Source organism: Janthinobacterium sp. GW458P, from assembly GCF_002127585.1.
GTDB lineage: Bacteria > Pseudomonadota > Gammaproteobacteria > Burkholderiales > Burkholderiaceae_D > Janthinobacterium.
Map to the genome: position 1 here is coordinate 1 of NZ_NEGZ01000052.1, position 55,733 is coordinate 55,733.

General features: G+C 64.9%; 52 protein-coding genes and 2 pseudogenes (1 of these 54 running past the window's edge). 21 read left to right on the forward strand and 33 right to left on the reverse strand.

Features of this window, described 5'->3' with window-relative positions; translation table 11 throughout:
- Positions 1-224 (forward strand): annotated as a pseudogene (locus tag CBW50_RS22395) (Bcr/CflA family drug resistance efflux transporter); the annotation flags it as partial.
- A 74-nt stretch (positions 225-298) separates the two neighbouring features.
- Here CBW50_RS22395 and CBW50_RS22400 read toward each other — a convergent pair.
- Together CBW50_RS22400 and CBW50_RS22405 are read right to left on the reverse strand one after the other, a co-directional pair.
- Entirely contained in the window at positions 299-595 is a 297-nt protein-coding gene (locus tag CBW50_RS22400) for a hypothetical protein (protein ID WP_086147594.1), read from the reverse strand.
- Positions 596-674: 79 nt separating this feature from the next.
- Positions 675-1,115: a carboxymuconolactone decarboxylase family protein gene (locus CBW50_RS22405; RefSeq protein ID WP_086147648.1), complete on the reverse strand. Its 441-nt coding sequence runs from the start codon at positions 1,113-1,115 to the stop codon at positions 675-677.
- A 104-nt stretch (positions 1,116-1,219) separates the two neighbouring features.
- Here CBW50_RS22405 and CBW50_RS22410 point away from each other — a divergent pair, with 104 nt between their 5' ends.
- Positions 1,220-2,692: a PLP-dependent aminotransferase family protein gene (locus CBW50_RS22410; RefSeq protein WP_086147595.1), complete on the forward strand. Its 1,473-nt coding sequence runs from the start codon at positions 1,220-1,222 to the stop codon at positions 2,690-2,692.
- Here the strand turns inward: CBW50_RS22410 and CBW50_RS22415 are convergent.
- The 5 genes from CBW50_RS22415 to trxC all read right to left on the reverse strand — a co-directional run bounded on the left by CBW50_RS22415 (position 2,661) and on the right by trxC (position 5,440).
- Complete coding sequence (locus CBW50_RS22415; RefSeq protein WP_086147596.1) at positions 2,661-3,251, reverse strand: DUF1287 domain-containing protein; 591 nt, start codon at positions 3,249-3,251, stop codon at positions 2,661-2,663. The two genes, CBW50_RS22410 and CBW50_RS22415, sit on opposite strands and share 32 nt — an antisense overlap.
- Positions 3,252-3,312: 61 nt before the next feature.
- Complete coding sequence (locus CBW50_RS22420; protein WP_086147597.1) at positions 3,313-3,648, reverse strand: DUF6616 family protein; 336 nt, start codon at positions 3,646-3,648, stop codon at positions 3,313-3,315.
- Between the two features lie 16 nt (positions 3,649-3,664).
- Positions 3,665-4,411 carry a HEAT repeat domain-containing protein gene (locus CBW50_RS22425; RefSeq protein WP_086147598.1) on the reverse strand — a complete coding sequence of 249 codons (747 nt, stop codon included), beginning with the start codon at positions 4,409-4,411 and terminating at the stop codon, positions 3,665-3,667.
- Complete coding sequence (locus CBW50_RS22430) at positions 4,408-4,917, reverse strand: MarR family winged helix-turn-helix transcriptional regulator (RefSeq protein WP_216356396.1); 510 nt, start codon at positions 4,915-4,917, stop codon at positions 4,408-4,410. The genes CBW50_RS22425 and CBW50_RS22430 overlap by 4 nt, the downstream gene beginning before the upstream one ends.
- 70 nt (positions 4,918-4,987) lie before the next feature.
- Positions 4,988-5,440, reverse strand: a complete 453-nt coding sequence (gene trxC, locus CBW50_RS22435) for a thioredoxin TrxC (RefSeq protein WP_086147600.1) — start codon at positions 5,438-5,440, stop codon at positions 4,988-4,990.
- A gap of 187 nt (positions 5,441-5,627) precedes the next feature.
- Here trxC and CBW50_RS22440 point away from each other — a divergent pair, with 187 nt between their 5' ends.
- Entirely contained in the window at positions 5,628-7,043 is a 1,416-nt protein-coding gene (locus tag CBW50_RS22440) for a coniferyl aldehyde dehydrogenase (RefSeq protein ID WP_226936475.1), read from the forward strand.
- On the opposite strand, the gene CBW50_RS22445 is transcribed toward CBW50_RS22440, so the two are convergent.
- On the reverse strand, positions 7,044-7,649 hold the full coding sequence (locus CBW50_RS22445; protein WP_070218259.1) for a LysE/ArgO family amino acid transporter: 606 nt from the start codon (positions 7,647-7,649) through the stop codon (positions 7,044-7,046).
- 204 nt (positions 7,650-7,853) lie between these two features.
- On the opposite strand from CBW50_RS22445, the gene CBW50_RS22450 reads away from it, so the two are divergent.
- Together CBW50_RS22450 and CBW50_RS22455 are read left to right on the forward strand one after the other, a co-directional pair.
- Positions 7,854-8,759: a LysR family transcriptional regulator ArgP gene (locus tag CBW50_RS22450; RefSeq protein ID WP_076570060.1), complete on the forward strand. Its 906-nt coding sequence runs from the start codon at positions 7,854-7,856 to the stop codon at positions 8,757-8,759.
- Between the two features lie 85 nt (positions 8,760-8,844).
- Positions 8,845-9,846 (forward strand): alpha/beta hydrolase, encoded by a 1,002-nt coding sequence (locus CBW50_RS22455; RefSeq protein WP_086147602.1) that lies wholly within the window; start codon positions 8,845-8,847, stop codon positions 9,844-9,846.
- A 120-nt stretch (positions 9,847-9,966) separates the two neighbouring features.
- On the opposite strand, the gene CBW50_RS22460 is transcribed toward CBW50_RS22455, so the two are convergent.
- The 6 genes from CBW50_RS22460 to CBW50_RS22485 all read right to left on the reverse strand — a co-directional run bounded on the left by CBW50_RS22460 (position 9,967) and on the right by CBW50_RS22485 (position 14,608).
- A complete protein-coding gene (locus tag CBW50_RS22460; protein ID WP_086147603.1) occupies positions 9,967-10,605 on the reverse strand; it encodes a phasin family protein in 639 nt (212 codons plus the stop codon).
- Positions 10,606-10,870: 265 nt separating this feature from the next.
- Positions 10,871-11,203, reverse strand: coding sequence for a DUF2628 domain-containing protein (locus CBW50_RS22465; RefSeq protein WP_086147604.1), 333 nt, complete (start codon positions 11,201-11,203; stop codon positions 10,871-10,873).
- Positions 11,204-11,230: 27 nt separating this feature from the next.
- Positions 11,231-11,602, reverse strand: a complete 372-nt coding sequence (locus tag CBW50_RS22470) for a VOC family protein (protein ID WP_172404859.1) — start codon at positions 11,600-11,602, stop codon at positions 11,231-11,233.
- Between the two features lie 122 nt (positions 11,603-11,724).
- Positions 11,725-12,996, reverse strand: coding sequence for a YncE family protein (locus tag CBW50_RS22475; protein ID WP_086147605.1), 1,272 nt, complete (start codon positions 12,994-12,996; stop codon positions 11,725-11,727).
- Between the two features lie 58 nt (positions 12,997-13,054).
- Entirely contained in the window at positions 13,055-13,948 is an 894-nt protein-coding gene (locus tag CBW50_RS22480; RefSeq protein ID WP_319017232.1) for a creatininase family protein, read from the reverse strand.
- 231 nt (positions 13,949-14,179) lie between these two features.
- Positions 14,180-14,608 carry an SRPBCC family protein gene (locus CBW50_RS22485; RefSeq protein ID WP_086147606.1) on the reverse strand — a complete coding sequence of 143 codons (429 nt, stop codon included), beginning with the start codon at positions 14,606-14,608 and terminating at the stop codon, positions 14,180-14,182.
- A gap of 228 nt (positions 14,609-14,836) precedes the next feature.
- Between CBW50_RS22485 and udk the strand changes: the two genes are divergently transcribed.
- Positions 14,837-15,478, forward strand: a complete 642-nt coding sequence (udk, locus tag CBW50_RS22490; protein ID WP_086147607.1) for a uridine kinase — start codon at positions 14,837-14,839, stop codon at positions 15,476-15,478.
- A 37-nt stretch (positions 15,479-15,515) separates the two neighbouring features.
- Here udk and CBW50_RS22495 read toward each other — a convergent pair whose 3' ends face one another.
- The 3 genes from CBW50_RS22495 to CBW50_RS22505 all read right to left on the reverse strand — a co-directional run bounded on the left by CBW50_RS22495 (position 15,516) and on the right by CBW50_RS22505 (position 19,591).
- A complete protein-coding gene (locus CBW50_RS22495; RefSeq protein WP_086147608.1) occupies positions 15,516-17,156 on the reverse strand; it encodes a methyl-accepting chemotaxis protein in 1,641 nt (546 codons plus the stop codon).
- Between the two features lie 92 nt (positions 17,157-17,248).
- Positions 17,249-18,364, reverse strand: coding sequence for a patatin-like phospholipase family protein (locus tag CBW50_RS22500; protein ID WP_086147609.1), 1,116 nt, complete (start codon positions 18,362-18,364; stop codon positions 17,249-17,251).
- A gap of 312 nt (positions 18,365-18,676) precedes the next feature.
- On the reverse strand, positions 18,677-19,591 hold the full coding sequence (locus CBW50_RS22505) for a LysR family transcriptional regulator (protein ID WP_086147610.1): 915 nt from the start codon (positions 19,589-19,591) through the stop codon (positions 18,677-18,679).
- A 106-nt stretch (positions 19,592-19,697) separates the two neighbouring features.
- Here CBW50_RS22505 and CBW50_RS22510 point away from each other — a divergent pair, with 106 nt between their 5' ends.
- The 12 genes from CBW50_RS22510 (at position 19,698) to CBW50_RS22565 (ending at position 36,127) form a co-directional block, all read left to right on the forward strand.
- On the forward strand, positions 19,698-21,257 hold the full coding sequence (locus CBW50_RS22510; protein WP_086147611.1) for an MFS transporter: 1,560 nt from the start codon (positions 19,698-19,700) through the stop codon (positions 21,255-21,257).
- 233 nt (positions 21,258-21,490) lie between these two features.
- Positions 21,491-22,711 carry a carbohydrate porin gene (locus CBW50_RS22515; RefSeq protein ID WP_086147612.1) on the forward strand — a complete coding sequence of 407 codons (1,221 nt, stop codon included), beginning with the start codon at positions 21,491-21,493 and terminating at the stop codon, positions 22,709-22,711.
- 448 nt (positions 22,712-23,159) lie between these two features.
- Positions 23,160-24,170, forward strand: coding sequence for a substrate-binding domain-containing protein (locus CBW50_RS22520; protein WP_086147613.1), 1,011 nt, complete (start codon positions 23,160-23,162; stop codon positions 24,168-24,170).
- A 335-nt stretch (positions 24,171-24,505) separates the two neighbouring features.
- Positions 24,506-26,143 carry an alpha-glucosidase gene (locus tag CBW50_RS22525; protein ID WP_086147614.1) on the forward strand — a complete coding sequence of 546 codons (1,638 nt, stop codon included), beginning with the start codon at positions 24,506-24,508 and terminating at the stop codon, positions 26,141-26,143.
- Between the two features lie 84 nt (positions 26,144-26,227).
- Positions 26,228-27,313: an ABC transporter ATP-binding protein gene (locus CBW50_RS22530; protein ID WP_086147615.1), complete on the forward strand. Its 1,086-nt coding sequence runs from the start codon at positions 26,228-26,230 to the stop codon at positions 27,311-27,313.
- Between the two features lie 105 nt (positions 27,314-27,418).
- Complete coding sequence (gene malE / locus CBW50_RS22535; protein ID WP_172404860.1) at positions 27,419-28,639, forward strand: maltose/maltodextrin ABC transporter substrate-binding protein MalE; 1,221 nt, start codon at positions 27,419-27,421, stop codon at positions 28,637-28,639.
- Positions 28,640-28,731: 92 nt separating this feature from the next.
- Complete coding sequence (gene malF, locus CBW50_RS22540) at positions 28,732-30,243, forward strand: maltose ABC transporter permease MalF (protein WP_086147616.1); 1,512 nt, start codon at positions 28,732-28,734, stop codon at positions 30,241-30,243.
- Between the two features lie 10 nt (positions 30,244-30,253).
- The gene (gene malG, locus CBW50_RS22545; RefSeq protein ID WP_076570033.1) at positions 30,254-31,144 is read left to right on the forward strand and encodes a maltose ABC transporter permease MalG; all 891 of its coding nucleotides are present in this window, start codon (positions 30,254-30,256) and stop codon (positions 31,142-31,144) included.
- Positions 31,102-32,793 (forward strand): alpha-amylase family glycosyl hydrolase, encoded by a 1,692-nt coding sequence (locus CBW50_RS22550; protein ID WP_253251976.1) that lies wholly within the window; start codon positions 31,102-31,104, stop codon positions 32,791-32,793. The genes malG and CBW50_RS22550 overlap by 43 nt, the downstream gene beginning before the upstream one ends.
- Positions 32,790-33,701, forward strand: coding sequence for a carbohydrate kinase family protein (locus tag CBW50_RS22555; protein ID WP_086147618.1), 912 nt, complete (start codon positions 32,790-32,792; stop codon positions 33,699-33,701). Before CBW50_RS22550 ends, CBW50_RS22555 begins: the two co-directional genes overlap by 4 nt.
- 103 nt (positions 33,702-33,804) lie before the next feature.
- The gene (locus tag CBW50_RS22560; RefSeq protein ID WP_086147619.1) at positions 33,805-35,091 is read left to right on the forward strand and encodes an O-acetylhomoserine aminocarboxypropyltransferase/cysteine synthase family protein; all 1,287 of its coding nucleotides are present in this window, start codon (positions 33,805-33,807) and stop codon (positions 35,089-35,091) included.
- A 43-nt stretch (positions 35,092-35,134) separates the two neighbouring features.
- Positions 35,135-36,127, forward strand: coding sequence for a GyrI-like domain-containing protein (locus CBW50_RS22565; RefSeq protein WP_216356394.1), 993 nt, complete (start codon positions 35,135-35,137; stop codon positions 36,125-36,127).
- A 37-nt stretch (positions 36,128-36,164) separates the two neighbouring features.
- On the opposite strand, the gene CBW50_RS22570 is transcribed toward CBW50_RS22565, so the two are convergent.
- The 13 genes and pseudogenes from CBW50_RS22570 to CBW50_RS22630 all read right to left on the reverse strand — a co-directional run bounded on the left by CBW50_RS22570 (position 36,165) and on the right by CBW50_RS22630 (position 50,214).
- Positions 36,165-37,199, reverse strand: coding sequence for an AAA family ATPase (locus CBW50_RS22570; protein ID WP_086147621.1), 1,035 nt, complete (start codon positions 37,197-37,199; stop codon positions 36,165-36,167).
- The gene (locus CBW50_RS22575) at positions 37,196-38,575 is read right to left on the reverse strand and encodes an AMP-binding protein (protein WP_086147622.1); all 1,380 of its coding nucleotides are present in this window, start codon (positions 38,573-38,575) and stop codon (positions 37,196-37,198) included. The genes CBW50_RS22570 and CBW50_RS22575 overlap by 4 nt, the downstream gene beginning before the upstream one ends.
- The gene (locus CBW50_RS22580; protein ID WP_086147623.1) at positions 38,572-39,168 is read right to left on the reverse strand and encodes a hypothetical protein; all 597 of its coding nucleotides are present in this window, start codon (positions 39,166-39,168) and stop codon (positions 38,572-38,574) included. Before CBW50_RS22580 ends, CBW50_RS22575 begins: the two co-directional genes overlap by 4 nt.
- Positions 39,169-39,251: 83 nt before the next feature.
- Positions 39,252-41,033: a VWA domain-containing protein gene (locus CBW50_RS22585; RefSeq protein ID WP_086147624.1), complete on the reverse strand. Its 1,782-nt coding sequence runs from the start codon at positions 41,031-41,033 to the stop codon at positions 39,252-39,254.
- Entirely contained in the window at positions 41,030-42,001 is a 972-nt protein-coding gene (locus CBW50_RS22590; RefSeq protein WP_086147625.1) for a hypothetical protein, read from the reverse strand. Before CBW50_RS22590 ends, CBW50_RS22585 begins: the two co-directional genes overlap by 4 nt.
- A gap of 9 nt (positions 42,002-42,010) precedes the next feature.
- Complete coding sequence (locus tag CBW50_RS22595; RefSeq protein ID WP_139842601.1) at positions 42,011-42,484, reverse strand: hypothetical protein; 474 nt, start codon at positions 42,482-42,484, stop codon at positions 42,011-42,013.
- A complete protein-coding gene (locus CBW50_RS22600; RefSeq protein ID WP_086147627.1) occupies positions 42,481-44,061 on the reverse strand; it encodes an AAA family ATPase in 1,581 nt (526 codons plus the stop codon). The genes CBW50_RS22595 and CBW50_RS22600 overlap by 4 nt, the downstream gene beginning before the upstream one ends.
- A gap of 121 nt (positions 44,062-44,182) precedes the next feature.
- Positions 44,183-45,334 carry an ABC transporter permease gene (locus CBW50_RS22605; RefSeq protein WP_086147628.1) on the reverse strand — a complete coding sequence of 384 codons (1,152 nt, stop codon included), beginning with the start codon at positions 45,332-45,334 and terminating at the stop codon, positions 44,183-44,185.
- Entirely contained in the window at positions 45,331-46,512 is a 1,182-nt protein-coding gene (locus tag CBW50_RS22610) for an ABC transporter permease (protein WP_086147629.1), read from the reverse strand. Before CBW50_RS22610 ends, CBW50_RS22605 begins: the two co-directional genes overlap by 4 nt.
- 6 nt (positions 46,513-46,518) lie before the next feature.
- Positions 46,519-47,493 carry an HlyD family secretion protein gene (locus tag CBW50_RS22615; RefSeq protein ID WP_086147630.1) on the reverse strand — a complete coding sequence of 325 codons (975 nt, stop codon included), beginning with the start codon at positions 47,491-47,493 and terminating at the stop codon, positions 46,519-46,521.
- A gap of 2 nt (positions 47,494-47,495) precedes the next feature.
- Entirely contained in the window at positions 47,496-48,923 is a 1,428-nt protein-coding gene (locus CBW50_RS22620) for a TolC family protein (protein WP_226936477.1), read from the reverse strand.
- 177 nt (positions 48,924-49,100) lie between these two features.
- A pseudogene (locus CBW50_RS22625) lies at positions 49,101-49,268 on the reverse strand (bifunctional aspartate transaminase/aspartate 4-decarboxylase); the annotation flags it as partial.
- Between the two features lie 82 nt (positions 49,269-49,350).
- Positions 49,351-50,214, reverse strand: coding sequence for an ABC transporter substrate-binding protein (locus CBW50_RS22630; RefSeq protein WP_216356395.1), 864 nt, complete (start codon positions 50,212-50,214; stop codon positions 49,351-49,353).
- Between the two features lie 249 nt (positions 50,215-50,463).
- On the opposite strand from CBW50_RS22630, the gene CBW50_RS22635 reads away from it, so the two are divergent.
- Positions 50,464-50,727: a heavy-metal-associated domain-containing protein gene (locus CBW50_RS22635; RefSeq protein ID WP_086147632.1), complete on the forward strand. Its 264-nt coding sequence runs from the start codon at positions 50,464-50,466 to the stop codon at positions 50,725-50,727.
- Between the two features lie 23 nt (positions 50,728-50,750).
- On the opposite strand, the gene CBW50_RS22640 is transcribed toward CBW50_RS22635, so the two are convergent.
- The 3 genes from CBW50_RS22640 to CBW50_RS22650 all read right to left on the reverse strand — a co-directional run bounded on the left by CBW50_RS22640 (position 50,751) and on the right by CBW50_RS22650 (position 53,319).
- Positions 50,751-51,290: an SCP2 domain-containing protein gene (locus CBW50_RS22640; RefSeq protein ID WP_086147633.1), complete on the reverse strand. Its 540-nt coding sequence runs from the start codon at positions 51,288-51,290 to the stop codon at positions 50,751-50,753.
- A gap of 20 nt (positions 51,291-51,310) precedes the next feature.
- Positions 51,311-52,207: a U32 family peptidase gene (locus tag CBW50_RS22645; protein ID WP_086147634.1), complete on the reverse strand. Its 897-nt coding sequence runs from the start codon at positions 52,205-52,207 to the stop codon at positions 51,311-51,313.
- A gap of 77 nt (positions 52,208-52,284) precedes the next feature.
- Entirely contained in the window at positions 52,285-53,319 is a 1,035-nt protein-coding gene (locus CBW50_RS22650) for a peptidase U32 family protein (RefSeq protein WP_086147654.1), read from the reverse strand.
- A 163-nt stretch (positions 53,320-53,482) separates the two neighbouring features.
- Between CBW50_RS22650 and CBW50_RS22655 the strand changes: the two genes are divergently transcribed.
- Together CBW50_RS22655 and CBW50_RS22660 are read left to right on the forward strand one after the other, a co-directional pair.
- Positions 53,483-53,899, forward strand: a complete 417-nt coding sequence (locus tag CBW50_RS22655) for a hypothetical protein (RefSeq protein ID WP_086147635.1) — start codon at positions 53,483-53,485, stop codon at positions 53,897-53,899.
- A 118-nt stretch (positions 53,900-54,017) separates the two neighbouring features.
- On the forward strand, positions 54,018-55,733 hold the 5' portion of the coding sequence (locus CBW50_RS22660; protein ID WP_086147636.1) for a ribonucleoside triphosphate reductase. 33 nt of this gene lie beyond the right edge of the window; the window shows 1,716 of its 1,749 coding nt (coding positions 1-1,716); the start codon lies at positions 54,018-54,020; the stop codon falls past the right edge of the window.

A 55,733-nucleotide genomic window follows, 5' to 3' on the forward strand; every position in this document is an offset into this window, starting at 1 on the left:
TGACCCTGATGGCCCTGAACCACTTCCCCAACAACAGCGGCCTGGCTTCGTCGATGCAGTCCTTCATCCAGATGCTGCTGTTCGCGCTGTTGTCGGGCCTGGTGGCGCCGCTGCTGTTCGACAGCGCCCTGAACCTGGCGTATGGCGTGATGGCGGGATTGCTGGTGAGTTTGATTTGCTGGGTGTTTGCGCAAGGCAATTCCGCAGACACCGCAGCGAAATAAAGTCACGCATACCAAGCCAGCAAAAACCGGTGGCAGACCCGGCGGGTCTGACCCCGGCAGCCGGCGAATCCGACCTACGGCCATGGCGCGGGAGTCACATCGACATACTGCGCGCCGCCCTGCTCCGGTTCCGCTGCATTGTTCTGCGATGGCTGGTTCAGGGAACCGGCCGGCGCACGCAAACTCAATATCTCCTTGCGCGCCTCGACGAAGTCGGCCGAACTGAGCGGATGTTGCTGGTCGGGCCAGTGCGTGATGGCCCATTCCTGCAAGGCTTCGAAGCGCCGCCACAGTTCGGCGACGAATTCGCGGCGCGCGTCTTCCTGCTGCTCCGGCGTCTTTTCAATGGTTTCGCTGATATGGACTTCCATGGCCGTGTTCCCTCGCTGACAGTATCTTGCCAGACTACGCCGGCAGCCGCCAGGCGTCTGTTCGCGAACGAACACACAGTTACTCGGGCATCTTGCGAAAGCCCACGGCCAGGCGGTTCCAGGTATTGATGGCGCCGATGGCCAGGGTCACGTTGACCATCTCGGCCGGCGTCAACTGCTGCGCCAGCGCCGCATACACGTCGTCGGGCGCCTGGCTTTGCGGCAGCAGGGTCAGCGCTTCCGTCCAGGCCAGCACGGCCCGCTCGCGCGCCGTGAAGAACGGCGTTTCGCGCCAGACGGAGACGGCGTACAGGCGGCGCTCCGTTTCACCGGCCTTACGCGCGTCGCTCGTGTGCATGTCCACGCAAAAAGCGCAGCCATTGATTTGCGAGGCGCGCAGGCGGATCAGCTCGAGCAGCGAGTGTTCCACGCCCAGTTTGGCGATCGCCGCTTCCAGCGCATACATGGCCTTGACGGCGTCCGGCGAGGCCTGGGTAAAATCGAGTCGTTGCTGTGTCATGATGCATTCCTTGATAAAGTAGAGATGCGCCATTGTAGAAGCGCGAATAACGCGCGCGGCAGGCCAATCCCGCCGAAAAACGGCAGACCACCAGCAGATACTCCATGGAATTACATATCCTGATCGACGGCACGCGCGACCTGGGCGGCCAGCTGTACCGCCAGCTCAGCGCAGCGATCCGCTCGGGCCGCCTGACGGACGGCCAGCAATTGCCCCCTTCGCGCCTGCTGGCCAGCCAGCTGGGCCTGTCGCGCAAGACGGTATCCGACGTGTATGACAAGCTCGGCTATGAAAAGTTGCTGGTAGGGAAAGTTGGCGTGGGCAGCTTCGTGCAGACGCCGCACGCCTCGCCGCAGCGCCGCCATGCGAGCGCGCCGCTGGCCAGCGCGCAGCGCATCGCCCGCTGGGAAGCGACGCCCACGCCCTTGCGCCGCGCCAGCCAGGAAACGCCGGCGCGCTACGCCTTCATCGGGGGCCGCGCCACGCCCGCGCACTTCCCGCAGGATGAATGGCGCGCCTGCATGCTGCACGCGCTGCGCCAGGGCGAGCAGGCGCGCGGCCGCTATGGCCCCGTGGAGGGCTTGCCGGCCTTGCGCGCGGCGATCGCCGGCCATGCCGCCTTCAGCCGCGGCATCCATTGCTCCGAGGAACAGGTGCTCGTCACCAGCGGCGCGCAGCAGGCGCTGCACCTGCTGGCGCTTGCCCTGCTGGAGCCGGGCGACACGGTTGCCGTGGAGGAACCCGGCTATCCGGTGGCGCGCGCCGTGTTCGCCAGCCAGGGCGCGCGCGTGGTGGGCGTCGACGTGGACGAGGATGGCCTGGTCGTCGCGCAAATTCCCGACGGCACGCGCTTGATCTATGTCACGCCCGCCCATCAATTTCCGCTCGGCATGCCGATGAGCATGGCGCGCCGCCATGCCTTGCTGGAACGGGCCCACCAGCTGGGCGCCATCATCATCGAGGACGATTACGACAGCGCCTTCCGCTACGAAGGCCGGCCCGAGGATTCCCTGCAAAGCATGGACCGCTACGGCGTCGTCGCCCACGTGGGCAGCTTTTCCAAGATCATGCTGCCGGAACTGCGCCTGGGCTATGTGGTACTGCCGCAAGCCCTCGTGGCCGCCATGCAGACGGTGAAATACCTGAGCGATTGCCACACGGCCAGCCTGGGCCAGCATGCGCTGGCCAAGTTCATCGGCGACGGCCACTTGCTGCGCCACATACGCCGCTGCCACGACATCTATGCGGGGCGGCGCGAGCGGCTGCAGCACTGGTTCAACGGTCCGCTGGCGCCGTGGTTCCGCCTGGTGCCGGCCAGCGCCGGCTTCCACGTGGCGGCGCTGGCGCAGGCGCCGCTCGATATCGCCGAATTGCTGCGCCGCGCGCGCCAGGCCGACGTCAGCCTGTATGCCCTGTCCGGCTTTTACCATGGCCCCGCCCGCCACGAAGGCCTGTTCCTCGGCTACGGCGCCATCGACAAGCTCGATATCGACACGGCCCTGGCCAGGGTGCTGGCGATCCTGCAAGAGATGGCGCCCCTGCCCCTCAGCGGGGTTGCCAGCGATAGTGCCCCGTGATCGGATAGCTGAATAAAATGTTTTCCTCGCGCGCGCCCTCGCCGATATTGTGGATGATCAGCGGCACGCCGCTCCACGACTGCCTGTCGCTGACGACGCCGATGTGGGTCAGGTTGCGCGGCAGGCGCCAGGTGACGATATCGCCCGCGCGGTAGGCCTTCGCCTCCTTGCTTGGCGACAAGCTGGTGCCGTGGCGGGCAAAGTAGGTGCCCAGGTTCGGCACGCGGCGGTGGTCGATATTGCGGTCCGGCCCCTTCATCTGCCAGCGCCCCTGCTGCTGGTACACCTGCCACGCCTTGCGCATGTCCTCGTGCACGAGCACCTGCAAGTCCTGCCCCAGCTGGCGGTAGGCGCGCACGACCACGTCCGTGCACACGCCACGCTCGAGCGGCACGTCGCCGCCCGGATAGGCGAGCCGTTCATAGCGCGGATCGTACTGCACCGTCACGCCCACCTGCTTGCGGGCGGCGGCGACGAGGGCTTGCGGAGTGGCAGGGACAGCCGACGCCAGCATGGGCGCCAGCGCAAACACGAGGATGGAGAGCGGTTTGATTGGCATCAACGTCGATAGTCGGATGAAAATGCCAACTGTACCGCAGCGGCAGGGAAAACGCCGTACGCTAGGCGCCCGCCAGCTGCGCCAGGTGGGCAGGCAAATCCACCGCCGGGCCGGCCGCATTGACGGTGTCGAAATAATCATGCCAACCCGTGGCGGCGATGCCGGCCAGCAAGGCATCGAGCGCCGCCTCGTCCGGGAAGCGCCAGACGGCATAGAATTGCCGGGCGGCCGCATGCAGCTTGCCGCCGTCGACGGCGCCCATGGCCAGCGCTTCGGCGCCGCTGCCCGACAAGGCCGCCATGCCGGCGCCCACGGTGGCGAAATACGCCTGGCGCGCGGCGCCGTCGAGGGCCAGCCAGGCCGGTTTCGGGCTGTACAGTTCTAACAGGTAATGCATGTTTTCCTCCAGACAATTAAGAAAGCGAACGCTGGGCGCGCTTGCAGATGCGCTGGGTCGCGGCAACGGGGCTTTCCAGCAGCCATTGCGCGCACAGGCTGCGCACCCAGTCCGGCTGGCTCTTGGCCGCATCGTTGAGCCAGTTGGCCACGGCATCCTGCACGTAGACGGCCGGATCGGCGCGCAAGGGCTGCAGCAGGGGCAAGGCCAGCTGCGGCTCTTCCTTCAACTCGGCAATGTGCGCGCACCACACGCCGCGCGGGCGCAGCGCTTCGCAGGCAAAGCGGCGCAGGCGCTCCGACGGGTCCGCCGTCCATGGCGCCAGCAAGGCAATCGCTTCGTCCAGACGCGCCGCCAGATGGGGACGCAGCGCCAGCCAGGCCCATTCGCGCACGCCGAAGTGGCCGTCGTCGGCCAGCGGCCGCATGGCGGCCAGCTGCTGCGGCAGGCTCAAGCCAGGCTGGGCGGCGATGGCAAAGCAGACCCAGCCCCGCACCGTGTCGGAAACATGGCCTTGCAATTGCGCCAGATCAACGTTGGCCTCCAGCAGCAACTGCGCCGCCAAGACCATGCGCCCGGTGATGCCGGTAGCGGCCTGCGCTTGCATCCGCGCCAGCCTGGCCCCGCCGATAGCGGGCACGGCCGCGGCCAGCAGTTGGGCGAAATCGATGGCCAGGCCTTCCGTCAGGGTGGCGCTGGCCACCATCCCCTGGTTCAGCAGGGCCAGGCGGGCGGGCGCGATATCGGCGACGCCGCGGCTCATGGCGCACCCCGGTCCGTCTTGCGCCAGGCTTTCTCCAGCAGTGCACTGAATAACTGCTTTTCTTCCGGCGTGAAATCGGCAAACAGGCTGGCGATCCATTGCGCGTGCTCGTCGACGAGGGTGGCGGCGGCGGCCTCTCCCTTGGCGCTCAGGCGCACCAGCAGCTTGCGCCGGTCGAGCCGGTCCGCGTGGCGCGCCAGGAAACCGTCGCGCTCCAGGCCGTCGAGCAAGCCCGTGATGGTGCCGCGCGTGACGCCCGCCCGCTCGGCCAGCTCGTGCGGCGAGAGTCCATCAGGCACGTCGCGCAGCAGGGCCAGCAGCACAAACTTGCCTTCCGATAAGCCATGCCGGCCCAGGCGCGTGGCGCAATCGCCATCGATGGCGGACGCCAGGCCCAGCACTTCAAAGCACAGGCGCAGCTGGCCGATGAATGCCGGCGCGTCCGCGCCGGGCGCGCGGCGCTGCACGTCACCGAGCAAGGCCGTGTATTTCTGTTCGAGTTTTATCATATGGCGCAATATAATATGGCACCATATTAAATGTCAAATGGAAAACCTTGAAGGTTTTCCTATCGGATCAGAAGCGCGCCTTGTCCCGCGCCCACGCGATGATGGCATTGGCATCGACGGCGCCCGGCTGGCGCGCCACTTCGACGCCGCGCAAAAACAGGGCCAGCGTGGGAATGCTGCGGATGTTAAAACGGCTGCCCAGGTCAGGCGATGCTTCCGTATTGACCTTGACGACGCGAAACGCCGGCTCCAGGGTCCTGGCGGCCTGCACATAGAATGGCGCCATGCTGCGGCACGGGCCGCACCAGGGCGCCCAAAAATCCACCAGCACGGGAATGTCGCTGCGCTCGATATGCTTGAGGAAGCGGGCGCTGGCCAGGTCCACGGGCTGGCCCGTGAACAGCTCCTTCTGGCACTTGCCGCAGGTGGGCTGCTCCGTGAGCCGGGCGGCCGGCAGGCGGTTGACGGCGTCGCAATGGGGGCACACGATGTGCAGGGAGTCTGGCGTGGTCGGGGTCATGGAATTCCTGGCTGCAAGCTGGTTGTATCGCTAAATGAGGCATTCTACGGCGATTCGCGCCGGTCATGGCGGCGCGCACGGCAGACAATTGTTGCTTGACCACAAATACTGCAGAATAGGCATCATTGCCCGATTACTGTACCCTGCCCGGAACGGCACCGTCACCCACGCGAGGAACCCCATGCACATGACCGCTCCCCCGGCGCACGCCGCGCTCGACGCCACGCTGGCGCGCCAGCGCGCCGCCTGCCTGGCCCAGCCCGTGCCCACGTTTGCCGAACGCAAGCGCGACCTGCAAGCCTTGCAGCGCTACATCCGCGACCACAAGCTGGCCTTGTGCGAGGCGATCAGCGCCGACTATGGCAACCGTTCCCACCACGAAACTTTGCTGGCAGAAATATTTCCCGCCATCGACGGCATCGATCACGTGCTGGGCCAGTTGAAAAAGTGGATGCAGCCGCAGCGGCGCAGTGTGGACTGGCGCAATTTTCCGGGCGCCCGCAACCGCGTGCTGCCCCAGCCGCTGGGCGTGGTGGGCGTCATCGTGCCGTGGAATTTCCCCGTCAACCTGAGCCTCGTGCCCTTGACCTACATCTTTGCCGCCGGCAACCGCGCCATGGTCAAGATGAGCGAAAACTCGCGCCACCTGGCCCGGCTGCTGATCGCAACCATGCCCGCCTATTTCCCGCCGGAAAAGCTGCAGTTTGTTGACGAGACGGGCGGCGTGGGCATGGCGTTTTCACAACTGCCGTTCGACCATCTGCTGTTTACAGGGTCCGGCCAGACGGGCCGCGCCGTCATGGCGGCCGCCGCGCGCAACCTGTGCCCCGTCACCCTGGAGCTGGGCGGCAAGGCGCCCGCCATCGTCTGCGCCGATTTCGACATGCGCACGGCAGCCGAGCGCATCCTGTTCGTCAAATACCTGAACGCGGGACAGATCTGCACCAGCGTCGACCACGCCTGGCTGCCCGAGGCCGGCATTGCCGCCTTCGTCGAGCATGCGCGCCGTATCATGCCCGCGCGCTACCCGCGGCTCGACACGCCCGACTACACGTCCATCATCGACGAGGCCGCCTTTGAGCGCCTGCTGCAGGCGCTCGACGAGGCGCGGGAACGGGGCGCGCAAGTGATTTCGCTGCTGCCGGGGCCTGCATACGACCGCGCCACGCGCAAGATCGCGCCGCATATCGTGCTCGACGCGCCCGAAGACAGCCTGCTGCTGACGCGGGAAATCTTCGGCCCCGTCCTGCCCCTGCGCGGCTATGCCGACCTGGAAACGGTGATCGCCAGCATCAACGGGGGGCCGCGTCCGCTGGCCATCTATCCCTTCAGCAACGACGCACGCACGGTGCAAACGCTCATTGACCGGGTGATGTCGGGCGGCGTATCCGTCAACGACGCCCTGTTCCACGTGGGCCAGCACGATTTACCCTTCGGCGGCGTGGGCGAGTCCGGCATGGGCCACTACCACGGCGTCGAAGGCTTTCACACTTTCAGCAAGCTGCGCCCCGTGTTCTACCAGGCGCGCTACAGCCCCTTGGCACTGCTGCGGCCGCCGTACGGCAGGCTGGCCAGCCGCGTATTGAACTTCCTGACCCGCTGATTACAGGAACAGCGAGGCGGCGATGGCCCACATGACGAGGGCGATAATGCCGTCGAGCACGCGCCAGGCCATGGGCTTGGCAAACACGGGCGCCAGGTAGCGGGCGCCAAAGCCCAGCAGGAAGAACCACAGGGCCGAGGCCATGATGGCGCCGCCGGCGAAGTAAAAGCGTCCCACGCCTTCATGCTGGCCGCCGATCGAGCCGAGCAGGATCACCGTGTCGAGGAAGGCGTGCGGGTTCAGCAGGCTGAACGCCAGCGCCGCGCCGATCACGGCCCAATAGCCTTCCGGCGCCTTGGCGGCCGACACCGTCAGGGCCGTCGGGCGCCAGGCCGACTTGGCGGCGCGCAAGCCGTAGGCGATCAGGAAGGTGGCGCCGCCGGCCTTGGCCCACAGCAGGAAATTGGGGTTGTCGGCAATGAAGGTGCCCATGCCTGCCACGCCGGCCGTGATCAAAATCGCATCGCACAGCAGGCAGACGAGGATGCAGGTGAGCACGTAATGGCGCTTCAGGCCCTGTTTGAGCAGGAAGGCGTTTTGCGTGCCGATGGCCACGATCAGGCTCGCCCCGAGCCCCATGCCTTTCAAGAAAATTGCGCTGTCCATATCGATTCCTTTCCATTGCTTTCCATCACGCGCACGGCCGCCCACGCTCTGCCGGCAATGGCAAAGTCATCAGAGGTAGGTGGAGGGTGGTGCGGAACCTGGGGGACCGCGCGGGAGAGTGGAGTTGTTACCCTATTTCAACAGTGTAAAGAAAAAGTAAATATAAGTATAATGAATGATTCTAACCATATATAAGAGAAACTTATGCGCGTCGTCGATTACCGTGGATTGGCCGCACTCGACGCCGTGATCGGCCTGGGCAGCTTTGAAAAGGCCGCGCAGGCGCTGGCCATCAGCCAGCCGGCCGTGTCGCAGCGCATCCGCACCCTGGAAAACCTGGAAGGCACTTTATTGATCATCCGCAGCCACCCGCCCCTGCCCACGGAAGCGGGCCAGCGCCTGATCGCCCACTACCGGCAAGTCAAGCTGCTCGAAGCGGCGCTCGACGCCCAGCCCGGTCCCACCACGCAGTTGCCGGAACTGGCCATCGCCGTCAACGCCGACAGCGCCGCCACGTGGATACCGGAAGCGCTGGGACCGCTGCTGTCGCCGCCGTCCTGCCTGCTCGACATCCGCCTCGACGACCAGGACCACACCCTGAGCCAGTTGCGCGAAGGGCGCGTGTTTGCCTGCGTCACCAGCGCCAACGACCTGGTGGCGGGCACGACGGCCACGCCGCTGGGCGGCATGCGCTACCTGTGCGTGGCCTCGCCCGCATTCGCGCGGCAATGGTTTCCCCATGGTTTTACGGTGGACGCCGTCAGCCAGGCGCCCGCCATCACCTTTGGCAGCAAGGATGCGCTGCACGAGCGCTATCTGCAGCACCGCCTCGGCTACGCGGGCCGCTATCCGCACCATGTGCTCGGTTCGGCGCGCGACTTCGTGCGCTTCATCGAAGCGGGCTATGCCTATGGCATGGTGCCCCTGCTGCAGGCGGAAACGGCGCTGGCCGCCGGCCGGCTGGTCGACGTGGCGGCGGGGCAAGCGCTCGACGTGCCCCTGACCTGGCATGCCTGGGACATCCAGACGCCCCTCACGCGCACCTTGTCGGACGCCGTCATCGCCACGGCCCGCAAATGGCTGCTGCAAGACAACATTGTTTCTGAATAATTTCTATGCCACTGCAACAACTGCTGCCCGCCGCGCCCCGCTTGGCCTACACTGCAACCATACTGCACAACGACAAGGAGCCGGCATGACGATCGTGCGCACCACTTTGCTGGGCTTGCTGGCGGCGCTGCCCCTGGCCGCCGGCCTGATCGCCTGCTCGCCATTGACCGCCATCAATGCCCTCTCGTCCGGCAGCGCCTCGCACGTGACGCGGGGCCTGGCCTACGGCCCCCTGCCCCGGCAAAAACTCGATGTGTACGCCCCCAAAACCCGCACGGGACCCGTGCCCGTCGTGGTGTTCTTTTATGGCGGCAACTGGACTTCCGGCGAACGGGCCGACTATGCCTTCGTCGGCCACGCGCTGGCCGCGCGCGGCTACCTGGCCGTGATCGCCGATTACCGGCTGTTTCCGGACGTGCACTATCCCGAGATTTTGCAGGATGCGGCCCGCGCCGTGGCCTGGGCCGCGATGGAAGCGAGCCGCCATGGCGGCGACCCCACGCGTTTGTTCGTCATGGGCCATAGCGCGGGCGCCTACAACGCGGCCATGCTGGCGCTCGACGCCAGCCTGCTGGCCCGCCACGGCATGCGCCCGCAGGATTTGCGCGGATGGATAGGCCTGGCAGGTCCCTATGATTTCCTGCCGGTCGAAAATCCCACGGCCCGGCCCGTGTTCTTTTACCCGGACACGCCCGTCTCTTCGCAGCCGATACGCCACGTGACGACTGCGGCCCCGCCCGCCCTGCTGATCGCCCCAAAGCCCGGCAAGGACAAGCTGGTCAATCCAGCGCGCAACACGGGCGGCCTGGCCGCCGCCCTGCGCGCGCTGCACCGGCCCGTGACGGAAACGTATTTCGACCACGTGGGCCATGCCACCCTGGTCGCCACGCTGGCCGCGCCCTTGCGCGGGCTGGCGCCCACACTGGACGCCGTGGGCGCCTTCATCGATGCCAACAACGGCAGCGAGGACGCGGCCCTGCCCGCGAAAACAGTTCAAAAAGATAAGGCCCCCTTGCCGTCGCGCGCGCCTGGCGCGGCCACGCCGGCCCCTGAGCAGCGCGCCTACGACAAAACGCCCGCCCCGTGAAGGGCGGGCGCTCTGTGTAAGCGGAGCAGCAGTATGCAGGCATGACGCTGCCTGACGGCGCCTGACCGCCGCCCGGAGCTCGGCCTCCGGTTGACGGCTCAGCCGCAAGCAGCCTCGTGCTTACTCTTTACGGCTGGCGCTGCTGCTTTTGCTTTGTGCAGCGCCCGCTTGCGAGGCGCTGCCGCTGGCCGAGCTTTCGCTGCCGGCCGATTGCTGGCTGCCCTGATGGCTGGCGCTTTGCAGGCTTTGGCCGTCACGGCTTTGCGCGCTGCGCTGCTGCTCGCGGTTGGCGCCGTTCTGGTGATAGGCCTGGAACGGTTCGGCGATGCGCTGCATGGCTTCTTGCTGCTTGCGCACGTTCTTCTCCGTTTCTTCCGATGCCGTGCGGGCCACTTCCTCGGCCAGGGCCTTGGCCGTACGGCTCGTTTCATTCACATGCTGCTCGGCGACGTTGGCCAGCTCCACCTGGGTATCGGCGGCCAGGCGCGACACCTGTTGCTGATACTTGCGCAGTTGCTCGGCTGCCGGCTGGCCCGAGGCGGCGGCGACCTGGAACACGTCTTCCACGCGTTCGACCGTCAGCAGGTTCTGGCTGGTAATCGTGCTTTCCTCCAGCAAGCCTTGTGCCAATTGCATGTTCAGATCGTTAAATTGCTGTGCCGAATGGAACAGCGACTTCGACAGACCATTGAAGAACGCCAGTTGCGCTTCCAGGTGGTTTTTAGCGGCTGGGGTAACACTACGGGAATATGGATACATGGAGTTTCCTCATTAAATAGCGGTTGGGTGGACAGATGGCGGCGCCACCGGCAGTCAAACCGTCAGGCAGACGTCCGGGCTACGCCACGAAACGCGAAAAAACATATCCGATCGGTGGGAAGATGCTTTGCAACGCGAGTCCCAAGGCTACGTGAGCACCGCAGGTGAGGGATGATCTGGATCAAAGGTGCGGCAGGCAATGCGAAAAGTTTTGGCTGGACGCCGCGGCCTTGCCGAGCGTCAGTATCAGGACAGGAAATCTGTGTCAGGCGGCATCCATGCACGGTATGACGGGCGCATAGCCATGACTGCGCAGCGAGGCTTCCAGCCAGCGGTTGCCATACCAGCCCCGCGCCAGCAGATAGCTGAGCTCCGCGCTCATCATCAGCAGCATCAGCGGGCCGATGCGCAGGCCCGTCGCGTACTGGCTGCCGAACCACAGGCACAGCTCCATGGCCAGCATGGGCAGCAGCAGCCACCAGCGGCGCTTGGCCACGGCCCACAGGGGGCCGAAGAAAAACGCGGGCCAGGAAAAGCCGTCGCTCACGTAGGCGTAGCGGCCGGCAGCGTCGGCAAACAGGGTGGCGCCAGGCTTCATGCGCTGCTTTTCAGAAAATGCTTGATGTCAATCCTCGGCGGCATGGCAGACGGCTTCGACATTGTGGCCGTCCGGCCCCAGCACGAAGGCGCCGTAGTAATTCGGGTGATAGATGGCGCGGATGCCGGGCGCGCCGTTATCCTTGCCGCCCGCCGCCAGCGCGGCCTGGTAAAACGCATCGACCTGGGCGCGGTTGTCCGCCGCGAAGGCGAGATGCATGCCCGCATGCGGCGCGGCGCCCGCGCCGAACCAGAAATCGGGCTTGCCATCCTTGCCCATGCCGATCCAGCCCTGCGCTTCCATCACCACCGACACGCCCAGGGGCGCCAGGGCGGCGGAAAAGAAAGCCTTGCTGGCCTGTGCATCGCTGACAGTCAAACCGATGTGATCAAGAATCATGATGGCGCTCCGTGCAGGTAGTGGGAAAGGAAGCGCAGTATGCGCCAACATTGCCTTTTAGGCAAGCATAACCAGCGCTCCGGCACAGTTGCTCCGCGATGATGGCCATGCGCCTGCCCTGCCTAGCGCAGGTTGCCCGTATGGCCCAGCGAATAGCGGCCCGGCTGCGGCCACACGGTCAGGCCGTGCGGCTCCTGCCCGACTTTCACCTTCGACACGTCGCCACTGTTCGTGTCGATGCGGTAGACCACGTCGTCGAAACGGCCGGACAGCCACAGATACTTGCCGTCGGCGCTCACATTGCCCATGTCGGGGCTGCCGCCGCCGGGAATCGGCCACTGCGACACGACTTTTTCCGTGGCGAAATCGATCACGCTGACGCTGCCCTTGCCCTTCGGCTTGCCGTGGATGCGGTGCGTGCCGCGGTTGGCCACGTACAGCTTTTTGCCGTCGCGGCTCGGGTATAGGCCATGCGCGCCCACGCCCGTCTGGATGAAGCCGATTTCCTTCAGGGTGGCGCCATCGACGATGTGCACGCCGTCGGCGTCCATGTCGGCGATATAGAACTTCTTGCCGTCCGGCGAGATGCGTATGTCTTGCGGCATGCCCTTCTTGACGCTGCAGATTTCATTTGCCGGGCCGCCCACGGGGCCGGATTCGGCAAAGCGCTTGGCGGGCATCTGCAGTTTCAGATAGCCGTCGACCTTGCGGCCCACCAGGTCGATCTTGGCGATGGTGCCGTCGAACTCGCAGGTGAACATGGCGTAGCGGCCGTCATTCGAGAAATCCGCATGGTTGATGCCGCCGCACTGGGGCGTATCGATCGAATACTGCACGGCCATGGTCTTCGGATCGCGGAAATCGAGGCGGTGGCGCGCTTCGGCCACGACGATGGCCGACTTGCCGTCCGGCGTAAAGTACATATTGTAGGGATCATCGACGGGCACTTCCTTGCCCGGCTTGCCCGTCAAGGGGTCGACCGGCGTCAGGCTGCCCTTGTCCGTGCGCTCGGCATTGTTCGCCACCCACAGGGTGCGCAAGTCCCACGACGGCACCACGTGCTGCGGGCCGCTGCCGACCTTGAACTTGTCGACCACTTTCAGGCTGTCCTGGTCAATCACGTAGACGTCGTTCGAGCGCAGATTGGGCACATAGACCCGGCGCAAGTGATCCTTGACGACAGGGCTCATATTGCTGCTGCCGATGCTGCCGTACACGTTTTTCGGGTCCACCAGCGGCGGCATGCCCGGCAGCGGCGAATAGGCGGGAGCCGGCGCTACGGCGGCGGGAGCCGGTGTGCTGGCGCCGGTGACCTGGCTGGCCACGCCCAGGCCGGCCAGTGCGGCAGCCAGGGCGGACAAGGTGACGATGGTGCGTCGTTGAGGTTTTTTCATGTGATTTCGCGTCTTTTCGTTGCAAAAACCGGAAGTTCAGCACTTCCGGCGGAGAATTTTATTTGTTACGTTGCAGCAACTTCCGGATGGCGGCCACCGACGCGTCCACCTGCAGCTTGACGCCGATCTGGCCCAACTCGGCCGTCGCCCGCGTGGCGTCGCCGCGCACGCCGTCGGCCACGCCCGGTTTCGGTCCGTGCGCCATGGCTTCGCTGCGCACGAGCGACGGGTCCGCCGCCAGCATCAGCGCCGCATCCGCCAAGCCCCCGTGCAGGCCGATCTCGGCGCTGCTGTAGCCGCGCTTTTGCAGCTCGGCAATATATTGCGATTGCGTGATGTCATAGTAGTCGAGCAAGGCGTGGGCGCGCGCGTCTTTCGCCGTGGCGGCTTTCCCCCAGGCCTGGTTGAGCTTGTTGGCCACATTCTGTTCGCTCTTCTGATAACCGCCGTGATCACCAAGGAAAATGATGTCGCGGAAACCATGCTGGCGCAGACTGGCCGCCGCCCCTTCCAGCACCGCCTCGAAGGCGGCCGGCGGTATCGAGATCGTGCCGGCAAAGCGCATGTGGCCGGCCGGCGGGGAAATCGCGCCTTCCGGCACGTAGGAAACGACGGGCGCGACGATGGTGTTGCCCAGCTTTTGCGCGATCTGGCGCGCCAGCAGCCCGGCGCGCACATTGTGCTTGCCCAGCGCGATATACGGCCCGCTCTGCTCCACGCCGCCGATGGGCACCAGCACGGTAGTCGCGCCGTGGTCTATGCGGCTGCGCAACTCCGTGCTGGTCAGCTCTTCGAGCATGACGCTGCTGCTGGCAGACGCGGCCGCCAGGGCGGGCGCCGCAGGCATCAGGCAGAACAGGGTCAGGGCAAACAGGGAGCCGAACGGCTTGGACAGCCTGGATGGCGCGCCTGGCGCAAGGGGCACATCCAGCAGGGGGAACTGCAGAGTCATAGGCAAACATCTTTCCGTGGTCGTCAAGCGTGACGCCGTACCCGGCCTGGCCAGGCAAGCTGGCTGCCACGCAGGAATTGTATTCCATCATGACGGGAACGGCACGTTAATTTGACGCGCTGCCTTGCCTGGAATTGACGATGGGAAACTAACTATAAAATGCTGCCTCAACAAGCAGCACACCTGCGCGCTTCGCGGCGCGCGTGGCGAACGATGAGGACTGGCCGGCAGTCATGGAAGAGTCCCGTGGCGTTTCTCGGCGTAGGCCTTGAGTGAGCGCATGGTTGCAGGCAGCCCCTCCCGGACCTGCCTGGCAACGCCTGGCCCGAACAGAAAAGCCAGCGCGCCGGTAAACCACACGCGGTGAGCGACTTCCGATCCGCCATCCACGGCGCAAACCGTGTGCTCGAAGTGTATGCGGAACAGCGGGATATAAGCCTCTACGGTAAACGAGCGACCTGCGGTGCGCTCCGTGAGCAGCATCGGCATGCCCATCCCCTTGCCGGGAACGATCCTGCCCTTGCTTCCCACCGCGAATGGCCCATTGAACCGGGCTTGCCGGGTGTCAGGATCCCACAGGTGCCATCGGTCGACCTCGCTCCAAATCTGGTCGACGACAGTGGCAGGGACGGCAATGTGAATGCTTTCTCTGATTTGCATCAATTGGAATCTCCATATCATTTACCCATGGTGCAGTCTTACCAGCGCACGAACGCCCGGCACCGCGGATTTTCCCTTGCACCGGCCAAAAGATACTTGCAGGGATAGCCGGACACGCCACAGTTCGCTGTTTCTTTAAATGTAACACCATCGGGATTGGATTGCCGCAGGCTGGGCCTTGACCGGCCGCCCCCTGTCAGTCCGGGCCCGTTTCCGGTATCATTCGGCATGAATAATATTCCTTTCCAACCATTTGTCATTGGTGTCGCTGGCGGAAGCGGCAGCGGCAAGTCTACAGTTTCCCAGCAAGTGCTCGCGTCGTTTGGCGCCGACATGGTCTCGGTCGTGATGCAGGACGACTACTACCGCGACCAGACCCACCTTTCCCCGGAAGTGCGCCGCCAGCAGAATTACGACCATCCGCAGGCTTTCGAGTGGCCCTTGCTGGTGCAGCACGTCCAGGCCCTGCGCAACGGCGAAACGATCGAGATGCCGGTGTACGACTTCACGCTGCATAACCGCTCCAGCAAGACCATCTCCGTCAAGCCTGCCCCCGTGATCGTGATCGAAGGCCTGTTTGCCCTGTATGACGCGGACCTGCGCGACATGATGTCGCTGAAGATCTTTGTCGACACCGCCTCGGACGTGCGCTTCATCCGCCGCATGCAGCGCGATATTACCGAACGCGGCCGCTCGGTGGACAGCGTCATCGAGCAGTATCTGGAAACGGTACGCCCGATGCACAAGCAATTCATCGAGCCGACCAAGCGCAATGCCGATGTCATCCTGCCGCATGGCGCCAATGGTCCGGCGGTCGACATGATCACCGCCAAGGTGGCCAGCGTGATCGGCCAGCTGCAGCGCCCCTGAAAAGAAAAACCCCGGCATGCCGGGGTAGTCTCACGCCTTAAGCGCGGACGCTGCGTCCTGGCAGCGCCAGGCGCCGGCCGGCAACTGCCGGGGCCGGCAAGCCGCCCGCCACTTTCAACGATTTTCCATTCGCATCGCCACGCAGGCGGAACACGGCCACCACGTCGACCAGCTCCACGGCGCGGTCTTGCAGCGAGGACGCCGCGGCGGCCGCCTCTTCCACCAGGGCCGCATTTTGCTGGGTCACCTGGTCCATCTGGGAAATGGCCTGGTTGACCTGCTCGATGCCGGCGCTCTGTTCGTGGCTGGCATTGGCGATCTCGCCCATGATGTCCGTCACGCGCAGGATGCTGGCGACGATTTCTTCCATCGTCGCGCCCGCCTGGTCGACCAGCACGCTGCCCGTGTTGACTTTATCCACCGAATCCTCGATCAAGCCCTTGATTTCCCTGGCCGCCGCCGCCGAGCGCTGCGCCAGGTTGCGCACCTCGGTGGCCACCACGGCAAAGCCACGGCCCTGCTCGCCGGCACGGGCCGCTTCCACGGCGGCATTCAGCGCCAAAATATTGGTTTGGAAGGCAATGCCGTCGATCACGCCGATAATGTCGGCGATCTTCTTCGCCGATTCATTGATCGAACCCATCGTGCCCACCACCTGCGCCACCACGGCGCCGCCCTTGCGCGCCACGTCGGAGGCGGACACGGCCAGGGCATTCGCCTGGCGCGCATTGTCCGTATTCTGGCGCACGGCCGAGGTCAGCTCTTCCAGGCTGGAGGCTGTTTCCTCCAGGGAAGACGCCTGCTGTTCCGTGCGCACGGAGAGGTCCGCATTGCCGGCGGAAATCTGCGCGGCGGCCACGCTGACCGTATCGGCCGACGTGCGCACGGTGGCGATCACGCCGACTATGCGTTCGAGAAACTTGTTGAAGGCCGTGGCCGTACGGCCCACCTCATCCATGCGCTCGACGGGCATGGGCGCGGACAGGTCCAGCGAGGCGCTGACCCGCTCCAGCGTGTGCTCGATATCGCCCAGGCCGCCGCTGATGGTGCGGTAGATATGCCATGCCAGCGCGCCCGTCAGCAGCACGGCCACGCCCAGCACGGCCAGCATGGTGTTAAACGCCGTGTCGTAGGCGGCCAGGCTCTCGGCCTTCACGTCGTCGACCAGCTTGTTGTTGTAGGCGATATGGTCATCCATGCTCTTTTTCGCGGCGGCGGCCGTGATGGCCAGTGGCGTGCCAGCAAGCAAGGTGGCGCGCACGCCATCCATGTCGCCCGCGTAGGCGGCGGCAAAGAACGGCACGAGCGCGCGGCGGTAGGCCTCCATGGCGGCCTGGTCGGCATCGAGCATCTTGCTGTCCGTGGCGTCGTACAGGCGCTCGGCGCGGTAGGTGGCGATGACCTTGTCGAAATTCGTGTTGGCGTCGGCCACGGCCTTGTCCAGCGCCGTCTTGTCGGCCAGGTTGGAGAACACGGACAGGCGGTAGCCGGCCAGGCGAGAATCCGCCAGGAAACCCTTGGCCGCATTCAAGCCCTGGATGCTGGGGATGATGCGGTTTTGCACGGTATCAAAACGTTCCTGGGCGCGCTGCAGCTGGATGGCGCCGCCGGCGCCCAGCAATAGCAGGGCCAGCAAGGCGATGGTGAGGGTCAGAATTAGTTGCTTGGTGATATTCATGGTGTTTCACAGTAAAAAGGGGGCCTGGCAAGGCCAGGCAGGATGAGTAGCTGCCGATCAGGTGGCCGGGATCGGTTGCGGGCGGCGCGAGCTTAGGCCGCCAGCGGGGAGGTTTCTGGCGTGCGGCGCAGCAAGTCGCCATGCTGGCGGCAGAACGCCAGGCCCGCCTTGTGGCCCACGTCGAACAGCAGCTGCATGTTCGAACTGGACCAGTCCAGGGTATCGGGCCAGTGCTGCTCGGGAATGCCGTCCATCAGGTCGAGCTTGAGCAAACGCCGCTTGGGCTGGCCCGTGCGCGCATCCGTGTTGTGCTCGAGTTCGAACAGGCGCAGCTCGCTCCTGGAAATCTTCACCAGCGGCGTGATGATGGAGCGCACCCAGGCGTCATACAGGTTGCGCGGCTTGCGCAGCAAGCGCTCGTCGCCGAGGATGTCGAGGATGACCAGGGTATCGGCGTCATGGTGCTCGCCCTTGCCTTCGATAAACGGGTCGAAATTGAGCGTATCGAGGGCCGCGCCTTCGATGTAGTCGTTGCCGTCGATGGTCGTGGGCGCGTACAGGAAGGGAAACGACAGGGCCGCCCGCACGTGGATGGGCTCGATTTCATGCTTGCCCCAGATTTGCATGCGGTGCTCGCTGAGGTTGTAGGCATTGATGTAGAAATCGGGGCGCATGCGGGCCACGCCGGAAAAATCCACGGCTTTTTCCAGGAAGGGCAAATGCGCGCACAGGCCCAGGCTTTTCGCCGACAGGTCCGATGGCGACAGCGACGACACCATCAGCTTGCCCCAGTCCGACCAGGCCGTGGGCATGCCCGCAAACGTTTGCTTGAACGCCTGGAAAAAGGGATTGTTGGCCGGTGGCTGGAAGGCGTCGCGGAAAGTGCTCGCCTGCATGCCCGGCTTCTGGAACACCTTGTAGTTGATCGGAATCATCTTGTAGATGCTGTCCGCCACACCCGTGTCGGCCCAGCTTTGCAGCGCCTGGCGCGGCGTGGCCTCGTGCGGCGTGGTGTAAAGCAAACCCATCAGCACACCGGCGCCCGAGGCCGAAATGACGTCGAATTCGATGCCTTCGTCGAGAAACGCGGCCAGGGCGCCCGCGATCAATGTGGAATTGGGTGCACCGCCACCAAGCAGCAAGCCCGTCTTGCGGGCAGGCGTCGCGGCTGGCGCCGGATGTGGCGGCGTCGTGCTTACTGTCTTCATGCGCACTCCCTGAACGAAACGGGGTGATTACCCCTAATTGTTGGTTACTACACGCTTATTGCGCTTCATCTTGCACTTATCTTCACAACCATGAAATTGATGCAATATTGCGGAAACAGATATGAAATTAACATAAATAAATTCCTTATGGCAATTTAATTAACGCATGATGGGTATTCAGAAAGGATATAAGCTGACGCTGCGCGGCGTAGCGTGGTGCATCGCAGCAAATAAATATTCTGCGATGTTAGGAAAAATCTCTTTGGGGTAGGAATATTCCTCAACTGGCCGCCATGGCGGCTGCCAGGCCGTTCAGGGGGCCGGAGGGGGCGCGGAAAAATGCAGGTGGGTACACAGATGGTCAACAAAGACGCGGATTTTCGGCGACAGATGGCGGCTCGATGGCCACAGCACCCAGAACTTGCTCGCGTATTCCAGGTACTCGTCCAGCACGGCTTGCAATTCGCCCCGTCCGATGGCGTCGCGCACGATAAAGTCGGGTAAATAGGCCAGGCCCACGCCCTGCGCGGCGGCACCGATCAAGGCTTCGATATTGTTGCAGGTCAAGGCCGTCGGCAGGCGCAGTTCGCCGCCGCTGTCGCCCTCGGCGCGCCGCAGGGCCCATTCCTGCAGCTTGCCCGTGGTGGGGAATTTATAGCGCACGCAGGCGTGACCTTCCAGCGCGCGCGGCGTGGCCGGCACGCCGTGGCGGGCGAAATACGCGGGAGAGCCGACGATGGCAAACGCAAACGGCCCCAGCTCGCGCGCCATCAGGCGCGAATCGGTGAGCGTGCCGCTGCGCACGGCCACGTCGATGCCTTCGGCCACCACGTCGACCAGGCGGTCGTTGAAATCGAGGTCGAGCTCGATCTCGGGATACTCGCGCGTAAAGGCGGCCAGCAGGGGCAGGATGATGCGGTAGCCGATCACGGGCAGGCTGACGCGCAGCTTGCCGCGCGGCGCCTCGGCCAGGTGCGACAATTCCGCCTCGGCATCGTCCAGGTCGGCCAGGATGCGCTGGCAGCGCTCGTAGAACAGCGCGCCCTCGTTGCTCAGGCTGATGCGCCGCGTGCTGCGGTTGAGCAGGCGCACGCCCAGCTTTTCTTCCAGCCGCGCCACGCTCTTGCCCACGGCCGAGGCCGACACCCCGAGCAGCCGCCCGGCCGCCACATAGCTGCAAGTTTCCGCCGCGCGCACGAAGGCGACGATGCCGTTCAGATTATCCATATCTTCTCACTAGGGAAAATTTGTCCGTTATGAGCGGATTTTCAGCCACTTTCTCATGGATTGCATCCATATTATCATCGAATTCCCTTTTTCTGGAATCATTCCCATGGATACGAATCTTCCCGCGCATGCCCCGGACCAAGCGACTGCACGGCGTATGCAGGTGCTGGCCGCCGTCTGCCTGGCCGCGCTGTGCATGCCGCTCAGTTTTACGGGGCCGGCCATCGCCATTCCCGCCATCGCCGCCGAACTGCGCGGCACGCCGCTGGCGCTGGCCTGGATCACGAATGCCTTCATGCTCAGCTTTGGCGGCTGCCTGATGGCGGCCGGCGCGCTGGCCGACCGCTATGGCCGCAAGCGCCTGTTCATGGCGGGCATGAGCTTGTTCTTCCTCGCCGCGCTGGCCCTGGCGGCCGCGCCCGGCATGCTTGCGCTGGACTTGCTGCGCGCCGTGCAGGGCCTGGCCTGCGCCATGGCCCTGTCGAGCGGACTGGCGGCGCTGGCGCAGGAATTCGACGGCCCCGCCCGCGCGCGCGCCTTCAGCCTGATCGGCACGGCCTTCGGCGTAGGCCTGGCCTTCGGCCCCTTCCTCGCAGGCCTGCTCATTGCCCGCACGGGCTGGCGCGCCATCTTCATTGCCACGGCCGCTGCCGCACTGGCCGCCCTGCTGGCCGCTGCGCGCACCATGCGCGAAACGCGCGACCCGCAGGCGCAAGGCGTGGACTGGCCCGGCGCGCTGACGTTTACGGGCGCCTTGTCGCTGTTTACCTATGGCTTGCTGCAGGCGCCGCACAAAGGCTGGGGCAGCGCCGCCAGCCTGGGGCTGTTCGGCGGCGCGGCCCTGCTGCTGGCCGCGTTCATCGGCGCGGAGCGGCGCGCCGCGCGGCCCATGCTCGATTTATCGCTGTTCCGCCTGCCCGCTTTTGCCGGCGTGCAATTGCTGGCCGCCGCACCCGCGTTTTCCTTTGTCGTGCTGCTGGTGCTGCTGCCGGCCCGCTTCATCGGCATCGAGGGTTACAGCGCCTTTGACGCGGGGCGCATGATGATCGCCCTGTCGGCGCCCATGCTGGTGCTGCCGATCCTGGCCGGCATGGCGGCGCAGCGCATCGCCGCCGCGCATATCTGCGCCTGCGGCTTGCTGCTGGCGGCGGGCGGCCTGCTGTGGCTGTCGACGTGCGCGCCGGGCCAGCCATCCTTGAGTTTGCTGGCACCGCTGCTGCTGATCGGCTGCGGCATCAGCCTGCCCTGGGGCTTGATGGACGGCCTGGCCATCAGCGTCGTGCCCGTCGAGCGGGCCGGCATGGCGGCCGGCATCTTCAACACGACGAGGGTGGCGGGCGAAGGCCTGGCGCTGGCCATCGTCAGCGCGTTGCTGGGCACGTTTACTGTCGCAGCGCTGGGCGGCACTGCCGGCATCGGCGCGCAACAGGCGGCGCAGGCGGGCCCCTTCCTGGCGCTGGGCGAACTGCGCCACGCGGCGACCCTGCTGCCGCAGGCGGGCGCCGCCGAACTAGCGCAAGCATACGGCATCGCATTCCGCCACTTGCTGTATGTGCTGGCGAGCATCACGACGGCCTCGGCCCTGCTGATCCTGGCATTTTTGCGCCATCCGGCCCCAGCTGCAGCGGACTCGGCCACCCTGCCTGCCTGCAAGGCGCACAACTAAGCCGCCCAGTTAGCAATAGCAGCCATTCCCCCTCCAGCAATATCCGGCGGCGCCCACGCGCCGCCCCTTCCTGATGTTTCTCCGCAACACCTCAAAAGTTTTCAAGAATAAAACCAGTTTACTGATCAAAGCGCTTTGAACTATACTCAAAGCGCTTTGAAACAGAATTAAAGCGCTTTGGCTACGCAAGTGATATGCGACCATCCCACACCTATAAAAACACTGGAGACACAATGAACACATTTTTCCTGAAGGCGATGCCAGCGGCAGTCGTCATGGCCTTGAGCGCGTCGGCTGCCCAGGCCGCCCTGCCCATCGATTTCGGCGGCTACATCCGCTCGGGCTTCGGCACCAGCAGCGAAGGCGGCAAGGAAGCCTGTTTCGGCCTGGCCGGCGCCTCGTCCAAGTATCGCCTGGGCAATGAGTGCGAAACCTACGGCGAGCTGAAATTCGGCGGCGAAGCGTTCAAGGCAGCCAACGGCACCACTTTCCGCATCAATACCCTGGTGGCGTTCTCCGTCAACCAGAACCAGGACTGGGAGCAATCGGACCCGTCGTGGCGCGAAATGAACGTGGTGGCCGACAAGATCGGCACGGGCGCCTTCGCCGAAGCGCGCGCCTGGGTCGGCAAGCGTTACTACGACCGCCAGGACGTGCACATCACCGATTACTACTTCTGGAATAACAGCGGCCCCGGCGCCGGCCTGGAAAACATCGACCTGGGCGCGGCCAAGCTGGCCTACGCCATCGTGCGCACGGCTGACGACAAGGACAGCAAGCGCATGGGCCTGTCCCACGACCTGCGCTTTTCCGGCATCAAGGTCAACCCGGACGGCGAACTGACCCTGGGCCTGCAATTCAACCAGAAACGCAACGCGCAAGGCGCGGCCCCCATCGCCAGCGGCCACTTGCTGACCATCATGCATACGCAAGGCAATCTGCTGGGCGGCTTCAACAAGGTGGCCTTGCAGTTCGGCAAGGGCAGCGCCGCCAACACGGGCGGCTTCAGCCTAGGCGCCGACAAGGACGACAAGGTCACGCGCCTGACGGAACAGATCATGATCCAGCCCAAGGGGGCCTGGTCGGGCATGGGCACCTTCGTCTACGAAGACAAGCAAACGGCGGGCGTGAGCAGCAAGTGGACCTCGATCGGCGCGCGCCCCGTCTACCACTTCACGGACAACTACAGCCTGGCCGTGGAACTGGGCCACGACATCGTCAAGCCGGAAGGCGGCGAAAGCCGCAACCTGACCAAGCTGACGTTTGCGCCGCAATTGTCGGCCGGCAACAGTTTCTGGTCGCGCCCCGTGCTGCGCGCCTTCTACACCTACGCCAAATGGAACAAGGCGGCCCAGTCGGCCGCCGCGGCGGAATCGGCGCTGTCCTCGACGGGCGTGTTCGGCGGCAAGACCAACGGCAGCTCCATGGGTTTCCAAGTCGAATCCTGGTGGTAAGAGCATCTGAAAAACGTCCATGGCGGCGTTGCAAGGGCTAGCCGTACTAGCGTACTGTCTTCGCCCTTGCGCCTGGCCCTGAACGTTTTATCAGACGCTCTCTATTAAGAGAGGCATCCCACACTGGCTGATGCCGCAAGGCGCCAGCCTCTGGCAGCAACACCGCCCGCTTTCACTGGGGCATGCATTATCCGGATCCACCATCTCGCCGCTGCACGCGATGGCCGGCAGCTTCATGTAGTGATTCAGCAGTATCCTCTTTTAGCGCGGGCGCCCCTGGTTTGCCCGCGTATTTTTTTTGGGCGCTGGCGCCGCAGCTCATTACCCATGATTGCCATGGCATTTATCAGATAAACTACCCCCCATCGCATTGCACTGCAGCGCCCCGCCCACCGGCAGGACGCAGGCAGGCAAGACCCACCCTGGATAGACCCCGACTGCAGCATCCATGAACCTCAAAAATCTCGCCAAAACGCTAGGAATATCCGAAACCACCGTCAGCCGCGCCTTGAATGGCTATCCGGAAGTGAGCGAACGCACGCGCGAACGGGTGCTGGCCGCCGCGCAGGCGGCCGGCTACCGGCCCAATCCCATGGCGCGCAGCCTGGCCGTGGGGCGCACGAACATCGTCGGCATCATCTACCCGCTGATGCCGAACGACCTGGCCGACCCCATGTTCATCGAGATCGTGGGCGGCATGTCCGAAGCGCTGGAAGCGCAGCAGATGGACATGATCATCGCGCCCGCCTCGGCCAGCAAGGAATTTTCCACCTATGAACGCATGGTCAAGGGCCGCCGCATCGACGGCCTGATCGTCGGACGGACAAAACCGTTCGACGAACGCATCGCCTACCTGGCGCAGCAGGGCATGCCCTTCGTCGCGCACGGCCGCACGCAGCTGAACCAGCCGCACGCGTGGTTCGACTACGACAACGAGGCGGGCATGCGCCTGGCCGTCGAGCGCCTCGCGCAGCTGGGCCACCAGCGCATCGGCCTGATCAGCGCCACGCCGGACCTGAACTTCGTGCGCCAGCGCGTCGACAGCTTCCAGCATGCCATGCAGGCGGGCGGCCTGGCCGTCGATCCCGACAACCTGGTCGACAATGCGCACGACCGCCGCGCCGGCTACCAGGCCATGCAGCGCCTGCTGGCCCGCTCGCCCCGCCCCACGGCCGTCATCGTCGACAACCACATGTCGGGCGTGGGCGCCGTGCGCGCCCTGCTCGACGCGGGCATCGCCATCGGGCGCGAGATGTCGCTGATCGTCTGGGGCGTGATGGAAGATTCCCTGGCCGGCCACAACGTCACCACCGTCGTCCAGCCCGACCCGCGCGGCGCCGGCGCGAAGATGATCCAGATGCTGCTGGCCCTGATGGACGGCACGCCCGCCACCGACCTGCAGGAACTGTGGCCGTGCGAACTGCTGCCGGGCGAGTCGGCGGGGCCTGTCATTATGTAGCTCAATAGTGCATTGGCCCGCAGCAGAAAGCTGGGGGCAGTCACTGTGTGATCGGGATGCGTCCCATTGCGACGCATTCCCCCTCAGGGTCCGCCCCCAGCCTCCGCTTGGGGTTTCGTAAAACGCCCTCTTCCGCTCTGTTTTTCCCTCCTGAATCACCCTCATAAAAAAATCGTATGTCTGGCGCGCGTATCGCTTTACTTTTCAAAGCGCTTTGAACTATACTCATTTCATACCCAAAGCGCTTTGAATTTTAAAATAAGACGTTTGCCTACCAACCAGCAGCGCTCGCCCTGATAGCTGAAGCTACAGGCGACTTTTTTAAGAAATCATTCATGCCGACCATCCAGAACAATCTCGCCCACCTGCCCGCCGACTGGTGGCGCAGCGCCGTCATCTACCAGGTCTATCCACGCAGCTTCCTCGACAGCAATGGCGACGGCATCGGCGACTTGCCCGGCATTACCTCCAAGCTCGATTACATCGCCGCCCTGGGCGCCGACATCGTGTGGATCTCGCCCTTCTTCACGTCGCCAATGAAAGACTTCGGCTACGACGTGGCCGATTTCTGCGACGTCGACCCCATGTTCGGCACCCTGGCCGATTTCGACCGCCTGGTGGCGCGCGCCCATGAACTGGGCCTGAAAGTGATGATCGACCAGGTGCTGTCGCACTCGTCCGACGTCCACCCTTGGTTCGTGGAAAGCCGCTCCAGCCGCGACAATCCCAAGGCCGACTGGTATGTGTGGGCCGACCAGAAGCCGGACGGCACGGCGCCGAACAACTGGCTGTCCGTGTTCGGCGGTTCCGCCTGGCAATGGGAGCCGCGCCGCGGCCAGTACTACCTGCATGATTTCCTCGCCAGCCAGCCCGACCTGAACTTCCATAATCCGGCCGTGCAGCAGGCGCAGCTGGACAACCTGCGTTTCTGGCTCGAGCGCGGCGTCGACGGTTTCCGTTTCGATTCCTGCAATTTCCCGTATCACGACCAGTTGCTGCGCGACAATCCGCCCGCCGCCCAGCGCGACGCGAGCAGCGTGTCGGCCATCAACCCCTACGGCATGCAGGCGCACGTGTACGACAAGACGCAGCCGGAAAACATCGCTTATTTGCAGCGCGTGCGCGCCATCCTTGACGAATATCAAGCCATTTCCATCGGTGAAGTGGGCGACGACAATGCGCTGGCCACCATGGCCGCCTACACGGGCGCCGACAAGCTGCACATGGCTTACAGTTTCAACTTGCTGACGGCGGAGTTTTCCGCCGCGCACATCCGCACCCAGGTGGAAGAATTCGAAGCGCAAGTGGCCGATGGCTGGGCTTCCTGGTCCGTGGGCAACCACGACAGCGTGCGCGTCATGACGCGCTGGGGCGGCGAGAACCCGTCGCCTTCGCTGGCCAAGGTGGTGCTGGCCGTGCAGGCGGCGCTGAAAGGCACGCCGTGCCTGTACCAGGGCGACGAACTGGCGCTGACGGAGGCGGACATTGCTTTCGAGGCGCTGCAAGATCCGTACGGCATCCCGTTCTGGCCCCAGTTCAAGGGCCGCGACGGCTGCCGCACGCCGATGCCATGGGTGGCCGATGCGCCGCATGGCGGCTTCAGTAATGCCAAACCTTGGCTGCCCGTGCCGCCGGAACACCTGGCGCGCGCCGTGGATGTCGAAGAAAACGATGCTGCTTCACCCTTGCAGTTCGCGCAAAATATCCTCGCCTGGCGCCGTACCCTGCCGCAATTGCTGCGCGGCGATATCGTCTTCTTCGATGCGCCGGAACCCGTGCTGGCCCTGCGCCGCGACCTGGCCGGTGAACCGTCCGTGCTGGCCGCCTTCAACCTGGGCACGCAAGCCGTCACGTTCGACTGGCCGGCCGCCGCGGCGGCAGCCGACCTGGCCGGCCATGGCTTGCCTGGCGACAAGCAAGGCAGCCGAATCACCCTGCCCCCGCATGGCGCCTGGTTCGGCATCCTGGCGTAAATCGCAGGCTTGGGCGGCCATGCCGCCAATTACAATAACGAGCCCCGCGCATCAGCGGGGACGGATAGACACAGTGAGGACGACATGGCAGGACTGAAATTAGCAGGGCTGAAGAAGGCATATGGCGACGTGCAAACCCTGCACGGCATCGACCTGGAGATCGCCGATGGCGAATTCATGGTCTTCGTGGGCCCGTCCGGCTGCGGCAAATCGACCTTGCTGCGCAGCATCTGCGGCCTGGAAGAAATCAGCGGCGGCGACTTGTTCATCGGCAAGACGCGCATGAACGACGTGCCGCCCGCCAAGCGCGGCATCGCCATGGTGTTCCAGAGCTACGCGCTGTACCCGCACATGAGCGTGGCGCAGAACATGGCCTTCGGCCTGAAACTGGCCGGCATGAACAAGGTACAGATTGCCGACGCCGTGCAACGCGCCGCCCAGATCCTGCGCATCGAACCTTTGCTCGAACGCAAACCGAAAGACTTGTCGGGCGGCCAGCGCCAGCGCGTGGCCATCGGCCGCGCCATCGTGCGCAAGCCCGACGTTTTCCTGTTCGACGAACCGCTGTCCAACCTGGACGCTTCGCTGCGCGTGCAGATGCGCATCGAACTGGCGAATCTGCACCGCGAGTTGCGCTCGACCATGATCTACGTCACGCATGACCAGGTCGAGGCGATGACCCTGGCCGACCGCATCGTCGTGCTCAACGCGGGCCGCATCGAACAGGTGGGCGCGCCACTGGAGCTGTACCACCATCCCGCCAACCTGTTCGTCGCCGGCTTCCTCGGCTCGCCCCGCATGAATTTCCTCACGGGCAAGATCCACAGCTATGCGGACGGCGTGGCCGCGATCGCCACGACGGCCGGCGGCATGCTGCAGGCGGCGTTGACGCAGCCGCTGGCCAGCGGCACCCCCGTCACCATCGGCGCGCGCCCCGAGCACGTGCAGGCGTGCGCGCCCGGCGCCGCCTCCGCCATCACGGCCACCGTGCAGGCCGTGGAAAAACTGGGCGACATCAGTTACCTGTATGTACAGGTGCCCGGCGGCGAGGAGCCGCTGGTGGTGCGCGCCGATGCCGATACGGACTGGGCGATTGCCCAGTCCGTGGCGCTACAAGTGGCGCCCTCCCGCGTCCACGTGTTCGACGAGCATGGCCAGACCCGTACCTGAAGCCTTCCCTTTTGCGGGCCAGGCGCTACAGGCGCCGCCTGGCCTGGTTGCATCGGTTCAGCCTTGAAACTTAATCAACATAAAAAAAGACAACTGGAGATTGACATGTCCTTCACGCACCCGAAACGCAGCTTCATCAAAACCACCTTGATCGCCGCCGCCCTGGCCGGCATCGGCAACCTGGCCGCCGTCAGCCTGGCCAATGCGGCCGAAGCGGGCACCTTGTTGATCTGGATCAATGGCGACAAAGGCTACAAGGGCCTGGCCAAGGTCGGCGAGGAATTTACCAAAAAGACGGGCGTCAAGGTCGTCGTCGAGCATCCGGAAGATGCACCCAACAAATTCCAGCAGGCCGCCGCCGCCGGCAAGGGCCCGGACATCTGGATCTGGCCGCACGACCGCATCGGCGGCTGGATCGATGCCGGCCTGCTGCAACCATTGACGCCAAGCAAGGAAGCGCGCGCCGCCATCCTGCCGCTGGCGTGGAACGCCTTCACCGTGGGCGGCAAGACCTGGGGCTACCCGATGTCCATCGAAGCCGTCGCCCTCGTCTACAACAAGGACCTGGTGCCGAATCCGCCGAAGACCTTCGAGGAAATCGCCGCGCTGGACAAGAAACTGTCGGCGCAAGGCAAGAAAGCCATCCTGTGGGACTACACGAACACCTATTTCACGTGGCCCCTGCTGGGCGCCGGCGGCGGCTTCCCGTTTGAAGTCAAGTCCGACGGCCGCTACGACGCGACGAAAACCGGCGTGAACAATGCCGGTGCCGTGGCCGGCGTGAACGCCGTCATGACCTTGATCAACAGTGGCGCCATGGCCAAGGGCGCCGGCTACGCGGAAATGGAAGCCGGCTTCAACCAGGGCAAGATCGCCATGATGATCAACGGCCCTTGGTCGTGGGATAACGCGCGCAAGTCGAAGATCAATTTCGGCGTGGCGACCATCCCTACCGTGGCCGGCAAGACGGCCACCCCGTTCGTCGGCGTGCTGGGCGCGATGATTTCAAAAGCCAGCCCGAACAAGGACCTGGCAACGGAATTCCTGGAAAACCAGATGCTGCAGATCAATGGCTTGAAAACCATCAATGCCGACGTTCCACTGGGCACGCCAGCGAACAAGGTGCTGTTTGCCGAGCTGAAATCGAATCCGAACATCCAGGCGACGATGGAAAGCGCGCAAGCGGGCCGCCCGATGCCGAACAACCCGGAAATGGGCCGTTTCTGGTCGTCGATGCAATCGGCGCTGGAAAACATCACGCAAGGCCGCCAGAGCACCAAGGAAGGTCTGGATGCGGCGGCGAAGCGGATCACGACGGCAAACTAAGTCACTCAAGGGGCTAGCCCCTCCGGGGCCGGCATGCGCGCCACCGGCGCGCATGCCCCCCGGGTCTTTCACCATCTTCACAGGTATCCATCGTGCGCAAGTTTATCGGCCCTACGGTATTGACCATCAGCATGGCGCTGGGTCTGTATCTGCTCTTCATGTTGTACATTTCCGGCCAGACCATGCTGGCCGCCGTCTTCCTCGGCTTGCTGACCCTGACGACGTTTGTCTTCACGTCGCCGCGCGCCTATGCCTACCGCTACCTGTTTCCCGGCATTACGGCCGTCATCGTCTTCGTGCTGTTGCCGCTCGTGTACACGGTGTCGATCGGTTTTACCAATTTCAGTTCGCGCAACCTGCTCACCTACGAGCGCGCCACGCAGTACCTGCTCGACGAGACGCAGCGCGTGGAAAGCGCCGGCTATGCGATGACCGTGCACCCGGACAACAAGGAATACCGCTTGCGCCTGGAAAGCCCGGACACGGGCGAAATCCTGCTGACGGCACCGCTGGCCCTGAAGCGCGCCGTGCCGCTGAACGTGGAGGTGGCGCCGCCGGACCCCGTGCAGGCGCCCGTGCTGGCCCCCGCCCTGCCCATCAAGGACATCATCGCCCTGCAAAAGGACTTGAAGCTGCTCACCCTGGTCCTGCCGAACAGGATAGAGCTGCGCATGGTGGGCTTGCGCGAATTCGGCCCCGTCGCGCATGTCTACAAGCAACTCCCTGACCACACCCTCAAAAAAGTCGCCACGGGCGAACTCGTGACACCGAACTTCAAGACGGGCTTTTATGAAATGCCGGATGGCACGAAACTGGAACCGGGCTTCAAGGTCAACGTCGGCTTCGCCAACTTCGTCAAGATTTTCTCCGACGAAGCATTCCGCGGCCCCTTCCTGCGTATTTTTGTGTGGACCATCGTTTTCGCCCTGATCAGCGTGGCCACCACGACTGGCCTGGGCATGATGCTGGCCGTACTGCTGAACTGGGATGCGCTGCGCTTCCGCGGCCTGTACCGCACCCTGCTGTTCCTGCCGTATGCCGTACCGGGCTTCATTTCCATCCTGGTCTTCAAGGGGCTGTTCAACAACAACTTCGGCGAAATCAACCTCGTGCTCGACGCCCTGTTCGGCATCAAGCCCGCCTGGTTCTCGGACACCACCCTGGCCAAGGCCATGATCCTGATCGTCAACACCTGGCTCGGCTACCCCTACATGATGGTCGTGTGCATGGGCCTGATCAAGGCGATTCCGTCGGACCTGTACGAAGCGTCGGCCCTGGCCGGCGCGGGCCCGCTGACGAATTTCTTCAAGATAACGTTACCGTTGATCATCAAGCCGCTGACACCGCTGATGGTGGCCAGCCTGGGTTTCAATTTTAATAATTTCGTACTGATCAGCTTGCTGACGGGCGGGCGTCCCGATTTCCTCGACACAACCTTACCGGCCGGCACCACGGACTTGCTCGTGTCCTACACCTACCGCATCGCATTCGAGGATTCCGGCCAGAACTTCGGCCTGGCCGCCGCCATCTCGACCCTGATCTTCTTCCTCGTGGCCGCGATTTCGCTGGTCAACATGCGCCTGACGCGCATGAACAAAGCATAAAGGACAGACCATGGCTATCGTTGTCGACCGTTCCAACCGCTGGCGCATCCTGGCGGCCCACGTCGCCGTGATCGCGCTGATCGCGCTGGTGATGTTTCCCTTCCTGATGATCCTGTCGATTTCATTACGCCCAGGCAACTTTGCCTCGGGCAGCTTGATACCGCCCGAAATCAGCTTCGAGCACTGGCGCCTGGCCCTGGGCATGTCCTACCAGGCCGCCAACGGCGCCCTCGTCGAGCCGGACTTTCCCGTGCTGCTGTGGCTGTGGAATTCCATCAAGGTGGCCACCATGAGCGCCACCGTCACCGTGCTGCTGTCGACCACCTGCGCGTATGCGTTCGCGCGCATGCAGTTCCGCTTCAAGTCGCAGACGCTGTCCGCCCTGATGCTGCTGCAGATGTTCCCCGCCGTGCTGGCCCTGGTGGCCATCTACGCCATCTTCGACCTGCTGGGCAGCTACGTGCCATGGCTGGGCATCGACCACCACGGCAGCCTGGTACTGGCCTACACGGGCGGCATCGCCATGCACATCTGGACCATCAAGGGCTACTATCAAACCATCCCCATCGAGATCGAGGAAGCGGCCAAGGTCGACGGCGCCACGCAGTGGCAGGCGTTTGTCTACGTGCTGCTGCCGATGACGGTACCCATTTTGATGGTGGTGTTCCTGCTGTCGTTCATCGGCGCCATCATCGAATACCCGATCGCTTCCGTGCTGCTGCATGAGCAGAACAACCTGACCCTGGCCGTCGGCTCGAAACTATTCCTGTACGAGCAAAAATACCTGTGGGGCGACTTCGCCGCGGCGGCCATTTTGTCCGGCCTGCCCATCACGGCCGTGTTCCTGCTGGCGCAGAAGTGGATGATCTCCGGCCTGACGGCTGGCGGCGTGAAGGGCTGACCATGCGCCGCGCCCTGACTGCGCTGGCCGCCCTCTTGCTCAGCGCTTCGGCGCAGGCAGGCAGCCTCAGCTTTGCCGACAACCCCATCGTCTACTTTGCCGTGACGGACCGCTTCGCCAACGGCAATCCCGGCAACGACAATTCCTATGGCCGCGCCGCCGACCCGCAAGGCGGCGACGTCGGCAGCTTTCACGGCGGCGACCTCGCCGGCATCACGCAGCAGCTCAAAGCCGGCTATTTCAAGGACCTGGGCGTCAACGCCCTGTGGATCACGGCGCCGTACGAGCAGATCCACGGCTGGGTGGTGGGCGGCAAGCAGCAATTCCGGCATTACGCCTACCACGGCTACTGGGCGCTCGACTACACGACCATGGACGCCAACATGGGCACGCGCGAGGAACTGCGCGAGATGATCAACACCGCCCACGCGCAAGGCATCCGCGTGCTGTTCGACGTGGTGCTGAACCACCCCGGCTACGCGGACTTGCGCACCCTGGCCGAATACAAGGTGCCCGTGCTGTGGCCCGGCCATGAAAAAGCCACGCTGCGCGACTATCACAGCTTCATCGACTACAACAACTTTGATTTCGCACAATGGTGGGGCCCGGACTGGGTGCGCGCCGGCTTGCCCGGCTACCCCGACGGCGGCAAGGACGACTACACGATGCAGCTGGCGTATCTGCCCGACTTCCGCACGGAGAGCGCCAAGGCCGTGGGTTTGCCGCCGATTTTGCAGCGCAAGGCGGACACGCGCGCCGTCACCCTGCCCGGCACCACCGTGCGCGGCTACCTGGTAAGTTGGCTGGCCGACTGGGTGCGCGAATTCGGCGTCGACGGTTTCAGGGCCGACACCGTCAAGCACGTGGAACCGAGCAGCTGGCTGGCCCTGCGCGCGGCCGCCACAGAGGCATTACAAGACTGGAAAACGCGCCATCCCGAACAAAAGATCGATGACGCACCCTTCTGGATGACGGGCGAAGCGTGGGGCCATGGCCCCGAGCGCAGCGGCTGGCATGACGCCGGCTTCGACTCGATGATCAATTTCGATTTTCAAGGCCGCGCCGGCGGCGACTGGAAAAGCATCGATGGCGTCTACCGCCAGTACGCGGGCTTGCTCGGTAAACGCATTGGCAATGAGCCCCGCTACGACATCCTGTCGTATATCTCCTCGCACGACACCAGCCTGTTCCCGCGCGAGCGGCTGAAACATGGCTTGAGCGCCCTGCTGCTGGCGCCGGGCGGCGTGCAGCTGTTCTATGGCGACGAAAGCGCGCGCCAGCCTGGCGCGGCGCCCGTCGGCGACGAACAGCAGGCCACACGCTCCGACATGAACTGGGACTCGCTCGATGCGGCCACCCTCGCGCATGCGCGCAAGCTGGGCCAGTTCCGCCTGCGCCACCCCGCCCTGGCGCGCGGCGCGCATCGGTTGATCCAGGACAAACCGTATGCATTCGCCCGCGTGACGCAGGATGACGCCGTCATCGCCGTGCCCGAGGCGCAGGGGGCGCTCGAACTGAAAGTCCACGGCGTCTTTGCCGATGGCGCCCTGCTGCGCGACGCCTACACGCATCAAACATACCTGGTAAAAGATGGCGCCGTCGCCGTGAACGCGGCCGGCACCGTCCTGTTGGAAAAGGCGGCACCATGAGTACCTATGACATTTTAGTGGTCGGCGGCGCCGGCATCGACACCATCGTGCGCGTCCCCGGCCTGCAACTGCCCGTGGCCGATTCGCTGCACGTGCCGCCCATCCGCGACTACGTGGCGCACACGGGCAATGGCGTGGCGCTCGGCTGCCACGCGCTGGGCCTGCGCTGCAAGTTCATCGACTTCATCGGCGACGATGCGCAGGGCGCGGCCATCCTGCAGCGCTATAAAGAGACCAAGCTCGATTTTTCGCATCTCGTCGAACCGTCGGGCACGCGGCGCAGCGTCAACCTGGTCGACCCGCAAGGGCGCCGGCTGTCGCTGTACGACGGCCGCCATCCGGAAGACGTGCGCATGCCCGCCGCTTTCTATCTTCCCTACCTGGGGCCGGCGCGCCACGCGCACTTTTCCATCATGGGCTGGGTGGCCGCGCTGTTTGACGACGCGCAAGCGTGCGGCACCACGGTGTCGACCGATTTGCATGACTGGGATGGCGTCAACCCGCACCACAAGGTGTTTGCGCTGCGCGCCGACCTGGTATTCCTCAGCACGGCCGCGCTGGGCGAGCGCAGAGAGTCCGTCATGCGCGCAATTCTTTCGGAAGGCCGCGCGCAGCTTGTCATCGCCATGGCCGGCGCGCACGGCGCCTATCTGCTGGAACGGGGCAGCGAGCAGGTCCGCCACTTCCCGTGCGCGCCACTCGACCTGCCCGTGGTGGACAGCAACGGCGCGGGCGACTCGTTCGTGGCCGCGTTTTTGCACGCCTGGCTCGGTGGCGCAGGCCTGGACACCGCCATGCGCCGCGGCGCCATCGGCGGCGCGTTTGCCTGCGCCCAGCATGGCACGCATGAACGGTTCATCGGCCAGGCGGAGCTGCATGACTTATATCAAGACAGCACTAGCTTATGACTTAATATTCTATCAAGCGTAGCATCGAGCTAACGGGCGCATGGCACAATGGCTGCGAATTTCAAACGCTTCACCCTCGCAGACCATTCGAACCGGAGACCACATGAGAATCGAAACCCTGGCCGTGCACGCCGGCTACACCCCCGACCCGACCACCAAGGCCGCCGCCGTCCCCATCTACCAGACGGTGGCCTACGCATTCGACAATGCCCAGCATGGCGCCGACCTGTTCGACCTCAAGGTGGCCGGCAATATCTACACGCGCATCATGAATCCCACGCAGGACGTGCTGGAAAAGCGCGTGGCGGCGCTCGAAGGCGGCGTGGCCGCGCTGGCCGTGGCCTCGGGCATGGCGGCGATTACCTACGCGATCCAGACCATCGCGGAGGCGGGCGACAATTTCATCTCCGCCAGCCAGCTGTATGGCGGCACCTACAACCTGTTTGCCCACACCCTGCCGCAGATCGGCATCGAAGTGCGCTTCGCCGATGCGCGCCAGCCCGAAACCTTCGCCGCCCTCATCGACTCCCGCACCAAGGCCATCTTCTGCGAATCGATCGGCAACCCGCTGGGCAATGTGACGGACGTGGCCAAGCTGGCCGAAATCGCGCACGCGCACGGCATCCCGCTGATCGTCGATAACACGGTACCGAGCCCCTATCTGTTCCGCCCCATCGAGCATGGCGCCGACATCGTCGTCCATTCGCTGACCAAATACCTGGGCGGCCACGGCACCACCGTGGGCGGCGCCATCGTCGACAGCGGCAAGTTCCCCTGGGCCGAGCACAAGCAGCGCTTCAAGCGCCTGAACGAGCCGGACGTGTCCTACCACGGCGTGGTCTACACGGAAGCGTTCGGTCCCGCCGCCTTCATCGGCCGCGCGCGCGTCGTCCCGCTGCGCAACATGGGTGCGGCCATTTCGCCGCTCTCCGCCTTCCAGCTGATCCAGGGCATCGAAACCCTGGCCCTGCGCATGGACCGCATCTGCGACAACACGCTGGCCCTGGCCAGACACCTGAAAAACCATCCGAAAGTCGCGTGGGTCAATTACGCGGGCCTGGAAGACCACCCGGACCACGCGCTGGTGAAAAAATACATGCATGGCCGCGCCTCGGGCATTTTGTCCTTCGGCCTGAAGCTGGCGGCAGGCGAAGACCCGCGCGCGGCCGGCGCCCGCGTGCTCGACGCCCTGCAGCTGTTTACGCGCCTGGTCAACATCGGCGACGCCAAGTCGCTGGCCACGCATCCGGCCTCCACCACGCACCGCCAGCTCAACCCAGAAGAACTGGCCAAGGCGGGCGTGTCCGAAGACATGCTGCGCCTGTCCGTGGGCATCGAGCATATCGACGACTTGCGCGAAGACCTGGAACAGGCATTGAACGCGGCCTGAGGCACACGCCCCCCGGAGGGGACTTCATGCCATAATCGGTGCCATGTCTTCCCCTCCTATTCCCCCTGAACAGCCGGCATCCGGCCTGTTCCGCGCCGAATATGCGCGCCGCATGAACGCCGTGCTCGACCACATCGACCGCCACCTCGACACGCCGCTGGACCTGGCGCAGCTGGCCGACGTCGCGCATTTTTCACGTTTCCACTTTCACCGCGTGTTCGCCGCCTGGATGGGCGAAACCTTGGGCGATTATGCGCGCCGCCGGCGCCTGGAAACGGCCGCCTTGCGGCTGGCCGCCCGCCCCGGCGAAGCGATACTCGACATTGCGCTGGCGACGGGCTTCGGTTCCGGCGAAGCGTTTGCGCGCGCCTTCAAGCTGAAATTCGGCTGCACGCCGACAGCCTGGCGCGCCGGCGTCGCCGCAAAGAACGCCGCCATGCTCACGGCCATGCGCCTGCGCCGGCAAGATAGCAATCCGGATCAGGCCATGCGCAATGGCGATCAGGAAAACGGGCCGAACTTCCCGCACCATGGGCACTCCCATCCACTTGATAGAGAGAGTCCCATGCAAGTCACCATCCTCGACCTGCCGCCCGCCACCGTCGCTTGCCAGCGCCACATCGGCCCTTACGGCCCCGCCATCAGCGCCTTCTGGCGCGACACCGTCGCGCCATGGATGCAGTCGCACGGCCTGGGCGACGCCACCTGCTACGGCATCGGCCACGACGATCCCAGTATCACGCCGCCGGACAAATGCCGCTACGACGCCTGCGTTGCCGTGCCGGACTCGTTCCAGTCAGCGGGACGGGCCAGCCTCACCACCCTGCCGGGCGGGCGCTATGCGGTGGCGCAATTCAAGGGGCCGGCCAGTGCCATCTCCGACGCGTGGACGCGCATGACGCGCGAATGGCTGCCGTCCAGCGGCCTGCAATGGGACGAACGCCCCTGCTTCGAGCGCTTTTCCGCCGCCACGGCGATGGACCCGGCCACCGGCGAATTTTCCTGCGAAATCTGCATCCCCGTGCGGCCGCTGTAGCAGCAGACGGTATCCCGGCCCGCTGCAGCGGCTCGGCTCAGTGCCGCTGCAGCAGCCCGGCCACCGCCGCGATCCTTTGCCGCACGCTGCCGCCGAGGATAGCAAAGGCGATCCCCCGCCGCGCCAGCTCCGCCTGGTACCAGGCGTGCTGGCGCGCGCGGAAATCCTCGTCGCGGCGCGTACCGTCCTGGATGAAGGGGAAATCGGGCGCGCACAGCACGACCAGATCGTAATGGTGTTCGGCCAGCCGGGCCAGTTCCGGCTCGGCCTTGCCGAACATCTCGACGCAGTAAAAGTACGTGGTCAGCGGCGAGGTGTCGCAAAACAGCCAGCGCCGCGCTGTCATGGCCGCCTGCGCCTCGCGTTTGAGCTGTTCGCGGCCTATCCTGAGCAGATCGTCATAGTGCAGTACGCCATCCTGACTTTCCCACAGCTCGCGGCCATATTCGGCCACCCAGCAAGTATCGAAATGCGCCGCCAGCGCTTGCGCCAGGGTGCTCTTGCCGCTCGATTCGCCGCCCAGCACGCACACGCGCGTCACAAAATCGGCGCGCACGACGGGCGACAGGAAAGCTCCGTGCGCCTGCGGGTCTTGCCGCACGAGGGTGCCGGACACGGGCACCAGGGTTCGCGCCTGGTCCACGCTCACGTGCGCCACCGGCCCGCTTGCGTAATGCCGCTCCAGCACCTGCGCAAAGCCGGGGCCATAGTCTTCGCTGGTGAAGACGGCATCGACGGGCAAGCCCAGCACCGTCCAGCACAGCCAGCCCATGAAGTGGCGATGGTCGTCGCCATCGGCGTCGTTGTGCGGCAGCGCGCGCGCCGGCACGCCGCGCGCCGCGCACAGGGCGGCCAGGCGCGCATCGTCGAGCGCCACGATGTGCGCCTGCGGGAAGCGCGCGCGCAGCCACCGTTCCCGGCGCGCCGGTTCCAGGCCGGGAAATTCGGGCTTGGTGTAGCTGACCAGCAGCAGTTCTTCGCAGGCGTCCGTGGCGCGCTGTATCAATAGTTCATGGCCCAGGTGCAGCGGACAGAATTTGCCCACCACGAGGCCGCGTTTATAAAGATTCATGCCACTGCTTCCTGTAAATCCGAGGTGTATTGAATGATCTTGTCTTCCGCCAGCAGGGTCTCGACCGAGATGGCGCCGAAAAAGGGCGCCAGCAAGGCCCGCGCCCGGCCGGCCAGCGGCATGGCGTTCGGCACCAGGCGCAGCACGACGGCGCCGTCGCCATGCTGGTGCACGCCGAACAGGGCGATGGCCAGCGGTTTCAGGGCGTGCGTGATGTCGATATTGTTGATCCACTCGCCCTTGAGCGTCCTGTAGCGCAGGGGACTGCGGCCTGCCAGGCCCACCAGCACGGGGCCGTCGGGGCCATGCGCGAGCGAGGCGTAGTCGCCCGTGCGGTAACGCACGAGGGGCAGGCAAAAGTTAAAACCGCCCGTCACGGTAATTTCGCCGCGCGCGCCCTCTGGCACGGGCCGGCCGTCCGCGTCGAGGATTTCCACGTACAGCCGGTGCTGCAGCAGCACGTGGCCGCCCGCCCGCTCGTCGTAGACGGCCACCGGCCCCACTTCATTGAGCGAATAAATGTCGAGCACGGGGCAGCCGAAACGCTGTTCCAGGCGCGCGCGCATGCCGGGCAACAGCATCATGGAGACGGACAGCAGCGCGGCCGGACGGTGCGCCATGGGCAGGGTCAGGAGTTCCGCGAACGAGATCGGGTCGCCCGCGACCAGTTCGGGCGCCATCGCGTCCAGGTAGCGCGCGCGGTCGTCCGGGTCACGCCAGTCGTCCGTATGCAGGTTGATCTTCGCCAGCCCCGATTCGTGCATGGTCGGCGTGACGGAGACATAGGTGAAGCAGCGGCGCTGGTGCCCCAGCAGCATCACGCCCACCTGTCCCGCGCCATGGCGCAGGGTGACGCCGAAGCGGCGCAGCGCTCGCTTGTGGAAGGCCAGGTAGCGCCCCGCCACCAGCGGGTGCGAGGCGATCATCAGCGGGTGGCCCGTGGTGCCCGTGGTCTGGAAATTGATCATGCGCGCCAGGTCCGCATCGTCGGGCACGAAGGCGGCGATATCGTGCGCCAGCTCGGCGCGGCTGACGGGCGCCACATCGGCAAGATGCGCGGGGGGCGAACCGCAGGCGCGGTAATACGGCACGCCAGCGTAAACGTCCCTGAGAAAAGCCGGCAGCCAGGATGGCGGCGCAGCGGCGCTCCAGCGTATGGCCGCGTCCATGACCTCGCGCTCATACGCGTGCAAGGCCGCCACTTCCCCGGCCTGCAGCTTGTTGCCGCTGCGGTTGCGGTAACGGGGGGCTGCGGGATGGCTGCGCAGCTTTTCCAGCATGCGCGCTCCCGCCGGCGTCAGGGTGGGACAGTAATCGCGGTCCGATTCCCAGGCGCCGCCCGGCAGGTTGGCGTCAGGTTTGCCAGCGAGCGTCATTCGCGCGACCACTTGTCGGCCGATTCCTCGGCCGCCTTCTTCGCCAGCGCCTCGCGGATTTCCCGCGCGCGCTGCTCGGCCAGGCGGCTCGCTTCGAGCAGGCGCCGGCGCTCCGTGCCGCTGATGGCGGACAATCTGTCCGTGGCCTGCGCCACGCTTTCGTCGCGCGGACGAAAGCCCAGGCGCGCCAGCACGATGCGCGCCAGTTCCTCGCGCCGCTCCGGGTCTTGCGTGAACTGGTGCGCCGGCGTACTGGCGGCCAGTTCGCGCGCCGCCTCGCCCAGCACTTGCAGCAAGTCCTGCTGCGGCAGCTGCTGGCTGATGAACCAGTCGTCGGCCAGCAGCCAGCACAGGATCATGGCCAGCGCCAGCCGGTTGCGGTCGGCCTTGACCTGCGCGCCGAGAAAGCCCTGCAGCGACGCGGCCGGCGCGCGCGCGCCATGCAGCAGCACAATGTCGTTGACCAGCGCGGCAACCGCCACGGCCTGCGCATTGGCGACGCCGGCGATGCGGGGCTCGGCGAGGAATTCGACGGGCGTGTCGGCCAGGCGGTGGGTCAAGGTTTCGAGCAATGGACCAGAAGTGTTCATCATTTTACTTTGAATGCAAACCCCAGAATGCAACTGCCGGGGTCGGACCCTCAGGGTCCGACCCACGGTGTAGCCGTTGGGGTAATTTAAACATAGTGGCGCCGGCTGAACGCCCGCGCAAATTCCAGCAAGTCCTCGTAGCGCTCGACGGCGTGGATATCCCAGCCCTGCTCGCGGCGCGCGCGTTTCAGGTCGTCATAGGTCTGCTGCAGCCACTTGTGGCTCGCCGCTCCCTCCCATTCGTGCTCCAGGTTCAGGGCCATGGTGCCGCCCGCGCCGCCCCGGGCCAGCGCTTTCGCCGAGATATCCCAGCCGCTGTTGCCCAGTTCATCCTTGTCGAACATGGTGGTGATGCCGTCGTCGGAAATCATCAGGATGTGCGCGGGCCGTTCGCGCTTGCCCGCATAGGTCTGGCGCAGGCAGTGGATGGGGAAACAGGTGCCGCCGCCAAAAAATTCCGTCAGCACGCCCAGGATCATGTCTTCGTCGCGCACGAAACCGGGCGTCTGCATCACCTCGTTCTTGCCGCTCCACAGGGTCACCTGCACTTTCGCGCCGGCGCGCAGGGCGGACAGGGCGATGACGGCGCCGGCCAGGGTCAGGAAGGAAGTGTGCGCCTGCGGGTTCGGCATGGAGCCGGAACTGTCCACGTACATGTCCAGGTCGACGGGCACGGCATCGAGTGCGCGCGCCGGTTCGCGGCCATAGACCCTGCGCACGGTGCTCACGCCGGGCACGGGGCGCGGCGACTGCATCACGGACTGCAGCCAGTCGATTTCCTCCAGCGGATCGCCGACTTCCCACGCTTCCAGCCCTTCCATCTGCGGCTCCTGCGACTCGGGCGCGGGGCGGCTGGGAAACGCCACCAGGTGCGGCAAGGCCCGTTCGCGGTAATAGCGGATGGCGATTTCATGGTCGCTCAGGTCGATGCCCGAGGCCTTTAAAATATCGCCCAGCTCGAACGGTTCGCGCAGCTGGCCGCCGCCCGGCCTGGCCGGCGCCTCGCCTTGCGGTTCCTCGCCATCGAGGCCCGAGATGCGCTTGTCGTGCACGGGGTGGATGGCGCCGCCCTCCTCGTCATCCTCGATCTGCTGCGCGCCATACGTCTGGCAGCCCCGGGCCGCGTCGCGCGTGTCCTGCAGATAGCGGCTGGGGCCCAGGGCGTCCGTATCGTCGACCAGATAAGGCAGCAGCAAGGTGGCGAAGCGGCCAGCCGCCAGCATCCAGTCGTTCGCATACACGCGTATCAGGCGCGCGCCCAGCCAGGCATCCGTGTCCAGGCGCTCGTCGGCCTCGTTCTCAGCTCCTGCTCCGCCCAGCTCTCCCTTTTTCAGCTGCCACAGGTTTTCATAGATGCGCATGTACAGGGTCCATACGCCGCCGCTGGACTTGGCCTGGCCATCGGGCGCCGGCTCGCGCCCCTGCTGCAGCTTGCGGTAGATGTCGGCCATGCGCAGATTCGCCTGGCGCTGCAGGCGGTCGTTGATGAACAGGTCCGTGTACAGATTGGCCACCATGGGCGCATGCTGTTCCAGGGTCGGCAAGGCGCGGCGCATGCGCGCCAGCAGGCGAAACTGGTCGCCGGCGCTGCCCGGCGCGAGGATGTGGTGGCCGATTTCATGGGCGAGGATTTCCAGCGCATAGTCGTCCAGCCCCAGCTCCGTCACCAGCGGCAAGTCCACCACCACGCTCTGGTCCAGCAAACGGATCATGGCGAAGCTGCCGGACAGGCCCTGCTTGCTGGCCTGGACATGGCTGGCGCACAGGCTGGGGTCGCGCAGGCGCGTAAATTTGCTCCACACGGCCAGGGCCTCGGGCCAGGCGGCGCGCCAGGCATCGATCAGGGCGGGGGCGGCGTCCGTCTTCATGCGAGCGGCAGCAGGCGGATCGCATGCGTCCAGGGCGAGGTGACGGCCAGCGTATGCGCATTGGCGGCGATGGCGATGTCGCCGGCCGGTACATCGAGCGCAATGCGGCGCGCGCCGATATGCAGGGTCGCCCCATCGAGGCGCACGGATGCCGGTGCGCCCGTTTGCGCCTGATCAAACTCCTGCGCCGTGGCGCTGTGCAGCACGGCGCCATAGGCGTCGGTCACCAGCAGGAAATAGCGTTCGGCGCTGCGCACGATGAAACCGTCATCCGTGGCGCGCACCAGCGGCGGCGTGGCGAAGTCGCCACCGAGGCCGCTGAAGCTGCCGAATTCCCTGCCATCCACATTGCCGCGCCACGGATAGTCCAGCAACTGCGCACGCACCTGCGGCCATTGCGCGCCGGGCTCGCCGAAGGCGGCCAGCGCCAGCGCGGGCGGCAAGGTGTCGGCGGCGGCCAGCGCGCCCTGGCGGAAATGCGCGACGCCCGCGCGCCAGGCCAGCACCTGGCCCACGGCGCGCAGCTGCGCCACCGTGGCGATCTGCGCTGCCAGGGCAGCCAGCTCGCGCTGCCACTGCGCTGGACGCGCGCCCGCCACCGCGGCGATGTGGATGGCGGCGTTGCTGAGCATGCCCAGCACGTCGACGGGCGCCGTCGCCAGCAGCGGCGCAAACTGCGGCGCCAGCTCGCGCCAGACGGTGTTCAGGAACGGGTTTTTCGCCGCCGGCCCCGCCAGGCCGTGGCCCACCAGCGCCAAAGCCGTGTCGTAGGCGGCCAGGGTCGCGCCGCCCGCGCGCTCGGGCGCGGCGGCGGACACGGCGACCACCAGCGGATCGACGCCGTCGCGCAAAAAGGCGCCGAAGGCAGCCATGTCGAGCGAGGGAAAGCGCCGGCGCGCTTCCGCCGCACGCGCATTGAACTGGGCGCGGCCGCCGGCAAGGATCGAAGCAAAGGCAGGAGAAATCATCGTTGCACCTCAGTCGCTGTGCGAAAAATGCAGCAGATAGCGCTCGCCATCGCGCTCGAACGCGATCTCGTCCCAGTGGATGGCGTACCAGAAACCGGCGGGCGGCGTCATCGTCACGGCGTGCAGGGAAAAACCGCCCAGCGCCTCGTCGAGCGATTCGAGGAAGGCGGCCACCAGCTGCGCGCGGAAACGCCCGGGTGGCGCCGCCTGCATGTGCTGCGACGAGAAAAACCAGCGCTGGCACACCTGTTGCAGATGGGCGCGCGCGCACGGCGCGGCCTTGATATGCCACAAGGGGGCCGGCAAGTCGCGCGCGGGCTCGATGACGTGCAAGGCATGATCTTCCACGCGCAGGCCCAGCGCCGCGGTCATCTCCGGCGCATCGGGCAGGCGCAGCAATTCGTAGCTGGCGCACAGGTCACTGGCTTCACTATTCAGTAGAGCCAGCGCTTCCAGGAAGCCTAGACAATGATGGATACTCATTGCGAACGCAGCCAGCCGCGGTAGTTGGTATAGCGCTGGTGCAGGTATTTCAATTTCAGCAGGTCGTCGTACAGGGGGCCGTACAGCTTGCGCCCTTTCGTGCGTTCGCCGATCAGCTTTTCGATGCGGTTCAGGCGCGCCAGGGTTTCGCGTTCGCTGACGCCGTCGAGGCCCAGGTCGAATTCGGCCGACAGCACGCCCACGGGATCGTCGCGGTCCAGGTCCAGGCGGTTGAATTCATCGTTGGACAAATCGAACAGGCGGCGCAGCCAGCCCAGCCTGTCGCTGCGGTAAGCGGCGTTTTCCGGCAGCGCGAAAAACGGCGCGTCCGGGTCCGGCTGCAGCTTGTTATGCAGCACAAACGGCAGCACCTGGCGCAGGTCTTCCAGCTCCACCTCGCCATTGCCGCGAAAATAAGCCATGGCCTTGGCGTAGATCAAGAGCGCCATCAGGGTGCGCACGGAAATGCCGTTCAGGGTCTGGCAGCCGAGGTCCTTCAGGCGGTCGCGCCCGTTGTCGGCCGCCTGCGCGGCGCCCCGGTCGGCGCCGGCCAAACGGGCCGTATCCTTGGTCATGTATTCGAACTGGCCGCCGGCCGTCTCGAACAGCTCGAACTGGCTGGCAAAAAACTCCAGGCGGCGGCGCACGGCGTCGGGCACGCCCACCTGGCGGATCGCTACGCCGATCTGGTCCACCTCCCCTTCCGTGAAAATGATATCGGGCGGCACCAGCTCTTCGGGGCGCACGTTTTCTTCGACGCGCAGCAGCAGCTCGTTCAGGAAGCGGGGATTGAAGGCCAGCGCCTGCACCGTCACGTCGACCCGGTCGCGCAGCGCCTCGATCACCTGATACGTGCCGCCGCCCTGATCGTCGTTGGCCGTCAGGTACCAGGCCGCTTCCGGGCATTCATAGATATGGTTCAGCACTTCCGCGTAATTGTCGCCCATGACGGTGAGCAGCGCGCTTTGCGTGCGCGTGGGGATGCGGTTGTATTCATCGACGATCTTCACGCGCATGCCCAGCCAGGCGCGCCAGGCGATGCGGATATCGTCCATGCTTTGCGCGTTGACCAGGTCCGCCGGCAGCGGATTGCCCAGCAGGTCGGCTACCGTCATCTGCGGGTGGCCATGCTGCATGGCGCGTTTCACCTCTTTCACCGTCGAACCGGCCAGCACGCCCATCAGCAGGGCGCTGGCCGTCTTGCCCCGCCCCGGTCCGCCGACGAACAGGCATTTGCGGCGCGTGGCGAACGTCAGCAGGGGCAGCAAGATAAAACTCGAATAGCTTTGCGCCGACGGCAAATTCAGGGTACGGCGGCTGTCGCCCACGGAATAGGTCTGCGACGGGCCGTCGTTGTATTCGATATCGTAATGGGGGCTGATGATGGCGTGGTTGACGATCCAGAAATAGGCCTGGCGCAGCTTTTCATCGAAGGGCCGCGCTTGCGTCTCGCCTTCGGCGCCCAGCGCGATGGGCCCCTGGTACAGGTCCGCCACGTCGAACTGCCGCGCGGCGGGCGCGGCCTTGGGCTTGGTGGGGGCTTGGGACAGGCGCTGGAACAAATTGAATGCAGACATAGAAATCATCAAAAAGGCATCGAATCAACCCCTAAAGCCAAGGACCGGGGTCGGACCCTCAAGGTCCGACCCCAGCATTTCGCTGGGGTTACGGAAATGAAATTATTGCATATCGTTCCCATTACGCCTTGTTCAAATCAACAACGGTTTCCTCCAGCTTGCGCCAGCGCCGCCAGCCCAGCGCCACGCAGGCCAGCAGCAAGGCCAGCAGGCCCGCCACTTCATGGCGGATCTCATACAGCGAGGCGCCCATTTGATTTAGCGCAACAAAGCCCTGGATGCCGGCCGTGGACGGCAGCAGCCAGCGCAGCCATTGCAGCACGACGGGCATGGACGACACGGGCCAGGTCAGGCCCGCCAGGAACAGCACGGGCATCGAGGTGGCGATCATCAGCTGCGTGCCCCGCTCGCGCGTGCGGAACAGCATGCCCAGCAGCATGCCGAACGCCGCTTCCGCCAGCGAAAACAGCACCAGCAGCAAGAGCATGCCGCCAAAGTTGCCGCCTCGGGGGTAGTCCTGGAACCAGAAGACGAAACCAAAGAAATAGCAGCAGTTGAGGAAAGCCACGCAGGCAAATGCCAGCAGCATGCCCGCGTAGCCGCCCGCCGTGCGTCGGCCTGCCAGGGGAAAGCTCTTGCGCTGATACCAGGTGCCGAACAGCATGGTCATGCCGATCAGCAAGGTCTGCTGCACGATCAAGGTGGCCACGCCCGGCACGACATAGGCGCCATAGCCTTCCTTGACGTTAAACAAGGGTACGGCGTCAAAGGCAATGGGCGCGCGCTGCTGGCTGGCCTGCACGGTCGATGGCGTGCCCGCGCCCAGGCGTTTCAACTCGATGCCGGCCGACACCGTGCCCACCACTTCGGCCAGGCCGTTCAAGGCCACCTTGTTCAACATCAAATACAAACCATTGCCCGCCACCTGCGCATGGGCGGCGCGGCCGGCCAGCACGTCCGTCTGCAAGCCGTCGGGAAGGATCAGCACGCCCATGACCTGGTCGCGCCACAGCAAATCCTGTGCGACGGGCAAGTCCGGCGTGACGGCGATCACCTGCAATGAGGGATGGGCCATGGCAAAGCGCGTCAGCTGGCGCGACATGGCGCTGCGGTCCTGGTCGACGACGGCCACGGGCACGCGCTGGACGATTTCCGTCGAGTACGGCAGCGGATAGAAGAACGAGTAAATGATGCCGCCGATAAACAGCAAGGTCAGCGCTCCCTTGTCCGTCAGCATGGCGCGCCAGGTGGCGATAAAAGCCGGCCAGATCATGTACGTCCCCAGGCGGCCGGCGCATGCGCGCGGCGCGCCAGCAGGAATACGCCCACGGCGCCGCAGCCGATGGCAAAGCCGGCCAACATCAGCATTTCCTGCACGCCATAGCGCCACGGCGCGCCGGCCAGCCAGTATTTCGTTTGCAATTGCAGATAGTGCGTGAGCGGCAAGGCTTCCGCCCAGGCGCGCGCGGGCGCCGGCATGGCCATCAGGGGAAAAGCCTGGCCCGCGAAGGCGAAGGCCGGCGCCGTAATAAATGCCGCGCCCGACAGGGCCAGGCGCAGGGACAGCGTGGCGGCGATGAGCAGGGTCGCCAGGCCGCAATACGCGAGCACCAGCAGCAGCATGCTCAGCAGCAAGGCCGGCAGGCTGCCCGCCACGGCCCAGCCACGCGCCAGGCTGAAGAACAGCAGATACAGCAGCGCCAGCGCGCAGTAGGCGATCACGGGAAACAGCAGCTTGGCAAGCACGGCGCGCAGCCAGCTGCCACGGGCCGAGGCCAGCCATTGCGGCACCGTGCCGTCGCGCAACTCGCGTCCGATGCTCGTGACGACGGCGACGACGATGAAAATCTGCAGCATGGCCGGCATCAGGGCCAGGGTCAGAAATGCTTCATAGCTGGTGTTTTCATTGTATAAACTGTTCAGCGTCGTGCGTATCGGTTCGAAGTGGGCCGCCGCCTGCACGCCCGACATGCCCTTCTTGGCACGCGCCGTCATCTCGATGCCGGCCGACAAGGTCGTGCTCACCGTGCGCACGTCGCGCAGCAGGGCGCCCGCGTGCGAGGAAAACTGCGCGTTGTACAGCCATTGCACGGTGGCTTGCCGGCCGCCCAGCAGTTTCTGTTCGAAATCGTTCGGGATCAGCAGATAGCCGAACGCCGTGCGCTCGCGCAAGCGATGCAGCGCTTCGTCGCTGGACGCCACTTTCGCCGCCACTTCGATGCCGGGCGAGGCGTCGAGCCAGCGCGTGAGCTGGCGCGACAGGGTGGAGTTATCATTATCGATGACGACGATGGGCAAGTCGCGCGCGATGCCGGCGGAAAACACCAGCCACAACATGCCGCACAGCACGACGGGAATCCAGCTGAGCATGCCCAAGTCCCAGACATCGCCGCGCAGCCGCCGCCACTCGCGCGCCAGCGCCGACACCGGCCCTTTATCCGCTTCGTTCATCGCGTATCAGAGCGGTGGAAACACGACCGACATGCCCGGACGCAAGCCCTCGACCTTGATGGCGGGACGCAGCCGGATTTCAAACGTGCGCAAGTCCGTGCCGCCCGGGCGCGCCGCGCGCCACGTGGCGAAATCGGGCAGCACGGCCACGGAACTGACCTTGAAGCTCACTTGCTGTTTCAAAGCCGGCACATTCGCCGTGTGCGTGCTGCCCATGGCAAACGCGGCCATTTCATCTTCGCGCACCTGCAGCACGGCCCAGGCGTCGTCGAGGTTCACCAAGGTAATTACGGGAAAGCCTTGCGGCGCCAGTTCGCCCGGCTGTATCTGGATCTTGCTGACCTGCCCGGTCACGGGCGCAGCGATCTTCGTTTCCACCAGGGCGATCTGCGCTTCCGTCAGCACGGCGCCCACCTGGCGCGCCTGGGCGGCGGCGGCCGTCTTGTCTTCCGGACGGGCGCCCTTTTGCGCCATATCAAACTGGGCGCGAGCCGCTTGCGCCAGCTGGTCGGCGGCGCGCCACTGCGCTTGCGCCTCGTCGCGTTTCTGCTGGGCAATCACGCCTTGCTCGTACATATTGTTGACGCGGGTGTACGTAGTCTTGGCGATATTCGCGCCCGTTTGCGCCCGCTCCCAGTTGGCTTTCGCGGCGGCAATTTCTTCCGGACGCGCGCCCGCTTGCGCCTTTTGCGCCACGGCGTCGGCTGCCTGCGTGGCCGCCGTCGCTTGGGCGATCTTCGCGTCCACTTCCGGGCTCGTCAGCTGGAACAGCACTTGCCCCTTTTGCACGTTCTGGCCCAGCCTGATGTACAGCTCGCCCACCCTGCCCGGCACTTTCGACGAGACATTGACTTCCTGCGCATCCATCTGCCCCTGCAAAGGCAGGCGCTGCGGCTGGAATGCCTGGTACAAGCCCCAGCCCACGAAGGCCAGGACGATGATCGCGGCGACTATGGCCAAGGGTTTTTTGGAGGTGCTCATTATTATTTGTCCACAGGTAATTGGATGTCGGCCGCGGCCGCCAGACTGCCCAGGCGCTGCGTCTCGCCCGTCGCTTCCAGCAATTGCGCCAGCCCCATCACATAGTTATAGGCCGTTTGCGCGCGCTGGGTCTCGACCTTGGCCAGGTTCAGGCGCGCGTCGACCACTTCCAGCGACGTCACTTGCCCTTGCTGGAAAGCAACCGTTTGCAAACGGATATTTTCGCGCGCCAGCTCCACCGACGAGGCCGTGGACAGGTACTGGATGCGGGCGTTTTCCAGCGCGCGCCAGTTCTTTTCGATCAGGGTGGGAATGTCGCGCTCGGCCTGGCGCGCCACCACTTCCACGCGTTCCTGGTCCAGCTTGGCTGCGGCGATCATCTTGCCCGCGTTGATGCGGTGCACGAGCGGTACTGCCACGACGAGGCCGATGGCCCAGTTCGAGCGCACGAGTTTTTCGTTGCCGCGATTCAAATTGTAGTTACCGATGGCAAAGACGGTGGGCGCGTATTCCTTGCCATGCAGCTTCAAGGCTTGCTCGGCCTGCACGCGCTTGCTGTCGATCTTTTTCCAGTTCGCATTTTCCCGCATGCCCGTGCTGATGAACGACTGCAAGGTGCCTACCGGCAAGCTGTTGACGAACAGGGGCGTGCTGGGCCGCACTTGCGTATTGACGGCGAGCAAGCGGTCGAGCGCCACTTGCGCGATTTCCTCGTCGCTGCGCGCCTGCGCCTCGTCGCTGCGCGCGCTGTCGAGGGCCACGTCGGCGCGCAGGCGTTCCGCGCGCGAAATCAGGCCGCCCTTTTCCAGCCTGGCCGCGTCGCGCTGGTGCTGCGTCACGCCGGCCGTCACGTCGGCCCGCACGGCCACCACCCGCTTGGCCAGCAGCAACTGGAAATAGCGCTGCGCCACCAGGGTGGCCAGCTGCTCTTCCGCTTCCGTGCGCTCGGCCTGCGCGGCCAGGGTCAGGCTCGACGCGAGGCCCTTGACGGCGTCCAGGCGCCCGCCCGTGTAGATGGGCCACATGCCCAGCAAGCCGAACGAGGTCAGGTCCGTCACCACTTCGCGGTTCAGGGAATTGGGAATGTGCGGCGTGGGCAAGCCGGGAATCGGCGGCAGCACGGATTCGATGCCGCCCACCACGCCGGACAAGCCGCTCGTATCGATGTTCAGGTCGGTCGACAGGCGGCCGCGAAACGCCGTCAAGTCCACGGAGGGGCCGTCGATATTCGACAGCGCCTCGGCTTTGAGGGTTTTGGCGCGCACGTCGAGGGCCGCGCCCTGCACGGCGCCCGAAGCCGCGGCCGCCTGCTGCAACGCTTCGTTGAAACTCAAAGGCGCGCCGGCCGGCAACTGCGCCTGGGCCTGCAGCGCCGGCAGTAATACAGCCAGCGCGCCAGCCAAAAATAAATGTCCTTGCAATCTGCCCATGTAGCGTCCAGTCAATGAATGAGGGGAAAGCACGGGGTTGCCATGTTTATACTTTCACAATAGCAATTATATCTACGAATGTCTATTCCAGCCTGCACTATTGGTTACTGCGGCCGGCACGCAAAAACGGGCGCCGCTTGCGGGGCGCCCGTTTTCCTCAGGGAAACGGCTGGCGACTTACTTCTTGGCCTTCTTACCGCCCTTCTCCTTTTCCTTTTCAAACACGGCAAAGAACTCGGACGCCCTATTGCGGATGGCGCGGCCGATATTCGCGTAATCGTATTCGTTCAGCCTGGCCAGCGACACGCGGCCCGACGGATGCGTGGTACCGAAGCCCCGGCCAGGTGTTCTGTTGAGTTCGCCTTGCGTTTCATCAACCATCTTGCGCAAGATGGAAGTGATGCTTTGACACCGATCAACAAAACCATTAGTAATGATTTGAACGATACCAAAGCGCCTTGCGCGCCAGCGGCGTTTCCTCCGGCAAGTCGGGATTGGCCAGGTCCAGCACGTGCCGATGGGGCAAGCTCAAGCCATCGGCCAGGCGGCCGAAATGGCGCTGGAACAGTTGCGCGAAGCTGCCATCGGCCAGCATGGTTTCCAGTCCGGTCTCGATATGCCGGGCCAGTTCCGGCCGGTGCTTGCCGACAAAAAAGTACAGGGCCGCCGGATAGCGGATGACCAGGTGGGCGTCGAGCGCCAGCGGCAGCCGCGCATGGCTGGCCAGCTCGCTTTGCGCCTCGATCACGGAACGGGGGAAGTAATCGATGCGGCCCGCCGCCAGCTGCTGGAACAGGCCTTCGTAGGTACTCGAAGTATCGAGGCGCAAACCGTTCGCCTGCAGGATGGCGGAGTCGGGCCAGTCGCGCATCTGCCCGGCAGACAGCCGCGCCAGGCCGGCGATGCTGCGCACGCCGCGCAGCAGGTCCGGCTGGCGCGCCTGGATCAGGGCCACGCGCCAGCCGATCAGGCCACGGTCGATGGGTATGCGTACCGGCAACAATTGCCTTTCGCGCGCGCGGCTCGTCATGGCCCAGACCACATCGACGCTGCCCGACGCCGCGGCGATTTCCTGCATGGCGCGCGTCTGCACCATGCGCAGCGCGGAGCGGCGCAAGGCATAAGAGTGGCCCGACCGTGCCAGCGCCTGTTGCAGCAAGGCCGTCACATAGGCTTGCTGCGGATCATCGAGCGCCTGGTGGCGCGGATACACGAGCGGCAGCAAAGAAGCGCCGGCGGCCGCGCCAAACGGCCACAGACAGGCAAGCATGAGCACGGGACGGCGCCGCATGGCCCCTCCTTTCCAGCGCGTTCATCAGCGTTCTTATCAGAATGACAGTATCACGCAGCAGACTACGCTTGTCGACTGGAATGTGGAAACTGTATGCAAAACAACACTGGTTTCAGGCTGGCCAGATGGGACGGGAATTAATCCAGATCAATAAAACCGCAAATAAAAAATAAATCTTGCGTGCTGCTCTGGACGACATGCGCGGCCCTCGCCTACGCTGTTTTTTTATCTGAAAAACAAGAGGACCCCATGCAGACAGCGCGCTTGAATATTATTGGAATGGATCACGAAGGCTGCGCCGACAGATTGACGGGCGCGCTCGAAGCCGTCACCGGCGTGGCCACCGTCTGCGTCTCGCTGGCCCGCCACGGCGCCACGGTGCAATTTGACGAGCGGCTGGCCAGCCAGGCGCGTTTGCTGGCAGCCGTCAACGACGCCGGCTTCATGGGCGAAGCGTCCGACGAGGAACAACTGCCCTCGTGCAGCGGCGCCTGCGGCCACTGCCGCCACTGAGCGCGCTGCCGGCAACTCCCCGCTCAGCCTCCGCGCGCGCCCCGGTCGCGCAGATGCGCCAGCACCCGGCGCGGTCCCAGCGCCTGCAGGTCGAACGGCGGCAGCTCGATGGCGTCGAGCGTGTTCTTGAACAGCAGACCCAGTTCCGTATCGCCTTCCAGGCTCAGACGGCGGCTGAAAAACAGGGTGTCGGGATCTTCCTGGCGCCGCGCCAGCAGCATCAGATCATGCACGCTGGCGGCGATGCACAGGTCGGGCACGTCGACATAGCGCTCGGCCACGAACACCGTGCCCTGCCACTCGAAATCGAAGGCGATCCCCGCGTCCAGCAGGCGCAAACGCAAGGTGCGTCCTTCCAGGCTGCAGCGCACGTCATCGGGCAATTGCGGCGCCAGCAGGCGGTTCAAGCCCTGCACGAACAGCCACGAGGCGGGATATGGCGGCAGCTTGGACAGCAGTTCGGCCAGCGGTTCGGGCAGCCGGTACGACACGGCGGGCTTGCTCATGCCGGGTTTGGCCGGAACCGGGGACGGGACGGGCAATCTTTCCAGTTGATCTTGCATGGTGCTTCCTTTCGAGGCATTCAATGGGCGGCGTGCTGTTCCATGCCAGGCTGGCCATGCCAGTAGCCGTCGCAGGCGCCGGCAGGCTGGCAGGCTGCCAGCTGGGCCTGGGCACCCACGCCGCTGACCTGGCCGCGCCGGGCGCGGTCGAAGATGGCGATGACTTGTTCCGTGTGCATGGCCTGCGGGCTGATGCGCGCCACCGCCACGCCCATGTCGCGCATGGCGTCGAGTTCGCGCACCAGGTTGTAGACGAGCGCCGACTGCGTCTGCGTGCCGTTGAGCACAAGGAACGGCACTTCGTCGCGCGTGCGCAGCAGCAGGCCGTCCGGCTCTTCCAGGCAACTGTAGCCGCAATCGTCCTTCGGCAGGTTGCGGTTGCGCGCCGTGAAGCAGCGCGCGGAAAACGCCAGCGGCATGCGTCCATAGGCGAACACTTCCGTCTCCAGCCCTTCCGGCTTCTGGCGCTGCATCTCGGCCAGCGCTTCCTGCCCCATTTCCAGCGGCATCACCCAGCGCCGGGCGCCCAGGCGCGCCATCAGTTGCAGGCTGGGGCCATTGAACAGGTTCAGATGGGGGCCGGCGACGAAGGGCGCGCCCTTTTCCATGCAGTGCACGGCGCCCATGTCATTGGCCTCGACGACATAGCGGCCATTGCCCGTGATGCGGCGCAAGGTGGCCAGTTCGGCGCCCGCCTCGATCAGCGCCTGCGTCGACAGCACCACTTCCTTGCCGGCGGCGGCCAGCATGTCGGCGATATCGAGCCAGTCGGCCAGGCGCAGTTCATGCCGGCGCGAACACACGGTTTCGCCCAGGTACACGATATCGACGGCGGTGGCCGCGATCTGCTGGTAAAACTCGAAGACGGTGGCGCGCGGCCAGTAGTACAGCAAGGGGCCCAAAGATAGTTTTAGCATGCCTTTTCCAGTATTTTTCAAGTTACAAAACCGTAGCGAGCGGCTCGCGGCGAGGCCGGGAGGCGCAGCAGGTTTTGCTATTTCCAGGAGCGATGGTAGGCGCCGAGTGTGTGCTGCTGCCCCTCGGCCAGCTTGTCCATGGCCGCCATCCATCCCGGCTTGACGGCGTAGCGCGTATTGCCTTCGCGGCAGGCGTCGATCGCTTCGCGCCACACGCGCGTCACCTGGGCCACGTAGGCGGGGCTGCGCTGGCGCCCTTCGATCTTCACGGCGCGCACGCCCATGGCGATCAATTGCGGCAGCAGCGCCAGCGTATTCAGGCTGGCCGGCTCCTCAATGGCGTAATACTCTTCGTCGTTGACTTCGAAGCGCCCCTTGCACAGGGTGGGATAGCTGGCGTTCTCGCCAGGCGCGTAGCGGTCGATCAGCACGCCGTTCAGGCGCGATTCGAGGCCGTTCGGCGTCTCCAGCCAGCGCACGGATTTCGCCGGCGAGCATACGCCATGGGTATTCGGCGCCTCGCCAGTCGCATACGACGACAGCGCGCAGCGTCCCTCGACCATCACGCACAGGCTGCCGAAGCCGAAGACCTCGATCTCGACTTCCGTCTTGCTGATCAATTGCTCGACCTGCGCCATGGACAGCACGCGCGGCAGCACGGCGCGGGCGATGCCGAAATGTTCATGGTAAAAATTGATGGCTTCGTAGTTGGTGGCCGAGCCTTGCACGGACAGGTGCAGGCGCAGTTGCGGCTGGTGCTGGGCCGCATACGCCATCAGGCCCGGGTCGGCGACGATCATGGCGTCGATGCCGGCCTGCGCGGCGCGGTCGATGGCGCTGCGCCACACGGCCCAGTTGTGCGGCTGCGGATAGGTGTTCAGCGCCAGCAGCACCTTGCGTCCATACTGATGGGCGTAGCGCACGCCCTCCGCGATGGCCTTTTCGTCGAAATTGAGGCCGGCGAAATTGCGCGCATTGGTGGCGTCGCGAAAGCCCAGGTAAACGGTGTCGGCGCCATTGTCGACGGCCGCTTTCAGGGCAGGCAGGCTGCCGGCGGGACAGACCAGTTCCAGCGGTCCGGCCACGCGGGTGGCGGTGGTTGATTCAAGCATCATGGTGTTCTCAGTCCTGTGTCGGCTCAGGGTGCAGACTATAGCCCCGCCCGTGCCGCCCAGTCCTTGACGCAGGTGAAGGAATGCATGCATGGCTGGCGCGCGTTCAACTTGCTTGACCTGGCTGTAAAATGCCCCACTTTTCCCCCTTCGATTGCCCGCCATGACCCGCAAACCGCTGCTGATCTTCCTGCTTACCCTGTTCCTCACCGCGCTGCAGGTGCAGTGGGCCGGCCCGTCCGATGGCTATGACGCAGGGACCGTCTCCATGCTGTCGCCCGAAGTGCTGGGCGCGTATCCAGGCGTGCTGCTGCTGTTCCTGCTGGCCGTGTTCGCGCGCCGCCAACTGCCGCTACTGCGCCAGGCCGCCATCTGCACGGGCCTGCTGGCCGTCTACTGGCTGCTGGCGAACTACGTCACTTTCGACGCGCGCGTGGCCAGCTGGAGTACCTACTCGCCGCTGGAAATCTGGGCCCACGTGCTGCCCGCCTCCGTCGCCAGCGTCGCCGCCTGCGGCGCCGCATTCTTTTTCGCGAGCTGGCTGATCCTGCGCGAAACGCGCTGGAACAAAACCGGCTGAGGTGGTTTTTTCACCTGCGTCAAGGATTCGTCACGCAACTGCACGCGCCCTTTGACGCCACTATATTTAGTGATTAACCTCCATGAAAACACCGCATGTTGTGTTTACTGGAGGTTTCATGACGACAAATGCAGTTCCATCCACGCGCGGCCAGGTCGATGTCGCCGCGTCCATCAATGAATACCTGGAGCGGCGCGACTGGCGCGTCAACGCCAACGCCAACCAGGGTTACTCGCTGGGCGGCCTGATACTCAACGTGTCGGGCAAGGTCATCGCCAACTACTGGCTGGACCAGGTCTATCCGCCGGAAGTGGGCGCGGCGCACCGCGAAGCGGCGCTGCACATCCACGACCTCGACATGCTGGCCGGCTATTGCGCCGGCTGGTCGCTGCGCACCCTGCTGCACGAAGGCTTGAACGGCGTGCCGGGCAAGATCGAATCGGGCCCGCCCAAGCACATGTCGAGCGCCATCGGCCAGATCGTCAATTTCCTCGGCACCCTGCAAAACGAGTGGGCCGGCGCGCAGGCCTTCAGTTCGTTCGACACCTACATGGCGCCCTACATCCGCAAGGACAGCCTGCGCTACGAAGACGTGCGCCAGTACATGCAGGAGCTGATCTTCAACCTCAACGTGCCGTCGCGCTGGGGCACGCAGACGCCGTTCACCAACCTGACTTTCGACTGGGTCTGCCCGGACGACCTGCGCGAACAGATTCCCGTCATCGCCGGCCGGGAAATGGACTTCAGCTATGGCGAGCTGCAGGCGGAAATGGACATGATCAACCGCGCCTACATCGAGATCATGATGGCGGGCGACGCCAAGGGCAGGGTCTTCACCTTCCCCATCCCCACCTATAACATCACCGAGGATTTCGACTGGCATAGCGAAAACGCGGAACGCCTGTTCGAGATGACGGCCCGCTACGGCCTGCCCTACTTCCAGAACTTCATCAATTCGGAACTCAAGCCGAACATGATCCGCTCCATGTGCTGCCGCTTGCAGCTGGACTTGCGCGAGCTGCTGAAAAGGGGCAATGGCCTGTTCGGTTCCGCCGAGCAGACGGGCTCCCTGGGCGTGGTGACGATTAACTGCGCGCGCCTGGGCCATTTGTGGCGCGGCGACGAGCCAGCCTTGATGGCGGACCTGGACCGCCTGCTGGAACTGGGCAAGACCAGCCTGGAAATCAAGCGCCGCACCATCGAGGAACTGATGCAGCAAGGCCTGTTCCCGTACACGAAACGCTACCTGGGCACCCTGCGCAACCACTTTTCCACCCTGGGCGTGAACGGCATCAACGAGATGATCCGCAATTTCAGCGGCGACGCCCATGACATCACGAGTCCGGAAGGCCATGCGCTGGCCGTGCGCCTGCTCGACCACGTGCGCGAGCGCATGGTGCAATTCCAGGAAGAGACGGGCCATATGTACAACCTGGAAGCGACGCCGGCCGAAGGCACGACATACCGCTTCGCCCGCGAAGACCGCAAGCGCTATCCCGCCATCCTGCAGGCGGGCACGCCGGACAATCCGTATTACACGAACTCGTCGCAACTGCCCGTCGGCCACACGGACGACCCGTTCGAGGCGCTGGAATTACAGGATGCGCTGCAGCGCAAGTACACGGGCGGCACGGTGCTGCACCTGTACATGACGGAAGCGCTGTCGGACGCGAACGCCTGCCGCGAGCTGGTGAAACGCGCCCTGAGCCGCTTCTCGCTGCCCTATATCACCGTCACGCCCACGTTTTCCATCTGCCCGCGCCATGGCTACCTGGCCGGCAAGCACGAATTCTGCCCCACCTGCGACGCGGAGCTGATCGCCCGCAAGCAGGCC

Bases quoted from the DNA above. Each gene is read 5' to 3' on its own strand.
- CBW50_RS22615 (WP_086147630.1), bottom strand. From the start codon at position 47,493: ATGAGCACCTCCAAAAAACCCTTGGCCATAGTCGCCGCGATCATCGTC.
- CBW50_RS22565 (WP_216356394.1), top strand. From the start codon at position 35,135: ATGTCTTCCCCTCCTATTCCCCCTGAACAGCCGGCATCCGGCCTGTTC.
- trxC (WP_086147600.1), bottom strand. From the start codon at position 5,440: ATGACCCCGACCACGCCAGACTCCCTGCACATCGTGTGCCCCCATTGC.
- CBW50_RS22480 (WP_319017232.1), bottom strand. From the start codon at position 13,948: ATGACTCTGCAGTTCCCCCTGCTGGATGTGCCCCTTGCGCCAGGCGCG.
- CBW50_RS22405 (WP_086147648.1), bottom strand. From the start codon at position 1,115: ATGACACAGCAACGACTCGATTTTACCCAGGCCTCGCCGGACGCCGTC.
- CBW50_RS22650 (WP_086147654.1), bottom strand. From the start codon at position 53,319: ATGCTTGAATCAACCACCGCCACCCGCGTGGCCGGACCGCTGGAACTG.
- CBW50_RS22620 (WP_226936477.1), bottom strand. From the start codon at position 48,923: ATGGGCAGATTGCAAGGACATTTATTTTTGGCTGGCGCGCTGGCTGTA.
- CBW50_RS22525 (WP_086147614.1), top strand. From the start codon at position 24,506: ATGCCGACCATCCAGAACAATCTCGCCCACCTGCCCGCCGACTGGTGG.
- CBW50_RS22580 (WP_086147623.1), bottom strand. From the start codon at position 39,168: ATGATGAACACTTCTGGTCCATTGCTCGAAACCTTGACCCACCGCCTG.
- CBW50_RS22440 (WP_226936475.1), top strand. From the start codon at position 5,628: ATGACCGCTCCCCCGGCGCACGCCGCGCTCGACGCCACGCTGGCGCGC.
- CBW50_RS22420 (WP_086147597.1), bottom strand. From the start codon at position 3,648: ATGCATTACCTGTTAGAACTGTACAGCCCGAAACCGGCCTGGCTGGCC.
- CBW50_RS22635 (WP_086147632.1), top strand. From the start codon at position 50,464: ATGCAGACAGCGCGCTTGAATATTATTGGAATGGATCACGAAGGCTGC.
- CBW50_RS22470 (WP_172404859.1), bottom strand. From the start codon at position 11,602: ATGATTCTTGATCACATCGGTTTGACTGTCAGCGATGCACAGGCCAGC.
- CBW50_RS22600 (WP_086147627.1), bottom strand. From the start codon at position 44,061: ATGTCTGCATTCAATTTGTTCCAGCGCCTGTCCCAAGCCCCCACCAAG.
- malG (WP_076570033.1), top strand. From the start codon at position 30,254: ATGGCTATCGTTGTCGACCGTTCCAACCGCTGGCGCATCCTGGCGGCC.
- CBW50_RS22445 (WP_070218259.1), bottom strand. From the start codon at position 7,649: ATGGACAGCGCAATTTTCTTGAAAGGCATGGGGCTCGGGGCGAGCCTG.
- CBW50_RS22610 (WP_086147629.1), bottom strand. From the start codon at position 46,512: ATGAACGAAGCGGATAAAGGGCCGGTGTCGGCGCTGGCGCGCGAGTGG.
- CBW50_RS22595 (WP_139842601.1), bottom strand. From the start codon at position 42,484: ATGAGTATCCATCATTGTCTAGGCTTCCTGGAAGCGCTGGCTCTACTG.
- CBW50_RS22460 (WP_086147603.1), bottom strand. From the start codon at position 10,605: ATGTATCCATATTCCCGTAGTGTTACCCCAGCCGCTAAAAACCACCTG.
- CBW50_RS22455 (WP_086147602.1), top strand. From the start codon at position 8,845: ATGACGATCGTGCGCACCACTTTGCTGGGCTTGCTGGCGGCGCTGCCC.
- CBW50_RS22485 (WP_086147606.1), bottom strand. From the start codon at position 14,608: ATGCAAATCAGAGAAAGCATTCACATTGCCGTCCCTGCCACTGTCGTC.
- CBW50_RS22465 (WP_086147604.1), bottom strand. From the start codon at position 11,203: ATGAAGCCTGGCGCCACCCTGTTTGCCGACGCTGCCGGCCGCTACGCC.
- CBW50_RS22605 (WP_086147628.1), bottom strand. From the start codon at position 45,334: ATGATCTGGCCGGCTTTTATCGCCACCTGGCGCGCCATGCTGACGGAC.
- CBW50_RS22560 (WP_086147619.1), top strand. From the start codon at position 33,805: ATGAGAATCGAAACCCTGGCCGTGCACGCCGGCTACACCCCCGACCCG.
- CBW50_RS22655 (WP_086147635.1), top strand. From the start codon at position 53,483: ATGACCCGCAAACCGCTGCTGATCTTCCTGCTTACCCTGTTCCTCACC.
- CBW50_RS22425 (WP_086147598.1), bottom strand. From the start codon at position 4,411: ATGAGCCGCGGCGTCGCCGATATCGCGCCCGCCCGCCTGGCCCTGCTG.
- CBW50_RS22450 (WP_076570060.1), top strand. From the start codon at position 7,854: ATGCGCGTCGTCGATTACCGTGGATTGGCCGCACTCGACGCCGTGATC.
- CBW50_RS22555 (WP_086147618.1), top strand. From the start codon at position 32,790: ATGAGTACCTATGACATTTTAGTGGTCGGCGGCGCCGGCATCGACACC.
- CBW50_RS22585 (WP_086147624.1), bottom strand. From the start codon at position 41,033: ATGAAGACGGACGCCGCCCCCGCCCTGATCGATGCCTGGCGCGCCGCC.
- CBW50_RS22520 (WP_086147613.1), top strand. From the start codon at position 23,160: ATGAACCTCAAAAATCTCGCCAAAACGCTAGGAATATCCGAAACCACC.
- CBW50_RS22400 (WP_086147594.1), bottom strand. From the start codon at position 595: ATGGAAGTCCATATCAGCGAAACCATTGAAAAGACGCCGGAGCAGCAG.
- CBW50_RS22575 (WP_086147622.1), bottom strand. From the start codon at position 38,575: ATGACGCTCGCTGGCAAACCTGACGCCAACCTGCCGGGCGGCGCCTGG.
- CBW50_RS22415 (WP_086147596.1), bottom strand. From the start codon at position 3,251: ATGCCAATCAAACCGCTCTCCATCCTCGTGTTTGCGCTGGCGCCCATG.
- CBW50_RS22645 (WP_086147634.1), bottom strand. From the start codon at position 52,207: ATGCTAAAACTATCTTTGGGCCCCTTGCTGTACTACTGGCCGCGCGCC.
- CBW50_RS22640 (WP_086147633.1), bottom strand. From the start codon at position 51,290: ATGCAAGATCAACTGGAAAGATTGCCCGTCCCGTCCCCGGTTCCGGCC.
- CBW50_RS22475 (WP_086147605.1), bottom strand. From the start codon at position 12,996: ATGAAAAAACCTCAACGACGCACCATCGTCACCTTGTCCGCCCTGGCT.
- CBW50_RS22630 (WP_216356395.1), bottom strand. From the start codon at position 50,214: ATGCGGCGCCGTCCCGTGCTCATGCTTGCCTGTCTGTGGCCGTTTGGC.
- udk (WP_086147607.1), top strand. From the start codon at position 14,837: ATGAATAATATTCCTTTCCAACCATTTGTCATTGGTGTCGCTGGCGGA.
- CBW50_RS22590 (WP_086147625.1), bottom strand. From the start codon at position 42,001: ATGATTTCTCCTGCCTTTGCTTCGATCCTTGCCGGCGGCCGCGCCCAG.
- CBW50_RS22570 (WP_086147621.1), bottom strand. From the start codon at position 37,199: ATGAATCTTTATAAACGCGGCCTCGTGGTGGGCAAATTCTGTCCGCTG.
- CBW50_RS22515 (WP_086147612.1), top strand. From the start codon at position 21,491: ATGAACACATTTTTCCTGAAGGCGATGCCAGCGGCAGTCGTCATGGCC.
- CBW50_RS22510 (WP_086147611.1), top strand. From the start codon at position 19,698: ATGGATACGAATCTTCCCGCGCATGCCCCGGACCAAGCGACTGCACGG.
- CBW50_RS22500 (WP_086147609.1), bottom strand. From the start codon at position 18,364: ATGAAGACAGTAAGCACGACGCCGCCACATCCGGCGCCAGCCGCGACG.
- CBW50_RS22495 (WP_086147608.1), bottom strand. From the start codon at position 17,156: ATGAATATCACCAAGCAACTAATTCTGACCCTCACCATCGCCTTGCTG.
- CBW50_RS22505 (WP_086147610.1), bottom strand. From the start codon at position 19,591: ATGGATAATCTGAACGGCATCGTCGCCTTCGTGCGCGCGGCGGAAACT.
- malE (WP_172404860.1), top strand. From the start codon at position 27,419: ATGTCCTTCACGCACCCGAAACGCAGCTTCATCAAAACCACCTTGATC.
- CBW50_RS22410 (WP_086147595.1), top strand. From the start codon at position 1,220: ATGGAATTACATATCCTGATCGACGGCACGCGCGACCTGGGCGGCCAG.
- CBW50_RS22530 (WP_086147615.1), top strand. From the start codon at position 26,228: ATGGCAGGACTGAAATTAGCAGGGCTGAAGAAGGCATATGGCGACGTG.